Below are 57,671 nucleotides of genomic sequence, written 5' to 3' on the forward strand. Positions count from 1 at the left end.
AGGACGGCGTGGGAGATTTCATGGCCCAGCAGTCCAGCAAGCTCAGCTTCGCTATCGGTGTCGAGAATGGCTCCAGCATTGACGAAGATTTTGCCGCCAGGTAGGGCAAATGCATTCAATTCTCGGTCAAGAATGACATCGAAGGTGTAGTCAAAATCATCGCGACCGGCTACGGAAGCTAACTGATTTCCAATGCCACGGACATAGGCTAAAAGCTCTTCATCTTCGGAGAGGGGAAGCTGCTCGCGGGCTGAGTTAGCGACTGATTCTCCTAACGATTTTTCGCCCTGCAGCAGGATCAGGCTGGAGTTGAGGGCGGTAAAGGGACCGTATAGACCGCCAGTGAGGATATAACCAGCGGCTCCAGTGAAAATGTTTGCGATCGCATTATTCCGAATTTTGGCATTCGTGGCTGACTTAAACCGATCCAAGTTTTCATCAGCTAGATTGGCGTAGTGTTCTGCGTCAGGATGCTCTTCATTCAATAATGCAAATTGACGTGACGCAATCGATGCTTCAATCCATTCTTCTTGCTTCATCATCAACTCAATCTGAGCACTGAGTAAATCAGGATCGTATGGATATAGTGTCAGTGCCTTTTCCAGAACTATTTCAGCATCCTCTGGACGCTCGTAGGTTTGGAGTAGCTCGGCATAACGCAGATGACCTGGGATAAAGGCTGGAACTTCTTCTGTGAGTAAGCCTAAGGGAACCAGGGTTTGCGACTCTCTGCCCGCCTCTATGCCACGGGCAGACTCGCGCCAATAGACGGCTCCACCAGGGGAAAGCTGCTCAGGATTGCGAAAAGGTTCGGCTGGAATATTTTCTAAATCATCATCATCGCGCCAACCAAACGTTTTGGCTTCACGATAGTACTCTTCGGCAGTGGCAATATCACCGGCCAGATATAGTCGGTCTGCCTCTATAATCAGCTCTCGCTGAAACCAAGTTTCTTGTTCCAGGGCGGCAGCTTCAGCATCGTATTCAACCTCATCTTCCGCTACAGTTGCAGCGTCTGAGGCCTCGTCACTAGTTTCATCAGCGGCATCCTCTTCAACCTCATTTTCCGCTGTAGTCTCAGCGTCTGAGGCGGCGTCGCTAGTTTCCTCGCCCATCGGTTCTACACTCTGCTCTGGGGTGTCACTACTACCACTATTTTGGAGAATGATATGACCAGGGCGTTCTGATGCTCGACCTGGCAATACTGGGCTCAGCAGTAGTGTAAGGCTCAACCCCACTGCTAAGAGCAGCGCAAAACGTTTATTGACCTTCATCATGGCTCGGAATAACGAAGCGATTGGATCTCAGAATGATGCTCGGACATCCCTAATGGAACTATTTTGCCAAATCTGCCCTGTAATAACCTGAGCGATCGTGCTTGTTTGAGGGGCTTGGCTGCAAATGTATGGGTGACATGCAGGTTTTTTCTCGGTGAAAGTCGCTTCAATACGACGGCAGAATGGAAATGAGCGCAATATACTAAGTTTTATGACGCGTTAAGAGGTTACCCACCATGACTCCTGAGACCCTTGAAACTATTAAGCCTTATCTGAATTTTTTCCATCCGATGTTGATGTGGGTCCTGTTTGGCCTCACTGTATATGCCATGTATTTGGGCTTCCAGAGCCGAAAGGTCCGTTATGCCAGTGGTGAAGCAAAGAAAGAACTTATCAAAGGTAAATTTGCCCTTAAGCACCACCAGATCGGGTCAATCATCTTGGCGCTGATGGTACTCGGTACCATCGGCGGTATGGCGGTTACCTATCTCAACAACGGCAAGCTATTTGTCGGTCCCCATCTATTGGCTGGTCTAAGTATGACGGGTTTAATTGCGATCGCAGCATCCCTTGTGCCCTACATGCAGCGTGGTAGCGAAACTGCTCGCTTGACCCACATTAGCCTCAACGTAATTCTTGTGGGTTTGTTTGGCTGGCAGGCGGTGACCGGTGTGCAAATCATGCAGCGCATTTTGGATAACGTTTTTGGAATCACGTTTTAGTCAGTGATTTTGTGTTTTTCACCTAAATAATTTTGAAAAGGGAGCGGCTAATGAGGCGGCTCCTTTTTTGATCAGAGGTGCCATTGCGTTTTAACCTGATCGCTAGACCCCACGAACTCTACTGGATGATGGCCAACGCAAAAACAATGACTAAGCCTCCTGTGCTGATGCAGCTGGCGATGGCACTGAGTGGTTTAGTGGCCTATGGTTACAACTTCTCAAAAGAGAATGTTTTTAATCAGATGCCTGCGGTGATGGCTCTGGTAGACCCCACACTCTACAGTCAGGACTTCTATGTGCAGGAGATGCTCCAGTTCACACCGAGGTCCTACTATTACTATGCTTTAGCGCTACCGGTGAAGCTGGGCTTGAGTGTGCCGATGGTCTGCTTTATTTACTTTGCGATCTCATTTGCAGGCTTGAGTTTGGGGCTATATGCCATTGGTCGAGAGTTGGGGCAGTCTAAACTGGCTGCCGCGGCTTTACCCTTTCTGGGCTTAGCTGTTGTGGATGGCACTGTGGGGGTTACGGATTTGTTTCGGCGCTCTCCGAACCCCAGTGTTTATGCCATTGCGATCGCGGTTTGGGGGATTTACTTCTGTTTGAGGCAGCAGTGGATACGGGGCTATGTCTTATTTGGCATCAGCTGTCTACTACAGTTTCTGGTTGGTTTGTTGCCAGGGGTTTTATTCACTCCGGCGTTGATTTTTTATTGCCTCAGGCACAAACGACCCAAACAGCTTTTAGGGGCATGGGGAGCCCTGCTGGTTTTGGCAGGCATGGTTTACAGTCCCATGGTGCTGAGTGGCAATACGAGTAGCGATTTGCTCAGCAATTCAGACTTTATTTGGCTCTATGGCTATGTGCGACACCCCCACCACATCATCATGTCCCACTTTTCCGTCAAGAGCTGGTGGCGGTTTGTTCACTTTTTGGTGGCAGGTTTGGCGTGTTTATATGGCTCTCGACAGTTAAAGCCCAATCACAAAATGACCATTGGCTCTGCCATGGTGATGGGCTGTGGGCTCTTAGCTCTTGGCTATTGGTTTGTGGAGGTTTATCCCATCGCGACTGTGGCTAAACTACAGTTTGCGCGAACAACACCGTTTATTTTGCTAATGGCGCTGACGGCTATTGCTGTGTATGCCAGCGAACACTATCGCCGAGGGAATCAGGCGCTGGCATTACTCTTAATTGCTGCGCCTGTTGTCGACAACTATGGTGGACTGACTACTCTGGTGGTGGTGGTTTTAAGCCTGATTAAGCCGGGCGGAGACACCTTTTGGAAGTATGTGAACCAACGGGTTAACCGCTTTCCGGTCCTGAATTATGCACTCTTTTTGATTGTGCTGACGGTGACCTATTCCTTCCATTTGGCACTGTTTTTAAGCTTTGCGTATCCGTTTTTGTTAGAGGAGTTCCCTGCCCAGGTGAAACGGTTGCGTCCAGCGGCTTATGTGATCACTGCTGTATGTGTTGTGTTTGTTGGTCTCAATCTGGGTGGTGTGATTGTTCATCGCAGTTTGGGGCCTGTTCATCGGGCGATTAAATTTGCTCCGTTATATGATCACCCGGTTAAAAAGCTGGGGGTAACCTTTCGCGATCGCACCCCCACTGACGCTCTGGTGCTGGTACCTCCCGCAGATCGGATCTTTCGTTTCTATAGCCAGCGCTCTGTAGTCGCTACTTTTAAGGCATTTCCTTTTACAGATGCTGGTATTGTTACCTGGCAACAGCGGCTAGAGGCGATGGTGGGCACATTGCCAGCCCCTGCGGAAGATAAGTTAGATGCAATATTTATGCAGCGCACGGCGGCGGAATTAGTCGACGTGGCAAAGCAGTTTGGTGCAGGCTATATCCTGACTCGACAAGAATGGCACCCAGATATGCCCGGCACCTTAATAGGCGAACAAGAAGGCTGGACAATTTGGGATGTGAATAGCGCCCCTAATTAAGCCGGAAAAGCTTCTCATCCTCAACGTCCCGCTTCATACTATTTGAGAGCTAATAATCCCTGTTCTTTGAGCTTGGGATTGAACTTAATGGGGATCTGAGCACCTCGGTCGGCAACTTTGGCTTTGACGTCGGCTTCAACGCGGCGGGCGAGCTGTTTGAGCAATTTGTTGGTTTGGGAGGGTTCGGCGTTTGCGATCGCATCCCGCTCTACTTCTGTCATAAAGGCTTTAGCATCAATGGGTTTTTCCCACATAGTTTGCTGGTCAGCGTTACCAGGTGGGATGGTGCCATATTCTGAGATCCAGGACTTCCGAATTTCCTCTAGCAGTGTGCGGCTAGGGCGCGTTACTGTGTGGACCTTAAACCAGTGGCACTGCTGCGGACAGCGCACTAAATGCTGCGTGAGCCCCACACTGACATCTCTTGAGTAGCCAACATATTGCAGCGTTTTAGCCTCATCAAAAATGGCATAGATACCCACTTTGCTAGCTAATCCTGGTGGTAACTCACCCTCCACTAAATAGGGATGCATATCTAAATCAGCCAAAGTCGGTGTGGTGTCAGCCATGAATTACGTTAGAGCTCACTACGTCCCTCATCCTAGTGTTGACGGTCAAAAGATCGGTATTCTTTCCAATAAACTCAACGATTGCCGTCCCACGTGTTTCAAAAAGAAACACTATAGTGAAGAAAAATTCCGCCATTCCGCCATGAGTACCCCTACCCCAAAAGACTGGACCAATCGGATCATCTTCGTTTTACTCATAGCCTTTATTGGCTGGCAACTATTCCGAGTGGGCTTAATTGTGGGCGTCGCCAATGGTTGGCTTTAGCCAAAAGGTGTTTGAAATAATGGGCTGCGGGAAGCTGTGCTTCCCTTAATCAGTGTGCTCCTGAATCGGGTCTGGTTGCTTGGCTACAAAGGCCAAAATATCGCGAACAACACCAGTGACACCGCGACTATTGGGAATCAGGATGCTGCCTTTGAGGGCTCCTTTGTCCCGTAGGTGGTTTAGGGATTTAGTCAGTGAATGATTGGAATATCCAACAATCGAAACCACCAGATCGCAATCAGCTAGCTTATCTTTGAGTTGCTTCTGAGACGTACTCACCTCTCGATGGGATGGAATTTCTACCGGTGTATGGATCAGCCCATGGCTAGTGTGTAATGTGTCGATTACGAAACGTCTAGTGGCTTGGTGTCCCCCGACAAAAGCAATTTTCCAATTGGCTAAATTAGTTTCTGGTGTCGTATCTGGTTGAGAATTTGATAAAGGCGCTGTTGCTGGAACCTCGGTTGCCTGGAACCGTTGAACAGCCACTAAATTGGAATGACAATTGCTCAGGGCTGATGTTTGGTTAGCGAGTTCTCGTTTTAACGTTTGAAGTTCAGTATCATTTTCAGCGATTAATACATCTAGCTCTTCCCATAGCTCATGGACCTGCTGGTTTTTATTTTCTAAGGCCTGTTGCAGGTCCAAACATTGAGCTTGGGCTTGGGTCAGTTGCTGGGTTAGATCTGCTTCATTCTGTTGCGAGACTGCTAAGGCTGTCCGTAATTGCCTGACGCGGCGATATTCATTGCCACTAATGCCATCCCAAAGCCTTATGCACCAATGGCTCAAACGCCTGATCGGTTTTTTGATGGGATAGATAACGTTTGGGGACTTCATAGGGGCGGTCTCCTTGCGCCGAAATTGCCTTAGCCCTTTGCTTTAGAAATAACGCTATCGTAACCACGCTCGATTGTGTCCATGTTATAGCGATTCTTTGTAGTATCTATTCCCTATTCCCCACTCCCCCTATAAAATGCTGATTGCTGTTTTTGACGGTAATTTATGCCTGGCCCTGAAATTCCCTCTGTTGCTTGGACTTGGCCCATCGGTGCGCAATGGGAAACGCCCTATATCGTTCGCTACGCTAGCAACTTAGATGATGGCCCTGAGCACGGCATGCCACTGGGGGGGCTGGGGGCTGGCTGCATTGGCCGGGCACCCAACGGCACCTTCAACCTGTGGCATTTAGACGGTGGCGAGCATATCTTTGATCATTTTCCGGCCTGTCAGTTTGCCGTCTATGAGGAAGCAGCTGGTGCCTCGCAAACCTATGCCATGGCAACGACTGGTGATGGGTTAGAGCGTTGGCAATGGTACCCGGCGGGGCAGACAGGAAATGACGATGCCAAGGGAGGCACCTATAAAGCTCTATATCCCCGTAGCTGGTATTCCTATCAAGATGTTTTTAACGCAAACCTGACTTGCGAACAGTTTTCGCCCATATGGCCCGATAACTATCAAGAGAGTAGCTACCCGGTGGCGGTGTTTGTGTGGACAGCCCATAACCCCACTGATCAACCGATTACCTTGAGCATTTTGCTGAGCTGGCAGAACATGGTGGGCTGGTTTACTAACTCTGAGTCTTCGCCAGAAATTCAGCAGCGGGAGGATGGCAGCCCGTTTTATGATTATGTGCCACCGCTGCGACAGAGTGCTGGCAATTTTAATCTGCTAGTCAGCGGTGAGCGGGCCACGGGCATTGTCATGGATGGGGCTTGGACGGAGAGTCCTGGTGAAGGAGATGGCCAATTTTGTATTGCGGTGCCAACCACGGAGGGTATGACTTATCACACCCGTTGGAACCCGGCTGGGGATGGCGGTGATCTGTGGGACAGCTTCGCTGGCCATGGGACGTTAAGTAATGTTGCTGATACAACGTCTGCTGTTAAAGACGAACAGGTGGGTGGTGCGATCGCAATCAAATTCACCCTGGCTCCTGGCGAGACTCAAGAACTGCCCTTTGTCCTGACCTGGGATTTACCCGTAACCGAGTTTGCAAAAGGCAAACTGGCCTATCGACGATATACAGACTTTTTAGGTAGCGACAGCACTGACTTATCAGGTCGCTCTGGCCGCAATGCCTGGCAGTTAGCCCAGGAGGCGTTAGCCAATTACCCAACCTGGCGACAAAACATTATCGACTGGCAGCAGCCAATTCTCGATCGGCCCGATCTGCCCGATTGGTTCAAGATGGCTCTGTTTAATGAGCTTTACGACATGGCCAGCGGCGGTACGCTCTGGTCGGCAGCTAGTGAAGCTGATCCTGTGGGCCAATTTGGGGTGCTGGAGTGCATAGATTACCGCTGGTACGAAAGTCTGGATGTACGGCTGTACGGAGGTTTCTCAACGCTAATGCTATGGCCCGAACTCGAAAAGGCCATTATCCGAGCTTTTGCCCGGGCTATCCCCACAGAAGATCCCAAAAAGCGAATCATTGGCTATTACTACACGATGGGTGAATCCGAGCATTTGGCTCCACGCAAACTGAAAGGTGCCACCCCTCACGACTTGGGTGCTCCCAATGAGAATCCTTGGATAGCCACAAACTACACCAGCTACCAAGACTGCAATCAGTGGAAGGACTTACCCAGTGACTTTGTACTACAGGTATACCGCGCCTTTGTGCTCACCGGGGGCGATGACCTTGAGTTTCTGGCGGAATGCTGGCCCGCCGTGACTCAGACATTGCAATATCTCAAGCTGTTTGACCTGGATGGTGACGGTGTCCCTGAAAATGGAGGGGCTCCGGATCAAACCTTTGATGACTGGCAGCTTAAGGGCTTGAGTGCCTACTGTGGCGGACTGTGGCTGGCGGCCCTGGAAGCCGCGATCAAAATGGGTGACCTTTTGCAGCAGCATGGAAAAATTTCTGGCAGCTTTGCCATTGTGAAATCCCAGTATCAGCGCTGGATTAAGCAGGGCAAAATTGTTTATCAAAACAAGCTGTGGACAGGCAGTTTCTATCGTTTAGACTCCGAAAGCAACTCTGACGTGGTGATGGCCGATCAGCTGTGCGGCCAATTTTGTGCACGCCTGATGGATTTGCCGGACATTGTGGACCAAGAGTTTATCAATATTGCCCTCGACACGATTTACGATGCCTGTTTTGTGAAGTTCAATGAGTATGCAGCTAAGCATTCGACACCACAAAATCAAAAATTTGCAGGTTCCCAAACGGGTTTCTTTAGTGCGGCCCAGTTAGGGATGGCCATCGGTGCAGCCAATGGTGTGAAGCCCGATGGTTCGCCAGAAAACCCGGATGACACTCACCAGTTAGAGGTTTGGACCGGCATTAACTTTGGGTTAGCGGCATTTTTGGCTCAGATGGGCAAACGCGATCAAGCCATGGCAATTACAGAAGCGGTGGTGCAGCAAATTTATAACTATGGCTTGCAGTTTCGCACCCCAGAGGCAATTACGGCTATGGGAACGTTTCGGGCCTGTCACTATCTGCGCCCCATGGCTATTTGGGGATTATATGCTCAGCTCTAATTGCGATGGAGCTGGAACCTTAGTAATCTGACTGTGCATCAAGCTTAGGTCTGCTGGAAATTTGTGGATACCTATTGGATTTTTACGGCGGACCCTATGTAAACCAATAAAAGGCCAATAAAAGGAGGATTGTATGGGCGCTTTTTCAGGAGCTAATAACCACAGCACCAGCGGCAATGTAGGTGTGGCCATTATCGCTGGCGTTGGTGGCGATCTGGCATTTCAAGACTTTGCAACAGATGCCGATGGTGAGCTACAGGGATACTTAACCATCGGTGGTGATTTAGCCAAGCAGACGGTTGACTTGGGCACATTGCCTGCAACTGAGGGGGCATTTAATGTGTCATTTCCTGGAGACACCGATATTAGTTTATTTGACACGGTTGTTGTCACGGTGGGCGACGTCAGCGTCGGTACGGCTAGAGTCCCTTAAGTTGACGCATATGTTTCTGACCATAAAGCGGGGCAAAACTTGAGCTATGAGTTGATGGGTGGTGATGCTATTCAAACCCATGGAATACTGGCTGCTGGTGTTTTCCCCGTACTGTTGAAACAGATGAAACAGATAAATTGAAACAGAGAAATCTGTCGATTGTTATTAATTGTTGAACAGAGAAAGTTGTTTTTCTTGGCTTTTCTGTTTGAGTTGAGTGATGTCGAGACCTTCATGCTCTAGGAGCCAGCGTTTACGATCTAATCCGCCTGCGTAGCCTGTTAAATTGCCGTTTGCACCAATGACACGGTGACATGGCAACACAATGGAAATAGGATTCAAACCGTTGGTGGTGCCCACTGCCCTGACTGCCGCTGGATTGCCTAACTGTCGTGCCAGCTCTCCGTAGGACATTACAGTGCCAGCGGGGATAGAGCGTAAAGCTTGCCAAACCTTTGTCTGAAATTTAGTGCCACCAGGGTTAACTGGAATAGGGTCAATGGCAGTGAGATCCCCTGCTAGATAATGACGAATGGGGGTTAATAAATCACGTTCAAGTAGGTTGTAGCATGCACTGCCGAGTTGTAGTTCAACTAAATCAAAGGTGCCATAGCGCTTAGCCAATAGCCGCATCATTCGTTGCTCATATCCCTCGTAGTCAAGGGATACAACTACATTGGCATCGGTGACTAATAAAATAGTGCCAATGGGAGATGCGACTTTGGTGAGGTCTAAGGATTTAGGTGACATGGGAGAGCTACGATGAAAAATCGTATAGACCCACCATAGCACCTGGATATTGTTTCCGTTCTAACGGTGATCCTAATCGGTTCAGCTGCTCTACAATCGCTTCTTCTGATTCGGCTCGTTTGCGCGCCAACAGAATCCACACCCTCTTTTTGTTTTGTAACTCTGTTGTTTTGAGGGTCCTTAATTCCCTATAGTGCTGTTCTAAATCCTCATCAGATACTTTCCAAATGCCAATGTTTTGTAACTGGCTGAGGACAATGTCAGATGTCGGCAGTTCAAAGCGGCGATTATAAAATTTAAACTGTAGCTGTGCTCCTGGCAAAACATAGAGCTTATCCCCTGATTGCCAGTGCGTATCAATATATTCAATCGTTGGTCTCACGTGATCAAAATGCAAACCTGTAGGCACTATCGTAACGCGTAGACCTCGCTGTAACGGCATGAATATCATGGTTATTGCCATGATCAGGCTGATAACGCCCAGGATTCTAGGCTTTTGTTTCCATCTCTCCAACCAAAAAACAATTCCTTCTGACAGAAGGATAAGCGCAAATGGGGTTAAAAATAAGATCAGTCGTTCTCTAAACGGATATTTATGGAGAAAAGCAGCGATTAGAGAAATGATGAATGGGCTGCCAAGGTATAGTAGTCGCCGTTTAGATCTCTGATACAACAAAATACAGCCAGTCACAAAGGCCACCATGGCAACACCATCTGTGGGACTGGGAAACCCCAGGGGGCGATAAAAGAACCGGCCAAAGGAATCTAACAGCCATACAATATCCCAGAAATTATCGGGGTAGCGGCCTGCCCAGCTATCGGCTAACTCTGTCTCTGACAATGCTTTGCTGATCACCCCAAAGTATAGGCCGATGAAGCTAGCTATCCAGGCACCATAGAGAGGAATCCGTCGTAGTAAAAATTCTTTTAGAGATTGCCAGGATATTTTCCAGGGTTGAAGTGTGAGGATGTTAGCGCCTTCAACACCTGCCATGATAAAAATACTGGGAAATGAAAGCCAGATGCTGACTATACCCAGCATGCCAGCCATAGATAATTTTCTGAGGCTGGGTTTAAGGGTATCCATGGATATCAGCACCATGAATAACAATAATGCGATCGCAACATCCCAGCTATAGGGTTTGGTTTCAGTCGAAAAGTAGGCGATGTAGCCCAGCACTGAAAATAGCAAAATTGCAATGGGTCGCCCCCATCCTTGCGTAAACTGTTGGGTAAACCGATAAAACAATCCCAGGGACAACAACCCACCCAACAACGGGAATAGCCGTAAAGCAAACTCATGGCTGCCCAATGTATCAATGGCAAATTTCTCAACCCACAGAAACAGGGGTGGGGCGGCCTGGTTGTAATCTAGGGCCTCTAGCAATTCCAGATAGTTGCGGTCCAATAGGTTAAGCCCGAGGGCAACTTCGTCGAACCATAGGGACCGATTGCTAAAGTACTGGCTAAGTCGCATTAAAATCCCTATCCCAAGGCCGAGCAAGGAGGTTACCTCTAGCCAACGTTCCTGGGATAAGGATTTTAGGGTTTTGGTGAGCACGGTGCGTGGTGGATAGATATTGATCTTTGTACTGGTTTACCACGGATATCCTACGCACTGAACTCAACCCACTGAGACTGGACTACAGACTTTGCAGATGGCTTCAATGTGACGGTGGTCGGTACCACAACAGCCCCCCAATACCGTTAGATGCGGTAGCTGTTGCTTCAGCATGTAGAACCGTTCGCCCAGATCTTGGGGATTGCCTTCATCCAGGGTTTCGGTCTCGTTTAGCTCAGCGTGGCTCATCATGGAGGCATTGGCACGGATGCCGCGAATGCGCTCTACCCAGGCACCTTGATTCAGAATGGCACGGTCAAAGTGAATGGGGTGAGCACAGTTGATCATGTAATAGGCGGGAGCGCTATCAGTGGCTGCATCAACCGTATGAATCGCATCCCGTAGCCCCATGCCATTGGGTAGTGTGCCGTCGGTTTCCACCGTAAAGGAAATGACCACAGGCATTTGAGCGTTTTGGGCCGCGCGGGCGATGCCGATGGCTTCCTCAGGGTAGGTCATGGTAATGGCTGAAACCAGATCCGCTGTAGTGTCGCGGAAACTATCCACCTGGTCCTGATGATAGGACGCAGCCTCAGCCGCACTCATCATGACGTCAAGGCTGTAGCCGTCGGCCCGGGGACCAATGCAGCCGCTAATGACGATGGGGCTTTGGGCAGTGGCGTAGTCATGGCGAGTGGTTTCGAGCAGTGCGATCGCACGTCGATTCACATCTGCTAGCTCAGCAGCACCATAGCCCTGGCGATGACCCCAGTCAGCGTTTGCCCGCCAGGTGGGGCTCTCTAAAACTAAACCCAGGCCATAGGTTTGAGCCAGTTTTCCGTAGATGCTGAAATAGGTCTGCAACGCCTCAGTTCCAAGGGGACGATCCAACAACGTAAATGCTGCAAAGTCTGGCAAATCCCAGCCCTGCTGAAAAATCAGCACGGTTTCGATGCCCCCATCCGTAATAAAGACATCGTCAGACAGCTGGGGCAATGGGTGTCTGTAATAAGCCATAGGGGTTGGCTCCTTAAGTGTGTGCAAGGTTCGGTTAAATTTGATACAAACCTCAGATCGTTATTCCCCAGCGCATTTTGTGATTCTGGTCACGTTCTAGTGGCTGAGCAAAGCGCCATCGCCAGACAACCGTGGCAAAATAGGCAGTGACCCACAGTGACCCACGCCCAATTTCTGTCCATGCTGCGTCTTTCTGAGATCAAGCTGCCCCTCGACCATACGGACGAGGAACTACAGGCCACTATTCTGAAAAAACTGCGTCTTAAAGCAGCTGACATGGCTAGCTACAAAGTTTTCAAACGTAGCTATGACGCCCGCAGGCGTAGTGAAATTCGGCTGGTGTACATCGTTGACATTGAGACACCAAAACAAAAGCAACTGCTGAACCGATTCAAGAAAGATCCCCATGTGAATCCCACACCGGACACTAGCTATCACTATGTCGCTTCAGCCCCTCAGGGGTTAGAGCATCGACCTGTGGTGATTGGCAATGGACCCTGTGGTATGTTTGCCGGGCTATTGCTGGCCCAGATGGGGTTTAAGCCCATCATTCTGGAGCGGGGCAAGGCGGTGCACGAACGCTCTGTGGATACCTTTGGCTTTTGGAGTAAGGGCAAGTTCAAACCCGAGTCCAATGTTCAGTTTGGCGAAGGTGGGGCAGGTACGTTTTCTGATGGCAAGCTCTACAGCCGGATTAAAGACACAAATCACCATGGTCGTAAAGTCTTGCAAGAGTTGGTGAATGCTGGCGCTGTGCCAGAAATTCTGTACATCAATAAGCCCCACATCGGCACCTATCGGCTAGTCAAGATTGTGGAGAATCTGCGCAATACTATTCTCTCTCTTGGTGGAGACGTGCGATTTGAGACCCGCGTAGACGATTTTGATATCGAAGACCGTCAGATGCGGGGGGTGATCCTGGCCAATGGTGACTATATTCGTACTGACCATGTTGTCCTGGCGGTGGGACACAGTGCGCGTGACACCTTTGAAATGCTGCATCGACGCGGTGTCTATATTGAACCTAAGCCGTTCTCCATTGGTTTTCGTGTAGAGCATCCTCAGCCGCTGATTGATGAATGTCGTTTTGGTGAACAGGCTGGCCATCCAATCCTGGGGGCTGCCGACTATAAGCTGGTGCATCACTGCAGCAATGGTCGTTCAGTTTACAGTTTTTGTATGTGCCCAGGGGGCCAGGTTGTTGCGGCCACATCAGAAACTGGTCGTGTTGTTACCAACGGCATGAGCCAATACGAACGCAGCGGTAAAAATGCCAACAGCGGTATTGTTGTTGGCATCACTCCAGAAGAGGATTATCCAGATGGTCCCCTGGCAGGTATCGCCTTACAACGGGAATTAGAGTCCCGTGCGTTTGAGTTGGGTGGCAGCACCTATAAGGCCCCAAGTCAGTTGGTGGGAGACTTTCTTGCAGGTGAGCCTTCCACACAGCTAGGGAATGTTAAACCCACCTATCGACCTGGCGTGCATCTATGTGATCTCAGTACAAGCCTGCCAGACTACGCCATTGAGGCGATTCGTGAAGCTTTGCCTGTCTTTGATAAAAAGATAAAAGGCTTTGCTATGCATGACGCGGTGCTAACAGGTGTGGAAACGCGCACATCATCACCGATTCGCATTAAGCGTGGAGATGATTTTCAAAGTCTTAATACCAAGGGGCTATATCCGGCTGGAGAGGGTGCAGGATATGCGGGAGGAATTCTCTCGGCTGGTGTTGATGGTATTAAGGTTGCTGAAGCTGTTGCTCTGAGTATTGTGGAGAAAGCTGCTTGTTTTGCGGGGGGAGGCTAATACTTTAGACGTGAGCTATGCGGCATGGAGCAGTCGGTAAAGTTTGTCATTGTGTTGAATTCTCTTTTATGAGATTTATTGATCTTTTCTCGCTAGAGCTGGTTGTAGTGGAAGTGTTATATAGATCGTAGTACTAACTGTGGGTTGACTATTAATCATTAATGTTCCGCCTTGAAGTTCAGCAATATACTTAGCAATTACTAATCCTAAGCCAAGGCCTTGCTGCTCATATATTGAGCGCTCTAATTGGTTATAAGCCGCTATTTCGTTGATTTGGTCTGAGGTCATACCACGACCATAATCTTGAATGATCAAAATCATTTGGCCACTTTCCCAGCGATTACTAATGATGACCTCATCACCATTCTCAGAAAACTTAAAAGCGTTATCAATCAGTTCCTCCAGTAACTTCTCATAAAAGAAGGAGGAAATTGTTATGTTGCCAGATTGAAGTTTAAGGCGAAGATCAGCTTGGCGATTTAATTTGGTTGCGGTTCGTTTGGCAATTTCCTCAATCACAGGAGAGGCTGCTAGGTTAGTGGCTTGTTTGCAAAAGTTACTCGGTTTCGCTGAGTGTATAGTTAATTCTACTAGCTCGATATAGACCAAAAATTTAGTAATGGTGACCAAGAGACGTTCGCCAGCAGCTAAAATTTCATTACTGAGTTCTTGCACCTCGGGGTCGGGCATTGTACTTAAGATTTCAGCAAAACCAATGATTCCATTGAGAGGTGTATTGAGTTCATGGGGAATGGAGCGAGCGATATTAGCGCTTAATGTGTTCAGTTGTGCCTGTGATTGTTGAAATTGTAATTCTCTTTTGCCCAGTCTTGTATGAATACAATCTAATAAGTCTTCAATTTTAACAGGTTTGGTTAAATAATCATCGGCTCCCAAATTCATTCCTTCACGGATATTGAGCCGATGGGATTTCGCGGTTAGAAAAATAAACGGTATGGTTGCGGTTGAACTATTGTTCTTTAATATTCGCAAGACCTGATTGCCATCGAGCACTGGCATCATAACGTCACAAAGGATAATATCTGGCAGTGTTTTCTTTGCGATTTCAATGCCCTCTAAGCCATTGGCAGCTACTAGAGCATCAAAGTTACTCAGTTTCAAAATGCGTTGTAAGCTGGATCGAATCTTTTCTTCATCTTCAATAATTAGAATTTTTGTCATGATGAATTCTCTGGTAGTAAGTTCGTTGTGTTGCTGAACCAGCTCAAGATGAAGCTACTTTAGGAGGATACATAGAAGGTGAGAGTAAATAACATGTTTGACAAGAATCTCAACTCATCTAATCTATTCAAATTTCTCATGTTGATTGTGATAGATAACTCCTATAAATTGGTGATTCCTCTGATGTTTCTTAAACCTTCTAAAGCTGTGGGGTCATCTATGGCATGAATCGAGCTCCTGCCATTGGCTAGGAATTGTGATTGTAAAACAACTGCCTTGTCCAAGGGTACTTTGAACGTTGATTTTGCCTTGGTGAATATTGACGAGATGTTTCACAATGGACAGTCCCAGACCTGTCCCTGGACGTGTTCCAACGTTGGTGGCACGGTGAAAGGGCTCAAATAAATATTTCTGATCTTCTTTAGGAATTCCTATCCCTTTATCAATGACTCTAAACTGAATAGTGTCAGGTAAAAGCTCTAACTGAAAAATTATTTTGCTACCTTCGGGAGAATACTTAATGGCATTGGTTAGTAAGTTGGTCAGACTTTGTTGCAGAATCTTACTGTCTACTGGAGCATAATAGCTATGTTTTTGTAAGTGGGAGCGGGCATCTTGTACCACAAATTCGACGTGATGCTTTGGTGAACTCAGGCTAATTGTTTGCCCTAGTTGTTGGCTAAACTCAACAACATCTAGAGGGGTAGTTTTAAGCTGAATCTGATACGATTCAGCTTTGCTGACCACCAAAACCTCATCAATTAGCTCAGTCATATGATCGACATAGTTCAAGATGGTGTCTAAACATTGTTGTTGTTCGGTTTCATTGAGTTTGTTGCCAAATAGTTTTAACAGTTCTGCATTATTTGAAATTACGGTTAGAGGAGTTCGAAACTCATGGGAAGTGTTGGATACGAAGCGGGATTTCATTTCATTAAGCTCTCGTTCCCGCTCTAGCGATTTGATGATTTCAATTTCTACTTTTTTGCGATCGCTAATGTCCATGTTAATGCCAATTACGCGTTGATGTTCTCCTTTGTTATTAGGCTGGACTAACCCATTGGCTTTAATGTGTCGCACCTGACCATTAGGATGAATCACCCGAAATTCGATATCCATTTCTTTTTGCTCTTGAATGGCTTTTTCAAATTTAGCCTGTGCTTCTGCAAGATCGTTTGGATGAACCCGATTTGACCAATCAGTAAAATGTCCTGTGAATTCCTCTGGTGGAATGCCATAGAGTTCGCACATGCGACTATCCCAGGCCAACTGCTCGTTGATAAGATCCCATTCCCAAATGCCAAGACCACCAGATTTAACAGCTAAACTCAAACGTGTTGAAAGATTATAGAGTTGTGCTTCATTTCTTTTACGTTCACTAATATTGCGAAAAATCCCACGGGTATAAACTGTCTGATGATCAACGATGCGGCAGTTGACGTTGCCTTCAACTTCAATGACATGACCATTTTTAGTAACAAAACTAATTTCGACTTGCTCAAGCTTTTGTAATTGCCCTGTTTTTAGCTGTTGTATCAACGTTAAATAGTGTTCCTGATAATCTGGATGCAAAACATCCAGGATTGTGATGTGTTCTAAATCTTGGGCCGTATATCCCAATGTTTCCAACCAAGATCTGTTGACAAATTCGAACGAACCATCGGCGAGTGAGACACTCTGAATCATGTCATTAGCACTGTCAAAAATATCTTGCAATTGGTCCTGACTCTTGAGTAATAGGTCTGCAAGGGCTTGTCGTCGTTTGATTTCGGTTTGTAAATGTTCAACAGTTTTAGCTAAGGTTGTTGTGCGATCAGCAACCCGTTGTTCTAGTTCGCTAGTCAGTATCTGGAGTTGTCGGGCTGTTTGATAGCGTTCCAGCTCTGCACCAGCTCGGGCTCCAAAAATCTTGAGTAAATTGATCATCCATTGGTGATTCCTTAAAGGACGATCATGCATGATACATAGATTGCCAATGGAGGTGCCTGCACTATTACGCAGGGCAATGCCAAGGTAACTTTCTGCGTTTAAGCTGCTATACAGTTCACTTTCTGGATAAACACTGAGCAGTGAATCAGGTTGATGATATTGTCCTTGTTGAAGTGCTTGAATACAGCAAGGAAACTGTTCGTCCGGGTAAGCATCAATCGTTTGTAAGTGACCATCCGCACAAAATGCCAGGATTTCAAAACCATCTGATGTCGCCTCGGATATGCCTGCATACCGTACATCTAGAGCTGCGGTAATGTGTTGAACTAACTCCTGGAAAAAGTCGTGTTCTGTAACAGCTGCAGTACCTTCAACAATCTGACGCAATGATGCTTCTGTTTGATATTGTTTCTGTTCTGCAAGTTTACGTTTACTAATATCGCGAACAATGACTAGAACCTCTGTTGGGTTAATGGCGATAATCCGGGCTTCTTGCCAGCGTAGTTCTCCTCCAATATCAATTTCAAATTCATAGATTTGTACCTCGCCAGTTTCTAATGCCTGATATACATAAACCATGCGTTGTTGGGCGAGTTCTAACGGTAGCAGGTCATAAATGTTGACCCCACTATAGGCGAGGTCAGGCTGAATAAATCGAACTTCGTCAGACATTACCAGGTCGAGATAGTTACCTTCTGCATCCTGACGTATCATTAAATCTGGAATGACCTCAACTAATGCCCGATAGCGATTTTCACTAGCTTGCAAGGCAGCTTGTGCTTGCTGTTTTTCTGTGATGTCAGCTGCCATTGCGATGGCAATTCGCCGACCATCAGGGAGGTTGCCGAGTGAGGCTGAACTGAAATTCCAGATGCGCTGTTGCCCATCATGGGTCGTAATGGTAAAGTCTCCTTCTTCCAAACGAGATTTCAAACTGTACTGTTGAGAAACTATATTGCCCATCACACTGGCAGCCTGCTCACTATAGGCCCGCTCTATCCAGGCTTGGGTGGTGGGAATATCTGTGTGGGTATAGCCTGTAAGTTCTGTCCAGGTTGAGTTAATTTGTAAGACTTCGCCATCCTCGGCATGGATCATGATCGGTACCGGAGCGTCTGCGATTGCCCGTCGGAACCGTTGTTCGCTCTCACGTAGGTCCAATTCTGCCTGTTTGCGATCGCTAATATCTATCAGACTACCGACATAACTGCTAATTTTCCCTGCAAGACAACATTTAGGCTGGGCCTGCCCATAGACCCACTTCCCTGAGCCATCGGGCAATTGTAATCGAAACTCTTGCTGCCAGGATTGACCCATTTGTACAGCTTGTTGCCAGGTGGTTAGCACATTTAGGCGATCCTCTGGGTAAATCCCTTGTACCCAACCCTGACCTAAGGTTTCCTGACGGGAGATGCCAGTGAGTTCTGTCCAATATTCATTAATGTAAATGCATGCTCCAAAAATATCAGTTTGAAAGATGATTACAGGAATGATGGCAGCTAATGAGACATAGTGCTGGTCACTCTCATAGAAGCAAAGTTCTGTTTGTTGATAAGTCGCTAATTCACAGTGCGCTGCTTGTGGTCGTTCAGTATTGTGCGATTCTAGTAATTGCAACTTTTCAGTTTCCAGGCACTCGACCTGTTGCTGTAGCATACTGATCACGTCGACCATTTTTTCTGGATTCAAGACCTTGAACATTGTTGTTTGGGTCAAAATTCCAGCCAGACTACCATCTTCATGGATAATGACCAGATGTGTAATCCGACGTTCAGCCATAAGCTGATGCGCCTGCCATAGGTTAAGGTTAGGTGACGTACAAAAGGCGGGATGGCTCATCACGCTTTGGGCAGGGAGATGAGAAAAATCCAATAACAATGCCTGGGATTGAACAATATCGCCTTCGGTAACAATGCCAATGGGAAACGTCTGATTCTCAGTAGTTTCGGTAATGACGATACAACTGACCTGATGTTGACTCATCAACTGGGCAATTGATTCTAAGGTCGCAGTTGGCGCAGACTGAATGACATCACCAGTCATGGTGTCTACTGCTTGGTGTAGGCGTAATAAATTACTAATTTGCGGAGACTGGCGCAGCCCTTCACGGGTCATAATACCAACTAATCTGTCATCGTGATCAACGATAGGTAAGTGGCGAATACGGTGCTGTTTTAAGAGATTAACTGCGGCAAATAAGTCGTTAGCCTGTGTTTGATTGATGGCGATGAGCGGAGACGTCATCACTGTTTCAACGGTTTGCTCTGCAATCACTGTTCCCCGTGCCGCTAAACGCACAAGATCACGCTCAGTCACGATACCAATGGGTTTACCGTTGTCTAGGATCACGGCACAGCTTAGTACCAATGGGGGGAACTCAGGGGAGTCTTGATAGGACGAATTTTCAGGTGGTCTATGGGAGGGATTATTGGCAGGGAGGGTACAGTTTAGATCACAGGTTTGACGATCATGACTCATTAAGGCAACAACTTTGCTTAATGCTGTTTGTTTGCTGACCGTTAAGGGGTATCTTGTTGCCGCATCTGTGCAGTGCACTATTTCATTTGAAGCACTCCGGTTCGTAATGTCTCTAGAATCACTGGGAGTACCAACAGTCATTCTCAACACCTCAAAGAATTCACTCACTGAACTCTCCTTCTTATGGAAGAAGATTATCTGACCATGATCCTATTCACTATCTTTAAGTATTATTCCCTGATACTGGTGGCGTATCTCTAGGACGTAGCAGCAATGCATGGATAGCGTTTTATAGGCAAGTCTAATGTTGCCTCGTTTCAGCGAATGTAATCAGGGAGCGGCGCTAACCAGTGCTAAGGGTGGGTGCATATGCTCGTCTGTTTGTGAGTTTTGCACACAGGGCTGATGATAGTGACGTCACGGTTGCTAGAGTAGTCCTGAGTATCCACTTACGTATACAGCATTAGATTTCTATGTTTGCCCATGAAATATACTGACCTGTTAGACCATCCTGAAGGTGGTCGTTATCTTGAGGTCTACCGTTCTGCAACGATAGTTACCGCCACTGACAAAACGAGAACTGCCCTTACCCATATTTATTTTTCTCTGGAGCCCTATGAGGTCAGTCGCTTTCATCGTGTAAGCAATGACGAGGTGTGGAACCTTTATCAGGGGGAAGGAGTGTTTTTGTACCAATGGGACGGTCGTGCATCCACCATTGATGCCATTGAACTCTCAGCGAAGTCCATGAATTTCTGCCATGTGATTCCAGCGGGCTACTGGCAGGCTGCTGTTCCTATCAAAGATCGCGTGCTTGTAGGGTGCTCGGTTGCGCCTGGATTTGAGTTTGAAGACTTTGAGTTAATCGTGCCGGATTCAGGGACTGCTCAAGCATTGCTAAGGCTTGAGCCAGGTTTGTCTAAGTTGGTGTAGATCAGTCAATGCCAGGTAATTATGAAGAGGCTAAAGGACCCTCTCTGATGGTTACTATGGCAGATCTTGCCGCAGCAGAAATGGCTTTTAATGCCCTGGCAGAAAGATGCTTGATTGTTTGGGTATGTGAGGGATAGCGGCAGTGAAGTTCTTGTTGAAGTAGATAAACGATCACTGCCGTTGTGCTAAAAACTACTGCTGGCCATACTCTTCAATAGGGCCATTGTAGTCTAAGGTGATTGTGCGATCGCTACCAGTACCTTGCACCGTCACAATGCTGACAGTTGTATATTCTTCTGAAAGAACAACGTCAGTTGGGTCGCCCCCTCTGATGGTGAAGCGCCATGTTTCTGGGGCAATTACTTCGCAGGGAGATTCGATTGCAGCGCCATGCATAGCGCGTTCAGCACGATAATAATTTAAGCCACCGTTCGTGAACTCTGCCATTTGCCGAGCTTCATTCTTGGCGGCGTTCAGTGCTATCTGCTCTGCTTGTGTTGTAGAAGAGCAGGCTGTTTCAGTGGAAGCTTGCACGTCTACAGCTGGAACCTGGGCATTAGCCGCTCCTGTGATACCGAGAACTGTGCTTAAGATTAAGCTAGAAGATAGGATAATTCGCTTCATAGCAGGATTTTTCTGAAGATAGGGACCTGCTACAGGATACATCCTATACAAATTAAATCCGCACTGTTATCCATAGCTTTTATTTTTAAGTTACGTAGCAAGTTTTCAGCCCAGTTAAACCATTTGATTAGGAGAAAGCGAGGGTATCGTGAACCCTACTTTAATGATAGTGATCGCTTATACGCAGATTTGCATATGAATATTTGACATTCCTTGTTCATCACTTGCATCTTATTAAGGTAGGCGCAACTCACAACAAAAGTGTCTCATTTGTCCAATCTTTATACTTCACCTTCAGAATTGTTGTTTTCAAGTGTAATCCCTGCCTATGGTTGACTTAGTAAGCTCTTGTCATCTTGTTGAACTTCTCAATGGTTGAGATTTACGTTACTACATTATTATTTGGGAGAACTGGTAATGAGAAAACTGGGAGAATCTATTGCAGAACCCTGGATTGTTCACGTATATGGGCAAAATCGTAAGCTTCTGTGGGTCTTTGATGCGTCCCACGGCTGGCTGTTTTTCTTAGGCTGTTGTACAGGTTTGTTATTATCTATTGCTCATTTTAATCTCGCGCGCCCACCTGCAACGCCTACACCCATGTCTGATAATTACAGTAATCAAAAGCATACGCCCGCTTGGCAGGTGGACTAGTCGCATTGCTTCTACGTTTGGGAAAGGATAGATATTTCTCTTTTGTTTGCGATCGCGCACTGGAAAATATTTCAATTTTAAGGACAGGGAGTTGCCGCTCATTCCTGTCCTTTTTTTGACTGTACAAGAGCTTACCTACTGATAATTCGTAGTTTTAGAGGGTAAAATATTTTGTTCTCATAGATTAGAGTCTATTTTATTCGCGGTGGTACCTTTATTTTTCTATAATCAAACAAAAAGTGTTTGTATTGATCCATAAGCAAACCTTGTAATTGAGTTTTAACAATTTATTTGTGATTAATGCGAACAGAGGTTGTTTTTTGATGGTTTAAGTATAGAATTATGTATATCAAAGATTTAAGTCTCATAGATTTAGATCTATTCAATGGCGGTTGTTAGTAGTACATACTTCATTGAGCTGTTGGTGGCTAGTTGCAATCTGATTGTCGGGTGCCCTTACTGATCTGTTAAAGGCTCTTGCAGCCTTTGCATATGTGTTTATTTAAGGATTTTTGGATCTGTTCAAATGTCGAACATATTGTCCAAGGTTGTTGGATAAAAGGAGGTGTTGATGACGGATTTTACTAAGAGGGTCTCTCGTCGGAAATTTTTGTACACTACAGGTGCATCAACAGCAGGTGCCGTGCTGCTAAAAAGCTGTGTCGGTAATCCCTCCTCAGAAACAGCTAACGTGCCTGTTCCTGTAGCCATAAGAGATGCCCCAGAAACGACTGCTGTCAAACTCGGGTATATTCCTATTGTGGAATCAGCAGCGATGATTATCGCTCAAGAGAAGGGATTTTTTGCTAAATATGGGATGACTGATGTAGAACTCTCTAAGCAAGCGACCTGGGCTGCAGCAAGGAATAACGTCACAATTGGTTCAGAAGGGGGTGGTATTGACGGTGGTCAGTGGCAGATGCCCATGCCTCATTTAATTAGTGAAGGGATTATCACCAATGGGCAAAAAGTGCCCATGTATGTTTTGGCCCAGCTTAATACTCAGGGCAATGGTATTGCTATTTCCGGTATCCATGGAGGGCAAGGCTTAGGTTTGGATATCTCGGGAGCAGCTGACTATATTAAGAGTTTTCCCAGCAATGAAGGTCGTAAATTTAAGGCCGCCCATACGTTCCCCAATGTAAATCAAGACTTCTGGATTCGTTACTGGTTTGCGGCTGGAGGAGTAGACCCTGATAACGATATTGATTTATTGACTGTACCCCCTGTTGAGACAGTAAAAGGGCTGCGTAATGGTACGATGGATGCCTTTAGTACCGGTGATCCATGGCCTTATCGTATTGTTGCTGACAAGATTGGCTTTATGTCTTGTCTCACCCATGAATTATGGGGATTTCATCCAGAAGAGTATCTAGCACTGCGGGCGGACTGGGTTGATGCTAATCCCAACGCCACAAAGGCATTGCTAAAAGGTCTGATGGAAGCACAGCAATGGTCTGATGATCCAGCGAATCGTCCTGAGCTAGTGCGGATTTGTTCTGGTCGTAATTATTTCAACGTCTCGGTGGATATTCTAACGCCCCCTTATGAAGGTGGCTATGCGATGGGTGATGCTAAGGCAGATTTTAAGGATGTCAATGTGGGTCCCCTTTACTGGACTGACCCCAGAGGTAATGTCTCATATCCATACAAGAGTCATGATCTGTGGTTTTTGACTGAGATGTTACGCTGGGGATTCCATCAGAATTTCATTAGTGATTTTGATACGATTCAGCGGATCATTGATCAGGTGAATCGGGAAGATATTTGGCGAGAAGCAGCCCAGGAAGCTGGATTTGACGGTATTCCCAGTGACATGTCCCGTGGTGTTGAAACCTTTTTTGATGGCATTAAGTTTGATCCTACTAATCCTCAAGCTTATTTGGATAGTTTGACAATCAAGCGGATCTAATGGGTGTCTGAAGTCTCTTAAAACCAGCATTTAGACTGGGAGATTTTTGTTTTACGTGTTCTATAGTCAACCAGGGAGATAATTTAATCATGATGGTTAATCAGATGCGACTGCATATCTCAATAGTTTGTTATTGTGGCGCGACTTTATTGTTGCATAGGTAATTACAGAGGAACAGTAATTGATTGAAACATCTGCTTAGGTAAGTGGCCTAGCATCCAGCTGAATATAAAGAATTTACCCTCCCTCTGGGTTTACAAAGTTTGGGGAGAAGCGTCTCCTAGAAGCACCGGACTCCATAACTTCTCCCCTTTTCTCATGTCCTGCTGTTAGGTTTTTCATAGAAGAACCTGAAACAGCAGAACAGCTTCGATAGGTGAAACTACAGACACCACGGAAGGTTGCGACTGTATTACTCACGGAACTTGCCTATTTAGCCCCCTGTTTGATGTCTGTACATACAGACTACATGCGTTCCAATACTGGCATGCCCAGGAGTGAAAGTCCTAGTTTAAGGGTACGAGCTGTCAGATCACACAGCATTAAGCGCGAAGTCCGCTGCGGTTCTTCTGCCTGTAACACTGAGCATCGATCATAGAATTGGTTAAACTTTTGGCTGAGTTCAAATAGATACTGACACAATCGGTTGGGGTATAGATCTCGCGCTACTTCCATCACGGTTGTGTCAAGTTCTAATAGATGTTTGGCTAGGGCCAGTTCTGAGTCATCCTCCAGGAAAATAGGGGCATCGCCTAACTGAGTAAAGTCGATGTTGCCCTTGCGGCTAATGCCCTGGACTCTTACATAGGCATAGAGCATGTAAGGTGCTGTATTTCCCTGAAGGGCCAGCATTTTATCAAAGCTGAAAATATAATCACTGGTGCGGTTTTGACTGAGGTCGGCATACTTAACGGCACCGATACCCACAGCCGTAGACACCGTTTGGATAAACTCTGCCGATTCGTCCCGGTTTTCCTCGGTAATCCGTGTTTGTAAATCTGTTTCTGCTCGGGTGACAGCTTCATCTAGCAGGGACTTGAGCTTAACGGTTTCACCGGAACGGGTTTTCAGTTTTTTACCATCTTCTCCTTTAACCAGGCCAAAGGGGACATGCACTAGGTCCACACCTGCGGGGATCCAATGGGCACGATTGGCTACTTGGAAGACTTGGGCAAAGTGGTTTGCCTGTCCTGCATCGGTAATGTAGATGACTCGCTGGGCTTTTTCGTCGATGGTGCGTTGGCGGATAGCGGCAAGGTCAGTGGTGGCGTAGTTAAAACCGCCATCAGACTTTTGCACAATCAATGGTTGAGGATTACCATCTTTATTGGTAAATCCTTCTAGGAAAACAACCTGGGCACCCTGGTCTTCTTCTAACAAGTTAAGAGACTTAAGATCTTTGGCAACATTTTCAAGTAAGGGATTATAAAAAGATTCTCCTCGCTCTTGAATGGTAATGTCTAAGCGATCATAAATCTTTTGAAACTCTTTTCGGGATTGTTCACAGAGGAGCTGCCATGCTTTTCGGGCATTTTCTTCTCCGGACTGGAGATCAACAACGGCTTCGCGAGACGTGGTTTTAAAGTCTTCATCGTCGTCAAAGCGCTTTTTGGCTTGTTTGTAAAACTCTACCAAATCACCGATATCCACTGAGGATGATTCGGTGATCGCTTCAGGGCATACATCCCTCAGATGGGTGATCAGCATGCCAAACTGGGTGCCCCAGTCGCCCACGTGGTTTAAGCGCAATACATCATGACCAAGAAATTCTAGGGTGCGGGCGATACATTCGCCAATGATGGTGGAGCGCAGGTGGCCCACGTGCATTTCTTTGGCGATGTTGGGACTAGAGAAATCAACAATGGTCCGCTGAATTGGGTCGGCAGTGGGGACGCCCAGGCGATCGTCTGTATAAACCGTTTTGAGCTGTGCTTGCAGGTACTCGGTTTTGAACTTGAGGTTGATAAAACCAGGCCCAGCAATTTGGGGCTCTTCGCAAAGGTCGTCGAGGGTGAGGTTTGCGACAATTTTGGTTGCGATCGCACGCGGCTTGTCTTTCAATCGCTTGGCCAGTGACATGGCCACATTAGCTTGGTAGTCACCAAATTTAGGATTATTCGTCGGCACCAGGACCGGATCGGTACCTGCCAAATCGGGGCCAAAAGCACTCACAAGGGCTGTTTGCAGGCGATGTTTTAGATCGTCGAGGGTGGATAACATGGACACCAATTTGTAACGTGTTTCAGATTGGTCAGGAGCATGAAGACCCCTGAACCCTTAGGCTGCAACCTCTGGCTGGCAAAGCCAATGTGATGTGCAAGCAACCTATAGCCTATCAACTCCTCTTACACATTGCGCTACATCATTCATTCGTAGTCGGAAAAAACTTTGGCCTATAGGGGGTTGTCAAGCGTATTTATGTTGGTTTATCTGGGAGTAACAGCCATTTGACCAGGAATGCATCCCACTGACATTGTGGTCTGTGATCATACCTGGCTACGTGGCTGTCAGCCCCCCTGTGACAGGATTTTTGTTGAGTATTGCCCCATGACTATGTTTTCTGGTTTTCCTTATTTATGGCGATTGAGTTTGACGGCATTAACAGCGAGCACCCTGACGTTGACTAGTTGGGTGTCTTTGGCTGCTATGGATGTCTGTGGCACAGCTGCATTGGCCAGGAGTACCAGGGAATTTGGCCGTGATGGTCGGCATGGCCGTGATGGTAGAGCCGGTCGTAATGGTCGGGATGGCGCTGACCAAACCGTTCGAGCAACGGGTCAACCCCTGAATTTGAATCTATCCGGGACCGATGGAGAAGACGGTGGCTTTGGTGAAAACGCTGAGTGGTTGCGGTGTCGACGTCAGCCCCGCGATGAGCGCCATGATTTGAATGCTGCCGATGGTGGCAATGGCGGTCATGGTGGCAATGGCGGTCGTGGTGGCAATGGCGGTACCCTGACGGTTCAATACACTGACCCCAGTCACCTACGACAGGTTTTAGCAATGGCAGGCGGGGGACGCGGTGGTCGTGGTGGTCGTGGTGGTGATGGTACCTATGGTTGTGAATGTGACGACGAACGCTGGACCGTTAAAGTTTGTGAAAACGGCACCTGCCGAGAAGAAGAGTACGAATGTAATGATGGCCGCGATGGTGCAGATGGCCGCAACGGTGCCGACGGCACAGCGGGTAACATCGGCAAGCTGGTCCTCATCAATCAATTAGAGCCCTTACCCCAAGCAAATCCTGAACAGTCCCATTCAGTTTCCAGTCTGGCGAATAAAACCGTTACTTTGTCCCGTAACCTGTGGGAGACCCGCAGAGGATCGACAAACCTGCTGGCTCCTGGGTCTGTCATTGCCGATGAATATCAGGCCTATAAAGGATTTATTGATCGACAATTTACCCTTGATTGGCAGGCTTCCCAAGACTTGCAAGCCTTTACTGAAACGATAGATTTAACATTACGACCCAATGGTCAAGTCGATATTGATTTTCCTGAAGAGTATTGGCTATTGGGAGAGACCGTAGAACAAGAGACCCTAACTACTTACCGAGTAGATGGCATTGTGCCTGTGGCGGACGTAACCCAGCTTGCCATGGGTCGCGTTGATGGTCGCAGCCGTACCTTTGAAGTGAACGTGGTCGATCTGGCCCAGCGTTCTGATGTGTTAGACACACGCTTTGAAGTTCGCTATAGCACCTCAGGCAATGACGGTCGCCGTCGTCGTTATGACGTAGAGTTTGATGGCCCCGTGCCAGATGACTTGGTGCAACAGGACCATAACCGGTTTACCTTAGCCCTGGGCCGATTGCCCATTGCCTCCCAGCTTCTCAGCGGCGGCACCCGGGCTCAAGTGGAGCTCAAGATTATTCGTTCCTATGGGAGTAATGTTGCAGAGCAGACATTGACCTGGAAGGGACAAATTTAGTCACTCTGGATACTACCTTGCAAAAGAGACGGATAGTTTAGGGTTGTTGTTCTTGTCGGGTTAGCATCGCTTGGCACCCATAGTTCAGCCATAGATAATTGCTGAAGCATTAGGTGGTAACAGCTATGGGCACAGCAAACCGCTGTTGCTGCAGCCTCTCCTTTGGAGATATGCAGTCAGCGGTTTGCTATAAAGGTCACAGCCGATTGATCGGCTTGCCTGTGCCTGACTAATTATCCAAGACTAGTCATGGTCTCAGCATGATTACTGGCTGTTGCAGGAATCTGGAAGTAGGCATCTACCATGTCAATCTGACTGCCGTCCACTTTGTTAGCAGAACCATGTTCAATCAGAACGTTACCGTGCTGATATACAGGGGTTTCTTCAAAGCTGGTGTTGAGGCTGGTGATACCTTGAGAGCCTAGGGTAATCAGTTCTCCCTCATCAGTTGTGTGGTTCTCATTGGCATCTTGCCAAAGAATTATGCCACCCGTAAGAATCTCTTGATTACCAATGAGACCGTCACCATTGGTGTCAAATGTCTGTAGTTTGGCAAAACCTTCACCCACTTCACCACCAAACAACTCAGAAATATCGTCGATGATGCCATTCTCGTTGTTATCTACGGCGAGGAATGCATCAGCACCGGAGAGCCAGCCAGATTCAATGGCAGTGCCTGTGCCTAAAAGGTCAAAGGTCCCAATTGTTGCACCCATAGCAGTGGTTTGAACGCCATCACCATTCAGATCAAGGGCAATGGGGCTAAAGAAGTCGTAGTGGGTGCGATCGCGAATCGAAACATCGATATGATCGCCACATAGCTTGTCAGCATCACCGGATACCAGACTAACCGAAAAACGTTCAGTACCCTCATAGTAACCATTGCGCGTGGGGGCATCCCAATCAACGGTGACTTTTTCCTTCCAGGTTTGCACATGGAAGGTTTCAGACTTGGTTTGACCGGCAGCGACTTTAACCTGAATCACGCCATCGTAGTCTTTATGACCATTCTGGTCATAGACTGTATAGTCCCAGCTAGCATCGCCAGGGCCAATGGCTTTACGATCGTCCCCGGTGTAACCAGCGCGACCTTGGGCGATATAACCATAGGTCTTTTTAATCACCCGACCCCAGCGGTTACGAGTATCGTAATAGCCACCCCACATGATGTCTTGATAACCTGCACGGTAATCAGTCGTCATTTTGGCAGAGCCACTGTTTACTTGAACTGTGAAATAGCGATCAACATCACTAACACCATCGAGTTCAACAAAGTAACGTCCTTTTTTGCCTTCATTGATACCCTCTGTACCTACTAACTTGGCACAGACTGCTGTTTTCACTAACCCTGCATCTAAGGTGGAGTTATGTTCACCAGCGGCTAAGGTGACTATTTGAGTCATGCCATTGTCAGGATTAGCGTCGGAATCAATAGCATCGTTGTTGCTGCCGCTGCTAGCAACCAACTTAATGTCATCCAAACGGGCTCCACGACCATAGTTTTGAGCGATACCAGTGGATAAAAATTCCAGCTGTTTTGTGGTGCCGTCACCCTCAAATGTAACGGTATAGGTTTTCCAGTTGAGCCCTGAACTCTGAGTGCCATCTTCTTTGACCTCTAGAAGTGTTGCACCATCTAAACGAACCTCTAGGGCATTGACATCGGCATTGTACCCTGGTCGGGCTGCTGACTGGAATGTGAGGGTATATTGCTTGCCTGTTTCAGTCGCAATATTCCGATAAATTTGACTGGTATCATTGTAATAATTCAGTCTGTCATCATTCAGTTCGATGTGGTTGTTCCCATCTGCTGAGTGGTTATAGTGCAGCTCAAGATAACCGTCTTTTGACCGCCATCCTTCTAGGGGTGCTTTAATAAAACTGCCATTGCTGACGCTTTCAAAGCTGGACTCAAAGACGACTTCCTCTGTTGTCATGTCATCAGCATTAGCTTGGGTAAATGTATAACCCTGGGGTAAGTGAGAGAATGTGACTTTATATTCTTCACCCGCATTGAGGTTTGTGAAAGCGTAATTGCCGTTAGCATCAGTGACAGTTTCAGCCGTGGTGTCGTCAGCATTCCCAATGATGCCATCTGCACCACCGCCCGTCAGGGTGACTTTGACATCTGCAACGCCTTGTTCACCCGCATCTTGTATGCCATTTTTATTGGTGTCGTACCAAACGCGATCGCCCAGGCTTGCAGTTGCTTCAGATACAATTCCTGCATCAATGGTGCTGTCGTACTCACCAGGGTCTAGGGTGATTTTGTGAGTAAGACCTGTGGTTGTATCTGCATCTGAATCCAGGGCATCATTACCGGTGTTGGCATCGGTAAATTCAAATCCATCAGGTGTTTCAAACTGAACTTTATAATCACCAGCAACAACGGTGAAATGATACTCACCATTGCTATCAGTAGTGGTAGAGTCGATCACCTCATCAGCTTCTATAGTGCCATCACCATCAACATCGGTTAGTAGATTAACGGTTGTTCCTGCAACCCCCACTTCTGTCACATCTTGAATGCCATTACGGTTGCTGTCAACAAATACTTTATCGCCTAGCTTGGCTAGCTCAATAGCCGCAAACTGGACCTGTGCATCAGGTGCACCATCACCATCTGTATCGGGAACAATAATAATCCCCATTTTTTGACCATAGCTCGGAACAAACCCCTCACCATTGGCACGAGCTGCTGCAACAATCTCATCTACTCGTTCCTGTTGCCAGTAGTCCCCTTCTTCACCAATGCCACCAGCGGTAGAGTTTTCATCATCAATTAATGTCCAAACAGCCCTCTGTAGGTCTGCCCAAGTGTAATTCCCAGAACCACTAGGAGAGGTTTGCTGAGTAAAATCCTGATTGATAATCCAGTTTAGTAAGTCTAGATTTTCAGGTTTTTCGATGAGACCCTGCCCCACTAATTCATCGGGTAAGGGTTCGTAGCTGGAATAAACTTTGGCAGAATAGCTACTCCCCACTTCATTGGTGTTGGCATCGATGATACCGTTGAAGTTTTCATCTACACCAAACCCAATATCTCGGTCGCTATCGATACAAAAGCCACCGTATGTGCCATTTAAGACACCTCCATCTTCAATCACAAGATCCACATATGTTGAATCGTTAGGATCGTTAGGATCACTATAATGACGGTGAATACGATTGATAGCCTTCAATGTTAGCTGCTCAGGCAAAGCAGCACTTAGAGATTTGATATCCATTTAAATCGTGTTCCTTGGTGTGTTGAATTTGCTAGCAAGATGGTGAAGCGAGAGCAGTTCTTGACGGCTTACACCTACTACTGGTTCAGGCAAAAGAAGGTCCGCCAATTCAGCTCAACAAAGAGATGCAACCTTGTATTTTTGGCAGGCAGATCAGTTAACTTCTTCAACATTGGCAGATGCCCATTGAGAAGCTATTGCAGATTTAAATAATCTGGAAAATGGGCTTTAACGATAACTAAAGCTAACCATGCCAGGACGTAGAAACTCTGTCAGTTTCTGAATCTTATGGAGGTCCCCCTAAGACTCGAAGATATAGTTGTTGCATATGCTGTGGCAATAAACAAGATATGCACGAATTTGAAGCTGTATGCTGGTAATGAGGTGTTCGAACGCAAAGAAAGTTGTTGACATCCTTTGTTTTATCTTGTTTATGTGCACTTGGAGCATAGTAACTGTTTCGCTGTCACATCACTAATATAATGGTTATTTGTATGTAACTCTTTAAATATAATACGAAGCATAAGTGGTTCCTCTATGAACTCAACAACAAAACTTGGTTTGCTTCGGTGCGAAGGATACAGTCTTCAAAGAAGATAATATTGATCTTTGAAAAGGCTTTTGGGGTAAATGTTTCCTGTATTCAGATCTTTTAATACACTACAAAGTATTTTGATTCTTTTGTGAACTCAGCAATTAAAGTTGTTTCTACTGATTTGAATGGCAAGATGTTAACGATTTCTCGTGCTAAGTTGCTGTGTTTCTTCAACCGGATAAATCTCTATTTTTGTCTCTGTTTTTGTAATGTTGAATTAATGGTGCCTTTTGAATCGTGCTTATAGGTTGATTATCTATGATATTTGCGTTGCATGCATATTTGAGTGCGTATGGGCCATCAAAGGTGTGACGAATTGATCCCATGGCCTGCTAGCCAGCCTGTTGTCCAGGCACTTTGGAAGTTGAAACCACCGGTAATGCCATCAATATCTAGAATCTCTCCTGCAAAGAAGAGTCCAGGACAGAGGCGGCTTTCCATGGTTTTAAAGTTAATCTCTTTGAGGCGAACGCCGCCGCAGGTGACAAACTCTTCTTTGAATACGCCCTTGCCTTGGAGGGAGTATTCTCCTTGGCAGAGCTCTTGGGTGAGTTTGTTGATGGCTTTGTTAGATAATGTTGTCCATTGGGCTTGGGGATCAATTTGGGCGCGTTGGACAAAATAGGTCCAAAGACGTTTGGGGGCCGGTGTGGGATTGTGATTTGCGATCGCACGTTTCCCCCCTTCCTCCCTAGCAGTTTGCAGCAGTGCTCGCACATTATCCTGTGTCAGCTGGGGCAACCAATTAATTAGTACAGTGCCCTGGTACTTCTGCTCGTGGAGGGCACGCGCACCCCAGGCCGATAGTTTCAAAACGGCTGGACCGCTTAGACCCCAATGGGTGATCAGCACCGGACCTGTTTGGGAAAGGGGTTTCTTTTGGCCCGGCAGTTTGAGTTTTACCTCTACGGGGTCCATGGAGAGGCCGCTGCGCTGCCTTAAGGCGGCATCTTTAATGGTGAATGTAAACAGAGAGGGAACCGGTGGCTCAATGGTGTGGCCCAGACTTTTGGCAATGCGGTGTCCCTGGGGACTACTGCCGGTGGCCAGGAGGATGCGATCGCACTTCACATTGCCCTCCTTTAGCCCCACTAAAAAACCTGGTTCTGTTGCGCTTACCTGTTTTACAGGCGAGCGAGTTTTGATGATGATGCCTGCTTTCAGGGCAGTTTTTATCAAGCAATCGACGATGGTGGCAGAGTCATCGGTCACGGGAAACATGCGTCCGTCCGCTTCTGTTTTGAGTTTGACGCCATGGTTGCGATACCAGTCAACAGTGTCTTGGGGCTGAAACCGAGAAAATGCGCCGCGCAATGCTTTGCCGCCACGGGGATAGTTCTGCACCAGTTGGCTAGGTTCAAAGCAGTGGTGAGTGACGTTGCAGCGGCCACCGCCGGAGATGCGCACCTTGGCTAGACACTCGGGACCGGCTTCATAAAGGGTGACGATGGCGTTGGGGGTGGCATGGGCGGCTGCGATCGCGCCAAAAAAACCTGCTGCACCGCCACCAATGACTATTACTCGTTGCTTTTCCACGCTCTGGCTATACCTAACAATGGTGGGCAAGGCTGATTCTGACGGACAATGTTTCTGTAGATGTCAGGCATTGACCACACTACATGGTTTTGAATCGTTTCTGTTGCCTGATGGGTCGAGGGTATCCATGGGACATGGGACGCATTGATGGAATTTACCCTCATTCATAAGAAAATTTACATTTTGTACTTTTATTAGCTTATATTAATGAATGTGAAGGCATCTCAGATTTCTTTAGTAGAAGTCAGGATGCTAAATAGTGATGATTGCCTTGGCTGTCTAAGACCTTGAGGGTTTTGGACAGCCAATTTCTTTATTGGGGGTATTGTTACAAAAAATATAAATTATTTCAAAACGTAACAGATGAAGCATGACTACTAAAGGTCAGATCCGTTGCACTCAGCCAATGTAGACAGGTCGCTAGCTTGGTCTCAACCCATGCAGACATGGCCGCTGGCTGAGCGCAGTCGCAGCCAGCAAGTGGGGCTATAGTGAGCTAAATTTGACGCCAAAGATTGCTCTTCGCTTGCCACCCATGGCTAATCCCCTGTCACCCGATAACTACCGCCGATTTTTACAATCCCTCAAGGATCGTATTCGCTCGGCCCAGGTTAAGGCAGCCTTAGCCGTCAATCAAGAATTGATTCTGCTCTATTGGCAGATTGGACGTGAAATTTTAGACCGTCAACAGCAAGAAGGTTGGGGCACTAAAGTCATTGATCGCCTCGCTAAGGATCTCAAACGCGACTTTCCTGAAATGACTGGCTTTTCGTCCCGTAACCTCAAGTACATGCGTTCCTTTGCCGATGCCTACCCTGATGCTCAGCTGGTGCGCCAGGTGTTCTCACAAATTCCCTGGGGCCATAATGTCCGACTGTTGGATGCCCTCAAAGATCCTGAAGAGCGTCTTTGGTATGCGCGCCAGACCATTGAGCATGGCTGGAGTCGCAATGTGCTGCTTATGCAGATTGATCAGGGGCTACACCATCAGAAAAGCGCAGCCATCAACAATTTTGAGCGTACGCTGCCGCCGGACCAGTCCGATCTGGCTAAAAATCTCATTAAAGATCCCTACAATTTTGACTTTCTAACCCTGGCAGCCGATGCTCAAGAGCGGGACCTGGAGCAATCTTTGTTAGGCCACATTCGAGATTTTTTGCTAGAGCTAGGTGTGGGCTTTGCCTTTGTGGGTAGCCAATATCCCATCCAGGTGGGTAGCAAGGAGTATGCCATTGATTTGCTGTTTTACCACCTGAAGCTACGCTGCTTTGTGGTGATTGACCTGAAGCTAGGTGAGTTTGAACCGGAGTTTTCCGGCAAGATGAACTTCTTTGTCTCGGCAGTCGATGATCTGCTGCGTCATGCAGATGACCAGCCTACGATTGGCATGATTTTGTGCAAGTCCAATGATGCGACGGTGGCGGAGTATTCTTTGCGGGATGTCAACAAGCCGATTGGTGTGGCCACCCATCGGCTGGGGCGTGAGCTACCGGCGGATTTGCAAGGGACGCTACCCACCGTCGAAGAACTGGAGCAACAATTGGACAATGCGCAACTCCCTGGGACGAGTTGAGTGAGTTGTGAGCGATCCTATCAGTTAGGATGTCGTATCAGACTATGGTTCAGGGCCGTATGGTTAACCCCTAGAAAACCCAACACTCAAAATTCAAAAGACTAATGTTTGAGGGCTCTATCTAAACTCACAGCCCCTGCACCAGCATCAATCACCATGAGCAGTCCACCGATCAGGCCTAAGTTCTTGAGAAATGAATTGATCTGAGTAGGGTCTGCTACGAAATTGTGAAACATGAGCGACGCTGGAATTAGAAACAGAACCAGCAGCAGTGCGCCAATTTTGGTCTTGTAACCCAGGAGTAATGACAGGCTCCCCAGGAGCTGAAAAGTGATGGTTGCAGCCGCTAATAGACTGCCAAGGGGCAAACGCTGACCCAGCATGTCAGCAAAATCAGAAAAGCCCATCAGATGATTAATGCCTGCTTTTAGAAAGATCAGCGCTAAGCAAACACGGGCGGCAAGGGGTAGATACTTCATAGGTCAGATTGGGTGGTTTTGTATTGCTTTGGGACTAAATATAAAAACAAATACCACCAGACGAAAATCACGAATGCAACAGGTGTTGTAATCCACCAGCGATGCAGCCATGTCCAGCTAATTGTAGGGATAGCCAGGCCAGTTAAAACGATGGACCAGGGTTGGCACCACCAAGGTTTTAGCTGCCATAGGGATTGGGGGTTTTTGGATGTTTCCATGGATAACTCAAGACACCACACATGCTTAGGGTAGCTTGGGCCGCTTACCGCTATGGCAAAAAAAAAGCGGTTGAAACAGCGTAAAGCTGTCTCGCCCGCTCCTTGTTAACCCACCCCAGGAGCTGCCCATCATAAAACAGACAACCCCGGTTCTGAAATTGCCAGCATCGACAGACACTAGCAAAACCTAGGAAGCTCAGTAGCAGGCATTGCCCTGGTAACGAAGGGTTAATGCACTGACTTGCACATTTCTTGCCTAAACATCTGTACCTTTCAATGTTTCACAACTGGAAGAAACGTGTTGAACTATCAACTTGAGTTAAGAATCCCATGGAAAGATAACAAATAGGTGTAATTACTTATTTTCTTTATAATTGCTCCCTATTGGTAGTCCTTGATACTTTTTTCATTTCTTCCTAGGTAGGATTAAGGTAAGCCTGAACTCAGGGTGATGTTTTTTGGGGATGTTACTGATGACTGATTTAGATCGTGCCTACGATGTCAGTAACCTGGACTTTTATCGTCATTACCATGGTAAGCAGCTTTATTATCGATGGGAGGGAACGGTGTGGTGGCGACTGTCACCTGAAGCGCCGTTAGAGAAGATAGTTGCGATCGCAGGCATGAATGCCACCAAAGTATTCCTTTGCTCTGGTGAAAATGGCGAGTATGGCCACCGTATTAATCGAGAGCTAGGCCTCTATTGCGATCTAGACACTGGCGATGTACTTACCCAGTGGCAACCCTTTCCCAATCGGCCACCCGTATCCGTAGTACCCATTGCCAACCGAGTTGTGCAGGGAGATGTCAGCCCCAAAACGACGACGATTCCTGCGGGGCAACCTTACCTGAAGAAAGTCCAGGAGATACCCCTCACCTATCCCCATCCCCTGGCTGACGATCCTCAGTATCGCGAACATTGCCCTGGGCCTACATTTCAAGGCACCGAATATTTCACAACCTACGCTGTCCGCCCTGGAGTGACAGCGCCCACCCCCCTTTGGGCTCGCGATTGTCCCTGGCTCCCATGGATGAAGATGGGTTATGAGCATCCTGCTCGTCTGAGATTTGAAACCACCATTCAGCGAGTGGAAACTTTTGAAGAACTCAATCCAAAATTAATTGAAGTAATTCGTCAGCGTGTACCTATTTATGAGCACACCCCAGATACCATCGACGAACCCAACGTTACCAGTACGACTTATTTCAAAAAATATTTTGATGCCTATCAAGCAGGTGAAGAATTTCCCATTAGGGAGGCTGAATAATAAGTCGACAAGACCTGGCTAGGGAGATTAGGCGAGTTTAGAATAGAATTTCTAGTAATAGGCGTTTGTCCCCCTAGGGGGCATTGAGAGATCAGGGTAACAACGTTTCAATTAGATGGCTGTTTGAGGAAGAACTATGTCTAGAAACTGGTTGTTGCATGTGGCTGTTTTCCCACTCTTGTTAGGGGGAGTTGCTTGTACCCAGTCACCTGAGGCTAAAGTCGGCACCCTAGAATTAAGGGCTAATGGTGAAGACTTTATTCGACAGGGGTTTACTAGTAAAGATGGCTGGCAAATTGAGTTTGACCATGCCTATACCAATATCCAGGATGTTGTTGCTTACCAGACATCGCCTCCTTTTAATCCAGATGCTGATGTAGAAATTACAGCTCAAACCAATACTGTGCTAGCAGACGCCGCCAATGTGGATCTAGCTGAGGGGGATGCAACTGCTGCACCCATTTTGGTAAAACAGGTAGAGACGCCAGCAGGTCGCTATAACGCTCTATCTTGGAAGCTAGTTTCAGAGGGGGAACCATCCTTGGTCTTAATCGGAACAGCAACCCGTGATGGTGAAACCATTCCTTTTGAAATTGCCATGAATCCGTCGTTAGAATTCTTCTGCGGCGATTTTATTGGTGATGAGCGTAAAGGGATTTTAGATCCTGAAGGAACGGCAGATGTGGAAGCCACGTTTCACTTTGACCATCTGTTTGGTGATATTGATATACCTGCAGATGAGGTCCTCAATCGCGGGGCGCTGGGATTTGACCCGTTTGCGGCTTTAGCACAAGATGGTGTTGTTAATGTAACTCCTGAAGACTTGGAAGCAAGGCTGACCAAGGTGGAGAAACTTCAGCTCGCCGACATCTATAAAGGCTTAGGACACGTAGGAGAGGGACACTGCCGCGCAGAGGAAATCTAAGGCAACTGTAGGTTAGATGCGTTCTGTTATAATGCACTGTTGCCCAGTGAGTTCTGGCTCCGGATGATTAGTCTAGTGAATCTTTAAGCTGAACCACTCGGTATGGACCCATATAAGAAGCCTCCATGCACACTATGGCGCATGGAGGCTTCGGTTTAGATATAAAGGGTCAAGTAGTACAAGTTTCTGTCTACTTAGATATACGGTTCGCTATAGGAGGTTATTCCATACTATGCTTTGTCCGCGAACCCACTGTATGTTGCGATGGTTTGTATACACCCTTTTTCAGCACAAGCCTATCGTCTCCTCACACAGTCATCAATTTTTAGTCGTATGTGTCAGCGATCACTGTGAAATGCTCCGATAGAGTATTAACTAAAGGATTCTGAGGAGATAGTGCACCGTTGTCCAGTGAGTTCTGACGCTGGATAATTGGTCTAGTGAATCTTGAAAGTGTAACAGCACCCAAAACAATCAACTGAAGAGTTCTTCTAAATTCAACACAACTTCTAATTAGAGTTGTTTTATGTAAGGTGAACCTACTATAAACAGGGCTCTCTATTGCAAGTGAGAAGAGGTGTCAGTGATTCGTTTGGGTGCTGTCTTTGACCCGTCAAACGATTCTATCGAGATATCTATTGTTAGACCTCCTTTCGTTATGACCATGAGCCTTTCAGCCCATGTCCTTAGGATATTCCGACAATGTTTGAAAAACTCTTCTCTGATACAAACGTTAATGTTGTTATTTGTCATTGTTTTCCCTGTGAAGCAGTGAGATAACTCTATGGAGTGTGATAGTTGATGGTGTTGCTTGCCGTGATATCACTATTTTTGGGGTTTTTGTTGCACCCACTGCGATACGCCTTTGGCTGCGTCCTGATAGTCCTTGAGCGCTATTAACACTCCATTCAGCTTTTCTTGTGAATTTACTTTGTTCAGATTAGAGAAGGCTGACATCGCTTGCTTTAGCTGACGATCTGCGATCGCAAGTATGGTTTTTCGTTTTGCTAATTCTGGTTCATATGGATCAATGGGCATTGTCTTTTCCTTAAAACTGAGTGGATCATCAGAATTATTCAGTCATATTTTCCCAGCATCAGGTTCCATTAATTTAAAAAAAGCCCCTACCAGTAGGGTAGAGGCTCTAGAGTGTGTGTTGTAGGGAGAGTCTGAATAGAAAAGGGTGCCCTGAAATAATGAAGCATTTCACAGATTACGGAGTCTGCACCGGGCATCCAGAATTTTTAGTCGGAGCACCGCAACAGTTCGGCCCCAGGCACCCAAGCTTGTCAACCTGAGCACCGCAACAGCTCAGCAATCTGTTAGCGGACGGACTTAGTACGAGCATCTAGAGCATCGAGGCGTGCTTCCTGGATGTTATCAACAGCTTTGGTACGAGCATCCAATGCTTCCAAACGAGTAGCTTGGATATCCTCAACCGCTTTAGATTGGTTGTTAAGGTGCTCAAGACGTAGCTTGTGAACACTGTTCTTAGTGCGAGCATCCAGGGCGTTGAGCCGAGTCTCTTGGATGTTATCAACGGCTTTGGTGCGAGCGTCCAGCGCATCTAAGCGAGCAGCTTGAATGTTATCGATAGCCTTAGTGCGGGCATCCAGGGCGTCAAGGCGAGCGGCTTGGATATCTTCGATAGCCTTGGTTTGGTTGTTAAGGTGCTCAAGGCGTAGTTTGTGGACGGAATTCTTAGTGCGGGCGTCTAGCGCTTCGAGGCGAGCGGACTGAATATTGAAGCTAGCGGGCTCAGCGGCGGCAGCGATGGGTGCGATCGCAGCGGAGGCAACGAGAACAGTTAAAGCGGAAAGAAGTGTGCGTTTCATGGTTAAAGCTCCTTATGAATTCGTGAAGTGTGTTTACTTGCTTCATTGATTACAAGGATGCCGGGGCTACCTGAACGCTATCTGACCGTAAACTGAAGGTTGCTTAAGGGGTTTCTGAATTTGGCTGAGGAAATGTAGTGATATGGGTCACAAGGGTGATTGTGGGTTGTGTTGGCGGAGCCGCTCCAGCGGAGCATCGCAACTGCCCAATATCTATTCAATATAAGAAGCCCCCACAGCTACTAAGACCCATGGAGGCTTCGAGTTAAATATAGAGGGTGCCTAAATAAATTTAGGTAAGTAATACAGAGTTCTGTCTACTGAGGTATTTTGTGTCTGCGATTACAGCTTTAAATCACAACAGCACCCAGAACAATCGACTGAGGGACTCTTCTAAATCAAACAAGACTTTTTAGAGTTGTTGTATATCAGGCGAACCTATTATCAACAGGGCTCTCTAGTGCAAGTAAGAAGAAATATCAGTGATGTGTTTGGGTGCTGTTTTTGAGTCGTCGAACGATTCTATCGAGCTATCTATCGTTAGACCTCCTTGTGTAGCAGCTATGAGCTTTTCAACTCATGTGTACAGCATATTCCTGTAGTGCCTCAAAATCTCTTCTCTGATACAAATGGTAACGTTGTTATTTGTCTCTGTTGTTTCTGCTGACCAGTGAGTTAAGTCTATGGGATGCTAAGGATCATGATGATGATGCTTACAGATAGGCTGTGATTACGGAAACGCGAGAGCTGTTTGATTGCAGTGTACGTGAGTGAGCTTTACCAGATGACTGGGGTTAAGGCGAATAAACGGCATACGCTGCCTCAGCCTGTTCAAGAGGCTTAGATAAGGTTTGGCAGGTTGCAAAAGTGTTGGTGTACACTATGCTGTCCTACATGATTAAACCGGTTGATCTAAGTCCTATTACTCAGGTAATGGTGGCCCTGGCTCGGTAGGATTGGCAGATCGGTCACTATGGAATTACTTACTATGGTTCGGTTGAAGGCACAGATCACTTTACTCGGATTATTCACCGCTAGTTTGCTTGGCAGTTGCAACCCTGTCGTAACGAGTCGCCAAGCTGAAGAATCAGCCCCATCTGCTGCAACACAACCATCGAATATCGAAACGTCTGATGCTGAGTATCAATTGGCCAATACACCGCCAGACTCACCTGCTACGGGTTTTAGTAGACCTAAACGTCAATGTTATCGACTAGACACTGATCGCCTGACAACTAACCTGCGTTTGACCATTGACTATCAGCGCCAAAGCATTCAAGGGGATGCCCGCTCTGCAGCACAAAATGATGAGGCAGGGAATTATGCCACCTATGCCCAGTCATTTTCAGGCAAGCTAGCCGATAATCAAGGGAAAATGCGGGTATTTACCTGGAGTGAACATGATTTTCAAGCGGATGATGAGACCTGGAGCTTTACAGATGATACGCTCACGATTGGTAAAGATGTGCTTAACCTGACGGACTGTCAGTTAGTTAGCCAAGCTTTTCAGGATTTCAATGGTTTAGAAGCCAGTGATCTGCTTGATGACATAAACACTGGCCTGACAGAATCAGTCCGATTTGCACCAGGAACCAGCTCCATTACGCTAAGCAATAGCGCTCTCCAGGGTAAGCAGAATGTTTACTATTTGAGGGTAGATGGGGGGGAGCAAATGAATTTGTCCATCAAGTCACTGGAGAACAATGTGCTCTTTGATGTGATTTCTCCGAGCCGTTATATTCTGGCCAATAAAGCGAAAGAAGAAACCATTCTGTTGCCCCATCCGGGAGACCATATGGTGATTGTTGGTGGGTCGCGAGAAAATGCTACTACCTATGAACTCACCATTGATATTGAATCGGCAGCTGCACAGTAACTCAATGCAGTCCTATATGGTGTTAATCACAATCATAGGCTTTGCATAAAAATCCCCTGACATCGCTGCCAGGGGGGCTGTACTTTAAGAGAATTTGAGAGATAGGAGAGCTAATTCTTTCTCTGGTGTATAGGGATTCAATCCATACCAGGTGCATTCCCAACCAGTTTTTGTGATCCCCATGGGTTTTTAGTGTGTGTTTGCTCACTTAGTGCGGGTCAATGGCCTGTTGCATAGCTTGTTTCTGTTCTATCTAAACAGGCTAAAAGCGCTGTATTAATGCCCTCAACTTGTGCTGGCGACTATCCGATGAGGCCATCGCATCTGCAAAGTTTAGCAACGTGTGTGGTATTCCCAATAAGCTACCAATATGGGCACGTAGCTTGCTCCAGTTCGAAAATGTTCTTGAGAGTGGTACATTCCACCAGCGGTTGATCGAACAAACCATGCTATGGCCCACAGAAGTAATCTCATGCCACCAACCAGCTGGAATAAAGAGCATTTCCCCTGGTTGGAGGGTGATATCAATCCGATGAGGCATAGCCATTTTAAACTTTGGAAAGACTTTCAAATCTGGATTATCTGGATAGACCTTACTGTAAACAGCACGACGTTTTGCCCCATGCATTAAGTGATTCCACACGGCAAATGGATATAAATTGTAGAGCTGAGAAGGTGGAAATAATGTGACTTGCTTTGTGCCTGCCAATTGAGCAAGTGTGCCATCCATTGGGTCATAGTGTAAGCAAGAGGTATGTCCTGCAGGACCACACCATAGATTTTCAGGAGTAACGGGATTTGACAACTTCAGTAGCTGTTCAACTGGAGAAAGTACAGAAACCTTTTCTAGAGATGTTCCCTTAAGGCTGCATCTAGCGAGATAGAGATCGTACTTGTGTGCGTTACCATTGAGAATCAGATCAGCGTAGGTTTCAAAGGTGAGACTACTAACAGATACGCCACTGCCCATATCTTTCCATTGGCGCTTGTCCTGTTGATATCGTTCTCTTCCATATTGGCGAACAGGAAACAGTTGTGTGCCCAAATGTTTGCGAAGAAACTCAAGGCTCCAACCATCTGAATTCTCTAACAGTCCCTTCATAAGAAGAGGTCTTCCCTGTTGTAGGTACTGCTTGTAAATTAATTCATAAGAAAATCCCTCAAGTAATAACTCTGGATGAACTGGATCGAGAAAACGTAAACCAGAACAATTAGATGAAGTCACTGACTGCTTAATACTCTTCAAGGGTGATTTTTTGGCTGAGAACAGTAATTAAATGCTTAGTGGAAAAGGGTTTGATAAAGATATCTTTAGCAGCGGTGGCCTGTCGCAGGTCATGCCCCCCTACTTGATAATCTTTAGCTATCACAACAAAGGGAAGCCTCTGCTGCTGGAGCACTGCTAGCAATGGCAGGGTCTCGGCTTGAAAGAAATCGGCATCGACTAACACCAAGTCGGTAGGGGTGTGCTTCACTTTTTCAATAACAGCGTTGTAGGTGGTCGCAACGCAAGTGTTCCAGCCTTGAAGCTGAAGCCCTTTTTCTAATAATTTGGCAAGGCGTAGCCGGCTAGCCGTGACAAGCACACGAATCATAGCTCTAACGCAACCGTATAGAGTAGCTATAAATTAAGAGCTGTATTAAGCGACTTTATTAGTCATCCAATACAGGGATGGTTTCACCACCATTGGGGGTTAAGGTGAGAGCTTCAAATTCGTCATCGTCATAATAGCCAGTAACAGTAACTGTGGTGTTTACTGAGATGGCTGCCTCGCGCATAGCGCTAGTTTCAGCGTCGATTTCAATTTGTCCAGTACCATCATCAAGCAGAAAGTCATCACCCATCAGACGTACCACTTCTCCAGACAGTGTGACGATATTGTTACTACGCAGTGTTTCAACGGTGGTTTGGGTTTGAGTCATCCCCGGCATGGCTAGGCCGGTTAGCACAGTTATGGTGGTAGCACTTGCACCCAATAAAAGTGTCTTCATGGTTGAACTCCTCCAGATTACTTCGCAACGGTGTCTAATAAAGATCTGGATTCTATGATGTGGCCTAAAAGTAACACGAAGGTTTCAAGGGATATAATCAGCGGCTAGGGGTAGCCGAATTTCAAACTGTGAGCCTTGTTGCAGTTGGCTGTTAGCCTTAATTTGTCCGCCATGCAACTCAACAATTTGGTGCACAATAGCTAGTCCTAAGCCAAACCCGCCTGCCTGCCGCGATCGATGCTGATCAACTCGATAAAATCGCTCAAAAATATGAGGTAGATCTGCTGCGGGAATACCAATCCCAGAATCTTCAACCTGAATAACAATCCAGCAAGCTTGAACTTGACATTTCAGGCGAATCATTCCTCCTGTCGGAGTATAGTGACAGGCATTGTCCAACAAATTAGCAATGGCTTGCTGCAATAAGCCATGCTCTCCCTGTACTGTTGCAGAACCATCGGGGAGCATACTGTCAAAGTGCAGGTTCTGAGCCATTAGCCGAGGAGCATAGTTAGTTTTAATAGTCTTTAGTAGGGCAACTACATCGATGGGCTGAAAGACTTCAGCAGGCAAATTACCCTGGTGCCGGGCTAGAAATAAGAGATGCCCCACTAATGTACTCATTGACTCTCCGGTTATAGAAATAGTCTTCAAGCAATTAGTTTGCTCTGTTGGGGAGGTGGGTTCCATCAGGCCAAGTTGGGCATTGCTGATAATTGCAGCCAAAGGTGCCCGTAGTTCGTGGGAGGCATCGGCGGTAAACTGCTGTAGCCGATGATAAGCATTGCGAATGGGTCTCATCGCTTTGCCACCTAAAAACCAGCCAGTGCCGGCAATGGCCGCTAAGGTAATCGGTAATCCGATGCCTAGAAACACGCGCAGTTGTTGTAGGGGTCTCATCACCGGGGTGAGAGATGCTGCCACCTGTAGATAACCCAGCAGTCGATCATCCCTATAAACGGGCAGAGTCAACTGCCGTAGTGGTTCCAATGGAGCAGACTCAATGCCCTGTAGTGTCTGAAATCCTAATGTTGTCTCCAGAACAGGGGTAGGTATTTCTCCCATAAACTGCAACAGTTTTTTGTCAGGGGTGTACCACCGGGCAAAGACGATATTAGTATCCAGCTTGATGCTATCACGGCCCAAGATGGGGGCGTCTTCTAAGTCGATATGATGTTGTGCTTCAAAGGTGATTTCTTCCACTCCAGAGGCAATTACCTGGCTTGTGTTGTACAATTCTTGGTCAAAAGAATAGAGACGACTGCGAGCACTCCAGGTATAGAGTATTCCGGCAAAAACTACTAAAATACTGCCCATGGAGAGACTAAACCACCGAGCTAGGTTAAGGCGACTGTGCTCGAACATCAGCTCTAAGACTCCGTTTCAGGGATAGCTAAGCGATATCCTATGCCATAAACAGTTTGCAGCCAGCCATGAGCCTGGATAGACTGTAGACGTTGGCGTAGGCGATGCACCAGAATCGCGACAGCTTTACTGTCGGGTTGCATGTCCCATTCCCATAAGGCTCGCTCAATCTGGTTGCGGCTGAGTACCTGACGAGGATGCCGTAGCAGATATTCCATGAGCTGAAACTCTCGCCCTGAAAGCTGAACGCTGGCATTTTGGTGTTGTAATTTTAGGGTGTCGAGATTTAGTTCTAGCTCTCCTAATGATAGATAATCTCCTACCCACAGCGGAGAGCGCCGCCCTAACGCTCGTACCCGTGCCAGAAACTCCATTAGGTTTACAGGCTTGACAAGGTAGTCATCGGCACCAGCATTGAGTCCAGTTACCTTATCGAGAATTGTATCTTTGGCGGTCAGCAACAAGACTGGAGTAGTTTTGCCCAGACGACGATACTGCTCACACAATGCTAGTCCACTGATCTGGGGCAGCATCCAGTCGAGCACGAGTAGATCGTAGGTGCGATCGCACATCAGCTTTTGGGCTGTCTCTCCGTCCACTACGGCATCGACACCATGCCCGGCTTTGCTGAGCGCTTGGTGAAGCGGTTGGAGCTGGACTGCATCATCCTCGACCAGTAAAATTTTCATTGGGGGTACGATCCTTTGGAGACGAGTCGTATACTCACAATAGATACCGAGGCGGCAGCCATGCAAATGGGAAACACCCTCAAAATCAGCCTGGGATTTGGACTACCGATGCTGCTAACTGGGGCTGCATTTTGGCTAAGCAGCGGCTGGTTAACGAGGCAGGTTTTTGGTCAAAGTGGTTCAGACGTGGTTCCGATCGACACTACAGGCGCGCAGACAGTGAATGTTGCCTTTATGGTGAGAGTTCTGGCCATTGATGCAGAAATTGACCAGAACCTTCAGATAACCGAGGTATCAGTACAGATTGGCGGGTCTTCTTTGCAAGAAATGGAATTTAAGTACCCCTTAGCAGACTATGACGAAATAGAGCAGGCGATTGCTCAGGATTTGGACATTCTCCCTGAAACAGTACGTAGCCTGATTCGGTATCGTATTGATTAAGATTTTTCCAAACAAGCAGAAGGCTGCCATACCCAGGGCTAACAGCATCAAAATTCCCATCATGGAGCCTTGAAGTTGCGGGTTAGCTCCACAACACAAAAGCCCGGCATGCTGCCAGGCTTTTGCCATGGGGCTTAATTGTCAGTTGTTACCCAGTCTGCGTTCTCACCCCTTAGCCTCGGTCGCCACAGAGGCTTTTACCTTGAGGTGATTGATGGCACTGCTAATTTTCTCGTAGCTGTGCAACGTAGTCGATCACTCCCTATACAGTGCAGCCAAATAGGCTGTCTAGGTAAAGTCTATTCACATGGGGCTGATTCGCACCATTTTGCATCAGAAAGAGAGAAAGTGCTGCCTGCATAACGCGTTCCTGACTCCACAGCTCGTGGGTGTTTAGATAATCTTGTATTGAATGGTGTAGCGTTTCAGGAATCTCGATCATCAGGCTGACAGTGACTGGAGCTGTTGTACTTGCTGAAGCTTTAGGAGCTGAAGTCATAAATCTAATATCTCTTAAATTAACGGGCACAACAAATCAGGGCCTAGTAGATCACCCTTACCTAAGTGCTGCAAATGGGGGCTAGCAGCAGCGGGGACACAGGGCAAGGAGGCCTTCACTAGGTCGCCTAATTCAGTGGAGCTTTATTGTGCAGGAGGAGGAGGTAATTCGCAAGCGCACCGATTCTTTATATTTTTCTAATGAGATTTTTGGGGTAACGACACCAAGAGGGTTAAGACATTTTTTTCGTTACATTCGTTTATAAAGTGAGATTGATCCCCATACTTAACCGTTTTCCACAGAATCGCTAGATCTGCTCATCAGTCGTAACACCCTGGGGAGAACTCTACTTAACCTGTGGAAAAACCAAGGAAAACCCTGGGGAAAACTTCTGTGAGTATGAATAAATGTATTTTGATAAAATTACCTAGATTGGCTGATTTTCATCAAAATGCTCCGGATGCTGGGTATTGGCCCATAAGGCTCTTTCAGAAGATAATTCGCCCTTAAATACGCCTTAATGATTGTATGAATCTCTGGGTGTAGAAATTACCAACTGACAGGTTAGTTCCTGTGGAGAACTGCAATTTGCCCCCGTAGCATTTTGAGTCGATTATCGAACTCCAGGGCAGCTGCAAACGGGTATTGGGTGTTAACACTGCGATCGCAGATGAGTCCATGTATCTTGTGTCCACTGTTAGAAAGCAGGTGAAGTAGACGTGCATGTGGTTGCCTGGGTCATCGGCTTTGCTGCATCTGCGATCGTAATGTTCAAGGCTAAATGAGTCAGTACTAACTAGACTCGGTTGAGACTGGAGCTTTCTGTTGGGCGTTGTTGTCTCTATTCAGCCATGGGAGCCCCATCTCAAATGTCAGGAAATCACGACGGATCAGCCAATTTTTTTGATTATGTAGCTTGCAATACGATTTGATAGGTTGTACAACTTAAGTAGCTTAAAAAGCGTATCGCTAAACACTTAATTGCCTCAAGTTTTATGGTGAGGTATCACGTTTTATCTGTTCGATCTTTCTGACTGCTTAGACAAACGCTTCGGTTCTTGAGTTGGTAGCCCATCTTTGCGATACAAACAGCGTTTGTGTCGCGTATGGTCTGACTTGTTTTTTTACTGCTTACTATCTGGCAAAACTCAAACTAGCGCCTAGCTAGCCTTCTGTCCATGTCTATTTTGATTGGTTCAGGCTTTGTTGCACTGCATAGTCAACACACTCTCCAACACGCTGACTGGTTGGCAGTTTATGCCCTCGCATATGATGAAGGTGTCGGTGAACGCCTTGCTGCCTATGATTTTGAAGATTTTCTAGGGCTATCAGTTTATTTGTTTATTACTACTCAATCTCCAGGGACTCGCCAACAACTCTCTCAGCTATTCCCTAAATTTGGTAGTGCAATTGTTTTGCCGTTACTTAAAATTCTGTGTAGGAAAGAGCTTTTTGTTGAGCAAAACATCCCGATGTTGGCTCAACAAAGCTTAAATGAAATGACGCCCTATTCCTTAATAATTGGGCTCAATCGGGCATTAGACCTTACTGGTCAGAATAATTTGAAGGTGCTCGCACTGCAAACAGTAAACCAGCTATTGCAGTCGTGTGAACCCTCTGTTCATTTAGTGTTGTCTCAGTTACTGTCAGAGACTAATCGACGCTTGGTCTCTGAATTTTCAGGTTCTCAGCTGCCTGAACGTGCGATAGGTGTGGCCGGGTACAGGCCTGATCAGCACCGTTTAAATGTCACTGTGCAGAAGCGTAAAGTCACTCAGTGTGTATAGTGTCATCGTTTGTTAACACTGGTACTTTAACGATTCAAAAACTCAGTTGTGTGTTCTTCTACAGGGTATTGCCGGTTGCTTATACTTGGTCGGCAAATCTCTTCGGTACAACGCAGATCACCTCAAAAGATTTTTGTTGTAAAAAGTTTTAGGAGCAACCATGAGAATTTTTAACCATGATATTACCCTCAGTACCCATGACCAGGAAGCTGGTACAGTTCTCTTTTCGGGGCGAGTCCTTGCCTTGACTCATCCAGAAGACAAAATTCAGATGACGCCTGATCTCCAGTCAGAGTGGGCATTTATTGTGGATCACTATGCTCAAGTGGGGGTGTTTCACAGCCATGACGTTATTTGGTCACATTCTCTAGACGAAATCAATCGGCATGGTGAGTATGAGCCCTCATTTTATTTCTTTGGAGATGCGGTCAATTCACACCATCAATATCGTCAGTTCTTTACTCACCTAAATCCTCAGTGGTCTGAAGTTGTTGAATTTATTAATTCTAAAAATAACTTTATTCAATTAGCAGAAGCTTTAGGTGTACCTGTTCCTAAGACGTTGCGATTTGCCAATCTATCAGCGGCGAGAGCAGCAACAGATATTCCATTTCCTTGCTATGTTAAGCCTGCTGTCTCAGATCATGGTGCAGGTATTACACGCTGCTCCGATCAAGCTGCTTTAGAAAGGGCATTTACACAACTGGCTCCAGATGCAGCACTGCAAATTCAAGCCGAAGTTCAAGCCTCTGCTTTTTTGAACTTGCAATATCGAGTGACCGCTGATGGTGTGCAACCTTTACTGGTGTCAGAGCAGATTTTAGAAGGCTGTGTCCATCGCGGTAACCGTTACCCGTCTCAACATGAGCCTTGGGAGAGTATGGAGCCCCTAGCAATGTGGTTAGGTGAACATGGCATGCAGGGGATCTTTGCTGTTGATGTTGCCGTTGTGCCAACACTTGATGGGGTGCAGTATTTAGCGATTGAATGCAATCCACGCTTTAATGGTTCATCTTATCCAACCCTCGTTGCCCATAGAATGGAGATTCCTTGCTGGAGCAGCATTACCTATAAAACGCCGTTGCGCTCACTTCAAAATGTTGATCTAACTGATATTACGTTTGATCCAGACAAAGGCCGAGGTGTCATTCTGATTAACTGGGGCACGATTAAAGTTGGTGAAATCAGTGTACTCTTGGCGGGATCCCTGGTGGAACAGTTTGCGCTAGACCAGGAGTTAAAGGCCCGATTAAATGGAGACTTTGTAACACAGCCATCACCCAAGGCAACCCAACAGTTAGTATTGCAGAGATAAGCTGGCTATTTTTGTTGAATTCAGTAGGTAAACTAAAGCTCTGGTGACTGCCGGGGCTTTTTTCTGTTCTTTACCTTTTGCAAATACTGTGTTCCTTTTTTAGGCAAAAAAAGTCCCTACCGATCGATAGGGACTGAGAGGTTTTGCGCTAGCAAAGCGAGATACGAATTGAGCGTGAACGTCGAATCACCTAAACGTCATAAATTCGAGATTCAAGGGCATGGGGATTTTCGTCGCAGTAACGTGCAAAGGCCTCGTTGGCGCTCACCCGTGGCTGGCGCGCCTTTGCCGTTTGTAGTTCTTCTACGGCTTCCCAAGCAATGGCCGCGTCAATGCTTCTTGGGCCATGCATCTCTGTTAGGCGACGGGCATGTTCCAATGCGGCTTTGAGGCGGGTTGCAAACGCTGAACTATCAGAAGATGGCTGCTGTAGAGAGATAGGGATTAAAGGCGCTGTTGTCGTCGCGATAGTCGTGTAAGACATGGTAAAAACCGGGTGTATCGTGAACTGTTTATAACTTATCTATAAACTCTGTAAATGAGTAGACGAAAATCATATAAGTTTCATCTATGTCTCATTAGCTTTCTTTACCTATCAGCATTGGCGAGAAACAAAGAATAGTCGGCTCAGCTTGCTTGACGGGACTGGCTACAATGCAAGGGATAATTGTGTTTGTCGCAAAACTGGGATGTCCCCCTCTCTTCTAGTCAGCCATCGGCTTGGAAGAACCCTCTTCCAAGCTGAGAGTAGACTGGGTCAGTAGATGGTCTCAATTAGCTATAAGATATCCAGGCTCCTTCTGTCACCCAATTTTGGGGAAACTAGATTCAAAGGCCCCCAAATTAGGGAGTTGGGCTTCGGTTAGCTCAGCTGCATGGGCAAGCTCTAGGCAGTTGAACAACCTGTTTAACTCTTATCAAGGCTTGAGTTCACCTACTGATATCGTTTGGTCAGATAATTCTATGCGATCGCCCTTTTCCAAAGCTGCGTCTATTTTCTTTAATCCTGAAACTTTGTTGCCCTTTCTAATTGGGTCTATTTTTCTAGCGGTGTTGGGAAGTGCTGTTTGGGAGGTTTTGTTTTCCCTGGTTACTGACCTTAATGATAATAATGCGCTAGCTGCCGCTGTCCAGTTGGCGATCGGCTCCCTGTTAATATTTCTCTTGTCGGTGCTGTTATTTGCTAGAGGTCTAAAACAGCTGGAGCCTGAGACGCTGGCTGATGCTCGCACTCCCATCAAGCATCGTGGTTTGATTTTGCTGGTCAGTCGAGAGGAACCTTGTCGCGTTGCTATCCAGCATCATGCTGATCGCTTAGAGCGTTGTTGGCTGCTGCATTCAGACCAGACTAAAGCCATGGCAGTTGCAATTGCTGATACGTATTCTGGTAATCGCATGAGTTTCAAACTGATTCATGTGAATGATATCTATGACCCGATGGAGTTTTTTCAGCATATTCGTCGCATTTATGACCAGCTGCCCATTGGCTGGTTGCCACAGCAGGTGATGGCTGATTACACTGGCATGACGGCCCATGGTTCGGTCGGCATGGTGCTGGCTAGCCTTTCTCCGAAGGCTCCTTTGCAATATACGCCGGTCAATCCAAATCGCTCGAATGAGTCCATGACACCAATCGAGATTGCTCTTAGATCTAGTGTGAAATCAGCAAAGCGCTAAAAGGCTTCCTAAGCATTACTGCAGCAACAGAGTTTGGTGTTCGAGCCAGGGTACTTGTTTTGCTAACGTTTCTATTGCGATCGCAGACTCCTGAACCTCATTCCATCGTTCCCTATAGGGTTTGATGATTGATCATTGCGGACCAATTGAGTAACACCTTCACTGTCCACGATCAACATCCGTTTCTATAGGGGGTTGAGAACTTCTTCCCGAAAAATATCTGAAGAGTATACCCCTGCATTAGTTTTCCGTTTCTGTATCGGCGTTTTGAGCCTGCATATAATACATGCGGGCATTGCTACCAGACAATGTTGTCGCAAGTTGTAATGCAAAGTTAATGGGATTCCGCCAGTCAGATCGTTTGTAGCAATGGGAGAAATACGATATGGGAGCTGAAATTACACCTGGTGATTTACCCAGACCCATGAGCTGAAAAACGCCCATGATATTTGTTGTTAGCTCCTTGCAATACTGTTTGCTGAAGTTAATATCTGACTGTGTCCCATTCCCAGTCTTGTTTTTATTCCACTGCCTGCAAACTGGCCATAATGAACTAATAAGTTCGCCACCTGAGCTAGCAGCGGATCGCTTCGATACAAAATACTCAAAGTAGCTGTCCCAACAAAGCCACTCACATTACCTTTGTAAATAGGAAAAGACTGGGTTTGAATGCGATGACGAGATAGAGCTACGGCTTCCCCTAGATAGCTAATCAGTTCATCACCACCTAAATAAACCGGTGAAAAGTGATTCCAGCGCTCTAACCAGCTACGAAACAACAACGTTGGCACTGGCAACGGCAAGTAGGTGCGATTTTGAGAAAACGCAGTGGGGGAGAGAAACGAAAGCGCTAGCTGACGCTCGGGTTCTGGTTCGTCCACCACATATTGGTGGTAAAGCACTTCGTAACTGGTAATATCATCTTCGCGGTCTAGAATGCTAAACTCTGCGCCTAGAAACTCCAACGTTTCGCCCAGGTCGAGATTAGCAACTGCTTTTGACGCAGATTCTTGTAAACCGCTCAGTGACAGCCGATAAAACTCATCTGGGCTGAAGGCGATGAACTCCCCAGTTGTCTGGGCTTTTCCCAACAATCCCGAAAATGTGGTCGAAGGAATGGTCTCGCTACCCAACTCTATGCCTGCTTGGGTATGAAGCCGTTTGCTCAGCTCCAGTCGATAAGAGCGAGGCAGGGTGGCTGTTGCCTTAGGTTTTAGTATCCAGGTAGATCGCATTAGCATTGGCTACATCATCTCCAATTTGACCCAGCCGGGTACATATCTGATTTCTCCTCTGTGGTTTTTCACTGTACGACGTGACTTGGGCGCTTCAAAGTTAGGCGCTGAAATCCCACAGGTATCTCGCACCTTAGCAACCGTGTCATCGGGTATCAGCAAGTTAATTGTTGTTCCCATCAGACCGCTAGCCCAACCAATTCTCAGCGTATGGGGGCATTGCTCAGGTTCGTAAATGTCTCGAATATCGTTAAAATCTAGCGCCTGTCCTCGATCATCTGGATTGTTTTTCACATTGGCCCAATAGTCATGTTCAAAATCCCATTGGTCTTGGGCAAATTCTCGGCAGATGTTTAAAACATCCTCAATGGATTTAAACGGCAGAGACATCTGCTGGTTGTGGCGAAACCATTTCAGCATCTCGTAGTCAAGACTGAGGGTAAAGTGAGATCGCACATTGAGCACCATCTCAGCATAGATAGAGGCTCGATATTTGGCTCGATTATTACCGTAATGGCTAGAGATCACCACCTCAGATACAATCGGTAAGTTTCTAAAGAACGGACGTTTGCCTTCCGGCTGAATTCTTTCTTCAATTAAGGGAGAGGCATCACTCACTTGAATAGCTCTCATAAAGTCTGTATTTGGTCTGGTTCTCGCTTTTATTGCCTGTCCCTGATAACGCAAACTAAAGTCTGAAAAGAGCGTTTCCATAAACAATGGATCATCGGCAAACTTAGCCCGGCGTTTTAGCTCTCCCATGGACTGACGCAGCCGCTGTTCGATCTGGCTGGGACGCTGCGGACCTGGCACATTGTATTTGTTGGCATATTTGAGCAGGTGATATGCGATCGCAGTTCTAATTGCTCCCTTAATCGATGAGCCGGGAATATAAAACTGACCGAAGCCATTGCGAATCATCGGACGTAGCTCAGTTACCCGATCAGCCCATTTCAAACTACGCAAATGTTTTGGAAACAATGGCTCTCCATCTGTATCTGATGCCGTCCACCACTTTTTCCCAAAAGCATTTTCTAACAGAGATGTAATTTCATCCTGGTCCTGAATGCGTTGAATATAGTCATTGAGAAATCCTCGCGCCTGTAGTGCTCGCGCCAGGGCATCGGGTTTAGATAAATAAACAAACTTACCCGTCTGCACATACTCAAATGGGCCTAGCTGCGGAACCGCCGAACCAATGTGTAATAAGCGGCTCGTCAGCCGAATTTGTCTAGTCTCACATAAATTGGGTTTCGAGAGAACACTGGTGGAGACCATGGGCTTTATGCAATAACAGAGTATGATAACAAGGAACTTATGGCTGAACTGCAAGGCTTAAGGCGATGCCGCTGCGATAGATGTGATGTTTCTTAAACTGTGCAGGGGTAACATCGGCTAGTTTGCCATCAGGTTTACCAGTAAATACAGACCCCTCAGCAAACATATGCACCTTCTTGCGACGCAGCTGTCGCCCAAAAAAAGGAGACGCAATCCAGCCCCCCCGTTCGATTAGGATGTAACAGGTGGCATCCCCTAACATGACATCGGGTACCGGATTCTCCCAGTAAAGACTGATCAGGCTGTGGTGTAATGTGTCAGAGGTCAGTTTAGGATTTAACACCGTTGTCCATAGAGATGATAGCGGTTCCTCTGGCAACAGTTCAAAGCGTCCAGCACCGCTAGAGCGTTCACCCCCGATGCCGTCTTCTCCTAGCAAGTGTAATGCGGCCATTAGTTTGTTTTTAAGTGCTTCGTCGGCAGTTCTGAAATCAACTAAAAAGTACAAACCTGCCAGGTTAGTGACACCATCTTTGCGCTCAGGTTGATTATCAGGACTCCAGTCAAACTGATTGAGTCCCGTGTGGTAGAAATTAGTGGCGCGGGTGGTGCGGTCAATGGCGACCTTGGGCAGCTTATAGCGCTTAAAGGCGCTGCTATAGTCAAAGGCTCCCGCTTTACCTAACTCGTTTATTTTGTTGTCTGGATCGTCACCATAGGCCACCAGAGCATCATAGTCCTCATTACTAAAGCCGGTGCCCTGGTACCAGCGCTGCCAGATTTTTAGGGGCAGATAGTGAATCTTTTTATAGGTTTTGGTGATTTTTAGCTCTCGTTCTGAGGTAGAGGGATAACCTGCCGGGTGCTGAATTGGCTTAGGCAGGTAGTCGATAAACTGATCTGGCTTATCGAGGCTCCGACGATAGACAAAAGTGGAACTTAGTCGAAACGGAGGGTTGGCTGTTTGACACTGATCGAGCAGTGTTTCGATATCACCAGGAAATAAGCGAGCATAAGCGCTGATCCAAGCACTAAAAAGAGCATCAGAACGAATCCGTTCGCTGGTTTGTTCTAGGCCAATGCCGGTTTCACCAAAATGGGTAGGGCTGCGACCAAAGTTGAGTCGGATAAGCTTATACACCATGGTTTACTGAGCCTCGCTTGCTGGTAACAGACGCTGCTCAACTGCTCCGGTAAGCTGACCAAAGTTTTCGAGCAGAGCAGCGGTATTGTCTAGTTCAAGGATTGGCTGTAGAAAGTCAACATTACCGCTGGCAAGCTGTTGATATTGGTCAACGCCCCGATAGTAGAACTTAAAGTTGCTAAAGCTTACTTTGCCATAGCCGCGTGAACCGTGACCTCCCAGGGCATCGTCTTCGAGAATCGCAAGTGCGATCGCAAGATTCTTAATATCGTCACTCGCTTGCTCTGGATTCTCGACGGTATACACCAGTTCAAACGTAAACTTTGCTCCTGCTGGCACTCGCTCTAGTTGCCTGGGGTTAGCAGCTGCCGTAATCCGATCAATGCCATTCTCAAACTTCCATTCGGTCATGTAAAGACCCGTATCAATTTTAGCCAGCTGTTTAACAGATTCTTCGATCAAGTGACAATCGCGAACAATCAGACGAGCAGGGGCATTACGGCCTTTCACACGAGTATAAGACTCGTTTTCGATAATTGTTGTGCGGCTGTTATTATCTTTGAGTTCAGCCGCTTCAGCATCTGATGTTTTAATCCAACAGTTATTCCCTGTTGAACCAAACAGACGGCTCACTGGGCAAGTAGCAGACCCTTCAAAGGCAACATAGCGTTCGTTGCTAATTTCTGAATAACCATCGACAACATCGTCACTTTCATAGCGATAAGTGCCACTCCCTCCCGGTCGGTTAAGCGGCTTGTTGAGCAATCGTTCTAGGGTAGATCGCAGCTTCCCTTTGAGGGATGACCCTGGCAGATAGGGCTGTTGAGTCATCGGATCTCGAATGACTGGCTTGTCAATGCCACCAATATCGAGAGACTCACCACTTCCACCAATGTGTAGGCCGGTTTCAGCGGTTAAAGTACTGACAATACGTAACTTACCCAATAGGGGTTTTTGCGGTTTAGTAACAACACTCATATTTATCTTCCTCCAGCAGCTTTGTGGTAAGCAATAATTGATTCAATGAATTGCACCAGGCGTTCGAAGTCTTCTAGACTGTGAACCTTGTCAATGGCGGCAGACATGACGCTACTCAACGGTTTTGCTGCTCGTTGACGAGCAGCGGCATAGGCGAGCTTAGGTTTGAGAAGAACAATATCAGCTTCAATTTCGACAAAACTTTTGGATGGTTCTTGCCCTGAACCAGGTTCATCACCGATCAGATCAGCTTTGACACGATTAATCGCATCTAAAAACTTACGAATTTGGTTTGTCTCCAGGCGCTGATTGCGTAAGAAGGGACCAAAATCGCTGGCATCTTCGACCAGGGTACGAATATTATAACTTTGCAAGCCTGAGTCTAAGCTGTTAATTGTGTTGATGATGCGCTCAACCACATCAGTTGAATCTTTACTTCTAGGTTTTTGCTTAGGCCCATTTGGGTGCTTGACCTTGGGTTTATCTGACATTGTCACCTTTGGATTGATTTGAAGAACGATTGAGAAGATCTAGCCAGGTTGAGATCGCACGAAAGTAAGGTGCATTATATGGACTTTTAAGTGAGCTAGTCACTCTTTTCATATCCTGAGCTTTTTGAGTTGAGTTCGGTAACCGAGCCAGCGTATACGCCACCCTAGGCAGATGCAAAAAATATTGAATGTCTCGAATATCTTCTCGCATTTTCTCCTTAAGTTGAGTTTTGTCAGTGTTATTAGCTGGCTGCTTCAATGCTTTTCTGGTCTTTTCCTTTCTAGCTTTTACATGCTGTTCTTGTAACTGAGCAGTCACTAGTAAGTTTTGTACAAAGCTATGGGGTAGATTGTTAACCTGATTAAGAATATTTACAAACGGCAAGATGCCATATAACTCAAGTAAACTGTCGTCCTTGAGATAACTTCTAATCTTGTCAGGAATAACAGATATATCCGATACTTTGGTGTCCTCATAACCAAGCCATTGTTGCCATTTGAAAGTTTGACCAAACAGCGTTAGGCTGTCGCGTCCGTTCCCCTTAGCGGTACTTTCAGCATCACCAGAGTCATCCGCTGATTGATATAACGGATATTTTGGGACACTTAAACTAATGCCGCCTGAGAGGGTAATACCTGAATGTTGACCAGTGTAAGCTCTAAAGCTCTGATAAACATCAAAGCCAAACTCTACAACTTCATTCCAGGCACCACTAACAAAGAGATCATCACCTCCTGCATAAATAAACAGTAAATTATCGTTAGCAACTGGTGGTGCGTTTATAGTTGGATTAGTCAACTGTCTATAATCCTTCGGTAGGTTAGCAGAACGTTTTTTGGCAAGGCTATTGAGATATACCTTAAAGAAGTAGCTCATTTGCCGAGAAAGGCCAGACAGTTTTGGCAATGTATATGACTTGTTCAAGCCATTGGCAAAAATCTGTCCTAACCGATCTACATCCATACGCAGATATCCTACTCGTTTAATTCCTTTAGATTGATCTGCCATCTCAGCTGCTGTAATAGAGCTGGCCTTCGGTATGTCTGCTGTGTCATCAAATTCACTTTTACTGGGTTTGGCATAGTTTCCTAACAATAGTGGGTAAACATTACTAGTCTTGTAGTATTCAATATCCCAGTTATTCACTAGCAATATTGGTTTACCATCTGCAGCTCTTAAAGCTTCTTCAGGTGAGTCAAATAAGTTGTAAAAGACCCTACCCGAGCCTAGTTTGAAACGTAGTCGGGTAGGTGTAATGGGTGATTTTTGAGATCGCACAATTGCCTTAACTTGCAAAAGCTGTCTGCCGAGGCGGAATATTCGCCTGCAGGTTTCGCAGGCATTCACAGATGTTGGGTCATCTTTGTTTAAATTAGCCAAACGTTTAACGTCATCTCGGTGGCATACCTTACAAGGCTCATGAGCATTTTTCGCTTTGAGAAGGTTTGAAATTTGAGTGTCAAACTTTCGATTCTTTTGATGATGCAGAAGTTTAATGGCAGTCTGCCAATGGTTAGCAAACACTGGTAATCCCACATCTGAGGCAGGAAAGCAGTGACTATCTAAACCCAAAAATATTCTGCCCTGATACTCCTTTAAAAACCAATTGTTAAAGGCATCCTTAATCGCAGTAACAGTTTTATTTACCGAGTCATGAGCAGGTGCGAGGATATAGCATTTACTTGCACCTGCATAAATAACATTAGTACGTGGCAACTTAAGTTGAGATAGAAGCTGTTGCACAACTTCTTC

The 57,671-nt window shown here is 46.6% G+C and carries 48 protein-coding genes (1 of these 48 only partly in view); 18 read left to right on the top strand and 30 right to left on the bottom strand.

Annotation, left to right across the window (positions count from 1 at the left end; translation table 11 throughout):
* Nucleotides 1-1,277 (bottom strand): M48 family metalloprotease (locus DXZ20_RS23300; RefSeq protein WP_250565891.1); only part of this gene is annotated, 1,277 nt, incomplete at its 3' end.
* A 236-nt stretch (nt 1,278-1,513) separates the two neighbouring features.
* Between DXZ20_RS23300 and DXZ20_RS23305 the strand changes: the two genes are divergently transcribed.
* Together DXZ20_RS23305 and DXZ20_RS23310 are read left to right on the top strand one after the other, a co-directional pair.
* A complete protein-coding gene (locus DXZ20_RS23305) occupies nt 1,514-1,999 on the top strand; it encodes a DUF4079 domain-containing protein (RefSeq protein WP_163666087.1) in 486 nt (161 codons plus the stop codon).
* A gap of 146 nt (nt 2,000-2,145) precedes the next feature.
* On the top strand, nt 2,146-3,954 hold the full coding sequence (locus DXZ20_RS23310) for a DUF6798 domain-containing protein (protein WP_163701165.1): 1,809 nt from the start codon (nt 2,146-2,148) through the stop codon (nt 3,952-3,954).
* A gap of 38 nt (nt 3,955-3,992) precedes the next feature.
* Here DXZ20_RS23310 and DXZ20_RS23315 read toward each other — a convergent pair whose 3' ends face one another.
* Nucleotides 3,993-4,523 carry a GIY-YIG nuclease family protein gene (locus tag DXZ20_RS23315; protein WP_163701168.1) on the bottom strand — a complete coding sequence of 177 codons (531 nt, stop codon included), beginning with the start codon at nt 4,521-4,523 and terminating at the stop codon, nt 3,993-3,995.
* Here DXZ20_RS23315 and DXZ20_RS37715 point away from each other — a divergent pair.
* Nucleotides 4,522-4,788 (top strand): hypothetical protein, encoded by a 267-nt coding sequence (locus DXZ20_RS37715; protein ID WP_250565013.1) that lies wholly within the window; start codon nt 4,522-4,524, stop codon nt 4,786-4,788. The two genes, DXZ20_RS23315 and DXZ20_RS37715, sit on opposite strands and share 2 nt — an antisense overlap.
* A 45-nt stretch (nt 4,789-4,833) precedes the next feature.
* Here the strand turns inward: DXZ20_RS37715 and DXZ20_RS23320 are convergent, their stop codons facing one another.
* Entirely contained in the window at nt 4,834-5,628 is a 795-nt protein-coding gene (locus DXZ20_RS23320) for a hypothetical protein (protein ID WP_163701171.1), read from the bottom strand.
* A gap of 165 nt (nt 5,629-5,793) precedes the next feature.
* On the opposite strand from DXZ20_RS23320, the gene DXZ20_RS23325 reads away from it, so the two are divergent.
* Nucleotides 5,794-8,283 carry a GH116 family glycosyl hydrolase gene (locus DXZ20_RS23325; RefSeq protein WP_163701173.1) on the top strand — a complete coding sequence of 830 codons (2,490 nt, stop codon included), beginning with the start codon at nt 5,794-5,796 and terminating at the stop codon, nt 8,281-8,283.
* A 133-nt stretch (nt 8,284-8,416) separates the two neighbouring features.
* Nucleotides 8,417-8,716, top strand: a complete 300-nt coding sequence (locus tag DXZ20_RS23330) for a hypothetical protein (protein ID WP_163666098.1) — start codon at nt 8,417-8,419, stop codon at nt 8,714-8,716.
* 165 nt (nt 8,717-8,881) lie between these two features.
* Here the strand turns inward: DXZ20_RS23330 and DXZ20_RS23335 are convergent, their stop codons facing one another.
* The 3 genes from DXZ20_RS23335 to DXZ20_RS23345 all read right to left on the bottom strand — a co-directional run bounded on the left by DXZ20_RS23335 (nt 8,882) and on the right by DXZ20_RS23345 (nt 12,044).
* Nucleotides 8,882-9,466 carry a methylated-DNA--[protein]-cysteine S-methyltransferase gene (locus DXZ20_RS23335; RefSeq protein WP_163666100.1) on the bottom strand — a complete coding sequence of 195 codons (585 nt, stop codon included), beginning with the start codon at nt 9,464-9,466 and terminating at the stop codon, nt 8,882-8,884.
* A gap of 7 nt (nt 9,467-9,473) precedes the next feature.
* Nucleotides 9,474-11,027, bottom strand: a complete 1,554-nt coding sequence (locus tag DXZ20_RS23340; protein ID WP_163701175.1) for a hypothetical protein — start codon at nt 11,025-11,027, stop codon at nt 9,474-9,476.
* Between the two features lie 63 nt (nt 11,028-11,090).
* The gene (locus DXZ20_RS23345; protein ID WP_163701178.1) at nt 11,091-12,044 is read right to left on the bottom strand and encodes a homocysteine S-methyltransferase family protein; all 954 of its coding nucleotides are present in this window, start codon (nt 12,042-12,044) and stop codon (nt 11,091-11,093) included.
* A gap of 180 nt (nt 12,045-12,224) precedes the next feature.
* On the opposite strand from DXZ20_RS23345, the gene DXZ20_RS23350 reads away from it, so the two are divergent.
* Entirely contained in the window at nt 12,225-13,853 is a 1,629-nt protein-coding gene (locus tag DXZ20_RS23350) for an NAD(P)/FAD-dependent oxidoreductase (RefSeq protein WP_163701181.1), read from the top strand.
* 75 nt (nt 13,854-13,928) lie between these two features.
* Here the strand turns inward: DXZ20_RS23350 and DXZ20_RS23355 are convergent, their stop codons facing one another.
* Both DXZ20_RS23355 and DXZ20_RS23360 read right to left on the bottom strand, forming a co-directional pair.
* Complete coding sequence (locus DXZ20_RS23355) at nt 13,929-15,035, bottom strand: hybrid sensor histidine kinase/response regulator (protein WP_163666109.1); 1,107 nt, start codon at nt 15,033-15,035, stop codon at nt 13,929-13,931.
* A 213-nt stretch (nt 15,036-15,248) separates the two neighbouring features.
* Nucleotides 15,249-19,583 (bottom strand): PAS domain S-box protein, encoded by a 4,335-nt coding sequence (locus DXZ20_RS23360; protein WP_163701184.1) that lies wholly within the window; start codon nt 19,581-19,583, stop codon nt 15,249-15,251.
* 342 nt (nt 19,584-19,925) lie between these two features.
* On the opposite strand from DXZ20_RS23360, the gene DXZ20_RS23365 reads away from it, so the two are divergent.
* Nucleotides 19,926-20,375 (top strand): cupin domain-containing protein, encoded by a 450-nt coding sequence (locus DXZ20_RS23365; protein ID WP_163666113.1) that lies wholly within the window; start codon nt 19,926-19,928, stop codon nt 20,373-20,375.
* A 192-nt stretch (nt 20,376-20,567) separates the two neighbouring features.
* Here the strand turns inward: DXZ20_RS23365 and DXZ20_RS23370 are convergent, their stop codons facing one another.
* Nucleotides 20,568-20,999, bottom strand: a complete 432-nt coding sequence (locus DXZ20_RS23370; protein WP_163666115.1) for an MDR/zinc-dependent alcohol dehydrogenase-like family protein — start codon at nt 20,997-20,999, stop codon at nt 20,568-20,570.
* A 417-nt stretch (nt 21,000-21,416) separates the two neighbouring features.
* On the opposite strand from DXZ20_RS23370, the gene DXZ20_RS23375 reads away from it, so the two are divergent.
* A complete protein-coding gene (locus DXZ20_RS23375; RefSeq protein WP_163666117.1) occupies nt 21,417-21,653 on the top strand; it encodes a hypothetical protein in 237 nt (78 codons plus the stop codon).
* A 571-nt stretch (nt 21,654-22,224) separates the two neighbouring features.
* Nucleotides 22,225-23,565 (top strand): CmpA/NrtA family ABC transporter substrate-binding protein, encoded by a 1,341-nt coding sequence (locus DXZ20_RS23380; protein WP_163701187.1) that lies wholly within the window; start codon nt 22,225-22,227, stop codon nt 23,563-23,565.
* 465 nt (nt 23,566-24,030) lie between these two features.
* Here DXZ20_RS23380 and argS read toward each other — a convergent pair whose 3' ends face one another.
* Complete coding sequence (argS, locus tag DXZ20_RS23385; RefSeq protein WP_163701189.1) at nt 24,031-25,785, bottom strand: arginine--tRNA ligase; 1,755 nt, start codon at nt 25,783-25,785, stop codon at nt 24,031-24,033.
* Between the two features lie 327 nt (nt 25,786-26,112).
* Between argS and DXZ20_RS23390 the strand changes: the two genes are divergently transcribed.
* Nucleotides 26,113-27,495: a collagen-like protein gene (locus DXZ20_RS23390; RefSeq protein ID WP_163701192.1), complete on the top strand. Its 1,383-nt coding sequence runs from the start codon at nt 26,113-26,115 to the stop codon at nt 27,493-27,495.
* Nucleotides 27,496-27,728: 233 nt separating this feature from the next.
* Here DXZ20_RS23390 and DXZ20_RS23395 read toward each other — a convergent pair whose 3' ends face one another.
* Complete coding sequence (locus DXZ20_RS23395) at nt 27,729-30,722, bottom strand: SdrD B-like domain-containing protein (RefSeq protein WP_163701195.1); 2,994 nt, start codon at nt 30,720-30,722, stop codon at nt 27,729-27,731.
* Nucleotides 30,723-31,617: 895 nt separating this feature from the next.
* Nucleotides 31,618-32,853, bottom strand: coding sequence for an aminoacetone oxidase family FAD-binding enzyme (locus DXZ20_RS23400; protein ID WP_163701198.1), 1,236 nt, complete (start codon nt 32,851-32,853; stop codon nt 31,618-31,620).
* Nucleotides 32,854-33,388: 535 nt separating this feature from the next.
* Between DXZ20_RS23400 and DXZ20_RS23405 the strand changes: the two genes are divergently transcribed.
* Entirely contained in the window at nt 33,389-34,426 is a 1,038-nt protein-coding gene (locus DXZ20_RS23405; RefSeq protein WP_163701201.1) for a PDDEXK nuclease domain-containing protein, read from the top strand.
* Between the two features lie 101 nt (nt 34,427-34,527).
* Here the strand turns inward: DXZ20_RS23405 and DXZ20_RS23410 are convergent, their stop codons facing one another.
* Together DXZ20_RS23410 and DXZ20_RS37720 are read right to left on the bottom strand one after the other, a co-directional pair.
* Nucleotides 34,528-34,905, bottom strand: coding sequence for a DoxX family protein (locus tag DXZ20_RS23410; protein ID WP_163666130.1), 378 nt, complete (start codon nt 34,903-34,905; stop codon nt 34,528-34,530).
* The gene (locus DXZ20_RS37720; RefSeq protein WP_250565892.1) at nt 34,902-35,123 is read right to left on the bottom strand and encodes a DUF6737 family protein; all 222 of its coding nucleotides are present in this window, start codon (nt 35,121-35,123) and stop codon (nt 34,902-34,904) included. The genes DXZ20_RS23410 and DXZ20_RS37720 overlap by 4 nt, the downstream gene beginning before the upstream one ends.
* Before the next feature lie 473 nt (nt 35,124-35,596).
* Between DXZ20_RS37720 and DXZ20_RS23415 the strand changes: the two genes are divergently transcribed.
* Nucleotides 35,597-36,391 (top strand): DUF1838 family protein, encoded by a 795-nt coding sequence (locus tag DXZ20_RS23415; protein ID WP_163701203.1) that lies wholly within the window; start codon nt 35,597-35,599, stop codon nt 36,389-36,391.
* A 136-nt stretch (nt 36,392-36,527) separates the two neighbouring features.
* Complete coding sequence (locus DXZ20_RS23420) at nt 36,528-37,316, top strand: DUF4382 domain-containing protein (RefSeq protein WP_163701206.1); 789 nt, start codon at nt 36,528-36,530, stop codon at nt 37,314-37,316.
* An 825-nt stretch (nt 37,317-38,141) separates the two neighbouring features.
* On the opposite strand, the gene DXZ20_RS23425 is transcribed toward DXZ20_RS23420, so the two are convergent.
* Nucleotides 38,142-38,354 carry a hypothetical protein gene (locus tag DXZ20_RS23425; RefSeq protein WP_163666140.1) on the bottom strand — a complete coding sequence of 71 codons (213 nt, stop codon included), beginning with the start codon at nt 38,352-38,354 and terminating at the stop codon, nt 38,142-38,144.
* Nucleotides 38,355-38,638: 284 nt separating this feature from the next.
* Nucleotides 38,639-39,151, bottom strand: a complete 513-nt coding sequence (locus tag DXZ20_RS23430) for a hypothetical protein (RefSeq protein ID WP_163666141.1) — start codon at nt 39,149-39,151, stop codon at nt 38,639-38,641.
* A 973-nt stretch (nt 39,152-40,124) separates the two neighbouring features.
* Between DXZ20_RS23430 and DXZ20_RS23435 the strand changes: the two genes are divergently transcribed.
* Complete coding sequence (locus DXZ20_RS23435) at nt 40,125-41,027, top strand: hypothetical protein (RefSeq protein WP_163701209.1); 903 nt, start codon at nt 40,125-40,127, stop codon at nt 41,025-41,027.
* A 262-nt stretch (nt 41,028-41,289) separates the two neighbouring features.
* On the opposite strand, the gene DXZ20_RS23440 is transcribed toward DXZ20_RS23435, so the two are convergent.
* From DXZ20_RS23440 to DXZ20_RS23460, 5 genes are all read right to left on the bottom strand, one after another.
* Nucleotides 41,290-42,252, bottom strand: coding sequence for a cupin-like domain-containing protein (locus DXZ20_RS23440; protein ID WP_163701212.1), 963 nt, complete (start codon nt 42,250-42,252; stop codon nt 41,290-41,292).
* A gap of 7 nt (nt 42,253-42,259) precedes the next feature.
* Nucleotides 42,260-42,622, bottom strand: a complete 363-nt coding sequence (locus DXZ20_RS23445; protein ID WP_163701215.1) for a DNA-binding transcriptional response regulator — start codon at nt 42,620-42,622, stop codon at nt 42,260-42,262.
* A gap of 58 nt (nt 42,623-42,680) precedes the next feature.
* Nucleotides 42,681-43,019, bottom strand: a complete 339-nt coding sequence (locus DXZ20_RS23450) for a NirD/YgiW/YdeI family stress tolerance protein (protein ID WP_163701218.1) — start codon at nt 43,017-43,019, stop codon at nt 42,681-42,683.
* An 84-nt stretch (nt 43,020-43,103) separates the two neighbouring features.
* The gene (locus tag DXZ20_RS23455; RefSeq protein WP_163701221.1) at nt 43,104-44,384 is read right to left on the bottom strand and encodes a sensor histidine kinase; all 1,281 of its coding nucleotides are present in this window, start codon (nt 44,382-44,384) and stop codon (nt 43,104-43,106) included.
* A 5-nt stretch (nt 44,385-44,389) separates the two neighbouring features.
* Nucleotides 44,390-45,073 carry a response regulator transcription factor gene (locus DXZ20_RS23460; protein ID WP_163701224.1) on the bottom strand — a complete coding sequence of 228 codons (684 nt, stop codon included), beginning with the start codon at nt 45,071-45,073 and terminating at the stop codon, nt 44,390-44,392.
* A 60-nt stretch (nt 45,074-45,133) separates the two neighbouring features.
* Here DXZ20_RS23460 and DXZ20_RS23465 point away from each other — a divergent pair, with 60 nt between their 5' ends.
* Nucleotides 45,134-45,514, top strand: coding sequence for a hypothetical protein (locus DXZ20_RS23465; RefSeq protein WP_163666156.1), 381 nt, complete (start codon nt 45,134-45,136; stop codon nt 45,512-45,514).
* 262 nt (nt 45,515-45,776) lie between these two features.
* On the opposite strand, the gene DXZ20_RS23470 is transcribed toward DXZ20_RS23465, so the two are convergent.
* Nucleotides 45,777-46,013, bottom strand: a complete 237-nt coding sequence (locus DXZ20_RS23470; protein WP_163701227.1) for a DUF2811 domain-containing protein — start codon at nt 46,011-46,013, stop codon at nt 45,777-45,779.
* A 1,178-nt stretch (nt 46,014-47,191) separates the two neighbouring features.
* Here DXZ20_RS23470 and DXZ20_RS23475 point away from each other — a divergent pair.
* Both DXZ20_RS23475 and DXZ20_RS23480 read left to right on the top strand, forming a co-directional pair.
* Nucleotides 47,192-47,800, top strand: a complete 609-nt coding sequence (locus tag DXZ20_RS23475) for a hypothetical protein (RefSeq protein ID WP_163701230.1) — start codon at nt 47,192-47,194, stop codon at nt 47,798-47,800.
* A gap of 160 nt (nt 47,801-47,960) precedes the next feature.
* Entirely contained in the window at nt 47,961-49,115 is a 1,155-nt protein-coding gene (locus DXZ20_RS23480; RefSeq protein ID WP_163701233.1) for an ATP-grasp domain-containing protein, read from the top strand.
* A 190-nt stretch (nt 49,116-49,305) separates the two neighbouring features.
* Here the strand turns inward: DXZ20_RS23480 and DXZ20_RS23485 are convergent, their stop codons facing one another.
* The gene (locus DXZ20_RS23485) at nt 49,306-49,599 is read right to left on the bottom strand and encodes a Calvin cycle protein CP12 (protein WP_163701235.1); all 294 of its coding nucleotides are present in this window, start codon (nt 49,597-49,599) and stop codon (nt 49,306-49,308) included.
* 440 nt (nt 49,600-50,039) lie between these two features.
* On the opposite strand from DXZ20_RS23485, the gene DXZ20_RS23490 reads away from it, so the two are divergent.
* Nucleotides 50,040-50,792: a CRISPR-associated protein gene (locus DXZ20_RS23490; RefSeq protein ID WP_250565894.1), complete on the top strand. Its 753-nt coding sequence runs from the start codon at nt 50,040-50,042 to the stop codon at nt 50,790-50,792.
* A 240-nt stretch (nt 50,793-51,032) separates the two neighbouring features.
* On the opposite strand, the gene DXZ20_RS23495 is transcribed toward DXZ20_RS23490, so the two are convergent.
* The 7 genes in view from DXZ20_RS23495 to cas10 are tightly spaced (at most 37 nt apart) and all read right to left on the bottom strand, a layout consistent with a single transcriptional unit that may run on beyond the window.
* Nucleotides 51,033-51,236 carry a hypothetical protein gene (locus DXZ20_RS23495; RefSeq protein WP_163701241.1) on the bottom strand — a complete coding sequence of 68 codons (204 nt, stop codon included), beginning with the start codon at nt 51,234-51,236 and terminating at the stop codon, nt 51,033-51,035.
* Nucleotides 51,237-51,247: 11 nt separating this feature from the next.
* Nucleotides 51,248-52,033, bottom strand: a complete 786-nt coding sequence (cas6, locus tag DXZ20_RS23500) for a CRISPR system precrRNA processing endoribonuclease RAMP protein Cas6 (RefSeq protein ID WP_163701243.1) — start codon at nt 52,031-52,033, stop codon at nt 51,248-51,250.
* Nucleotides 52,034-52,036: 3 nt separating this feature from the next.
* Nucleotides 52,037-53,305 (bottom strand): type III-A CRISPR-associated RAMP protein Csm5, encoded by a 1,269-nt coding sequence (csm5, locus tag DXZ20_RS23505; RefSeq protein ID WP_163701246.1) that lies wholly within the window; start codon nt 53,303-53,305, stop codon nt 52,037-52,039.
* A 37-nt stretch (nt 53,306-53,342) separates the two neighbouring features.
* Complete coding sequence (csm4, locus tag DXZ20_RS23510) at nt 53,343-54,449, bottom strand: type III-A CRISPR-associated RAMP protein Csm4 (protein ID WP_163701249.1); 1,107 nt, start codon at nt 54,447-54,449, stop codon at nt 53,343-53,345.
* Between the two features lie 3 nt (nt 54,450-54,452).
* Nucleotides 54,453-55,427 (bottom strand): type III-A CRISPR-associated RAMP protein Csm3, encoded by a 975-nt coding sequence (gene csm3, locus DXZ20_RS23515; RefSeq protein ID WP_163659059.1) that lies wholly within the window; start codon nt 55,425-55,427, stop codon nt 54,453-54,455.
* A 2-nt stretch (nt 55,428-55,429) separates the two neighbouring features.
* Nucleotides 55,430-55,918 carry a type III-A CRISPR-associated protein Csm2 gene (csm2, locus tag DXZ20_RS23520; RefSeq protein ID WP_163659058.1) on the bottom strand — a complete coding sequence of 163 codons (489 nt, stop codon included), beginning with the start codon at nt 55,916-55,918 and terminating at the stop codon, nt 55,430-55,432.
* Nucleotides 55,908-57,671, bottom strand: the 3' portion of a protein-coding gene (cas10, locus tag DXZ20_RS23525) for a type III-A CRISPR-associated protein Cas10/Csm1 (RefSeq protein ID WP_163701252.1). It continues 630 nt past the right edge of the window; 1,764 of the gene's 2,394 nt are visible here — the last part of the coding sequence; its start codon lies beyond the right edge, outside the window; its stop codon occupies nt 55,908-55,910. The genes csm2 and cas10 overlap by 11 nt, the downstream gene beginning before the upstream one ends.

Origin of the sequence: Adonisia turfae CCMR0081 (assembly GCF_011009555.1) — a bacterium.
Lineage (GTDB): Bacteria > Cyanobacteriota > Cyanobacteriia > Phormidesmidales > Phormidesmidaceae > Leptothoe > Leptothoe turfae.

Excerpts from the sequence above, each read along its gene's own strand:
- DXZ20_RS23305 (WP_163666087.1), top strand. The coding sequence starts at position 1,514 with ATGACTCCTGAGACCCTTGAAACTATTAAGCCTTATCTGAATTTTTTC.
- DXZ20_RS23310 (WP_163701165.1), top strand. The coding sequence starts at position 2,146 with ATGACTAAGCCTCCTGTGCTGATGCAGCTGGCGATGGCACTGAGTGGT.
- DXZ20_RS37715 (WP_250565013.1), top strand. The coding sequence starts at position 4,522 with ATGAATTACGTTAGAGCTCACTACGTCCCTCATCCTAGTGTTGACGGT.
- DXZ20_RS23315 (WP_163701168.1), bottom strand. The coding sequence starts at position 4,523 with ATGGCTGACACCACACCGACTTTGGCTGATTTAGATATGCATCCCTAT.
- DXZ20_RS23320 (WP_163701171.1), bottom strand. The coding sequence starts at position 5,628 with ATGAAGTCCCCAAACGTTATCTATCCCATCAAAAAACCGATCAGGCGT.
- DXZ20_RS23325 (WP_163701173.1), top strand. The coding sequence starts at position 5,794 with ATGCCTGGCCCTGAAATTCCCTCTGTTGCTTGGACTTGGCCCATCGGT.
- DXZ20_RS23330 (WP_163666098.1), top strand. The coding sequence starts at position 8,417 with ATGGGCGCTTTTTCAGGAGCTAATAACCACAGCACCAGCGGCAATGTA.
- DXZ20_RS23335 (WP_163666100.1), bottom strand. The coding sequence starts at position 9,466 with ATGTCACCTAAATCCTTAGACCTCACCAAAGTCGCATCTCCCATTGGC.
- DXZ20_RS23345 (WP_163701178.1), bottom strand. The coding sequence starts at position 12,044 with ATGGCTTATTACAGACACCCATTGCCCCAGCTGTCTGACGATGTCTTT.
- DXZ20_RS23350 (WP_163701181.1), top strand. The coding sequence starts at position 12,225 with ATGCTGCGTCTTTCTGAGATCAAGCTGCCCCTCGACCATACGGACGAG.
- DXZ20_RS23355 (WP_163666109.1), bottom strand. The coding sequence starts at position 15,035 with ATGACAAAAATTCTAATTATTGAAGATGAAGAAAAGATTCGATCCAGC.
- DXZ20_RS23360 (WP_163701184.1), bottom strand. The coding sequence starts at position 19,583 with ATGACTGTTGGTACTCCCAGTGATTCTAGAGACATTACGAACCGGAGT.
- DXZ20_RS23365 (WP_163666113.1), top strand. The coding sequence starts at position 19,926 with ATGAAATATACTGACCTGTTAGACCATCCTGAAGGTGGTCGTTATCTT.
- DXZ20_RS23370 (WP_163666115.1), bottom strand. The coding sequence starts at position 20,999 with ATGAAGCGAATTATCCTATCTTCTAGCTTAATCTTAAGCACAGTTCTC.
- DXZ20_RS23375 (WP_163666117.1), top strand. The coding sequence starts at position 21,417 with ATGAGAAAACTGGGAGAATCTATTGCAGAACCCTGGATTGTTCACGTA.
- DXZ20_RS23380 (WP_163701187.1), top strand. The coding sequence starts at position 22,225 with ATGACGGATTTTACTAAGAGGGTCTCTCGTCGGAAATTTTTGTACACT.
- argS (WP_163701189.1), bottom strand. The coding sequence starts at position 25,785 with ATGTTATCCACCCTCGACGATCTAAAACATCGCCTGCAAACAGCCCTT.
- DXZ20_RS23390 (WP_163701192.1), top strand. The coding sequence starts at position 26,113 with ATGACTATGTTTTCTGGTTTTCCTTATTTATGGCGATTGAGTTTGACG.
- DXZ20_RS23395 (WP_163701195.1), bottom strand. The coding sequence starts at position 30,722 with ATGGATATCAAATCTCTAAGTGCTGCTTTGCCTGAGCAGCTAACATTG.
- DXZ20_RS23405 (WP_163701201.1), top strand. The coding sequence starts at position 33,389 with ATGGCTAATCCCCTGTCACCCGATAACTACCGCCGATTTTTACAATCC.
- DXZ20_RS23410 (WP_163666130.1), bottom strand. The coding sequence starts at position 34,905 with ATGAAGTATCTACCCCTTGCCGCCCGTGTTTGCTTAGCGCTGATCTTT.
- DXZ20_RS37720 (WP_250565892.1), bottom strand. The coding sequence starts at position 35,123 with ATGGAAACATCCAAAAACCCCCAATCCCTATGGCAGCTAAAACCTTGG.
- DXZ20_RS23415 (WP_163701203.1), top strand. The coding sequence starts at position 35,597 with ATGACTGATTTAGATCGTGCCTACGATGTCAGTAACCTGGACTTTTAT.
- DXZ20_RS23420 (WP_163701206.1), top strand. The coding sequence starts at position 36,528 with ATGTCTAGAAACTGGTTGTTGCATGTGGCTGTTTTCCCACTCTTGTTA.
- DXZ20_RS23425 (WP_163666140.1), bottom strand. The coding sequence starts at position 38,354 with ATGCCCATTGATCCATATGAACCAGAATTAGCAAAACGAAAAACCATA.
- DXZ20_RS23430 (WP_163666141.1), bottom strand. The coding sequence starts at position 39,151 with ATGAAACGCACACTTCTTTCCGCTTTAACTGTTCTCGTTGCCTCCGCT.
- DXZ20_RS23435 (WP_163701209.1), top strand. The coding sequence starts at position 40,125 with ATGGAATTACTTACTATGGTTCGGTTGAAGGCACAGATCACTTTACTC.
- DXZ20_RS23445 (WP_163701215.1), bottom strand. The coding sequence starts at position 42,622 with ATGATTCGTGTGCTTGTCACGGCTAGCCGGCTACGCCTTGCCAAATTA.
- DXZ20_RS23450 (WP_163701218.1), bottom strand. The coding sequence starts at position 43,019 with ATGAAGACACTTTTATTGGGTGCAAGTGCTACCACCATAACTGTGCTA.
- DXZ20_RS23455 (WP_163701221.1), bottom strand. The coding sequence starts at position 44,384 with ATGTTCGAGCACAGTCGCCTTAACCTAGCTCGGTGGTTTAGTCTCTCC.
- DXZ20_RS23460 (WP_163701224.1), bottom strand. The coding sequence starts at position 45,073 with ATGAAAATTTTACTGGTCGAGGATGATGCAGTCCAGCTCCAACCGCTT.
- DXZ20_RS23465 (WP_163666156.1), top strand. The coding sequence starts at position 45,134 with ATGCAAATGGGAAACACCCTCAAAATCAGCCTGGGATTTGGACTACCG.
- DXZ20_RS23470 (WP_163701227.1), bottom strand. The coding sequence starts at position 46,013 with ATGACTTCAGCTCCTAAAGCTTCAGCAAGTACAACAGCTCCAGTCACT.
- DXZ20_RS23475 (WP_163701230.1), top strand. The coding sequence starts at position 47,192 with ATGTCTATTTTGATTGGTTCAGGCTTTGTTGCACTGCATAGTCAACAC.
- DXZ20_RS23480 (WP_163701233.1), top strand. The coding sequence starts at position 47,961 with ATGAGAATTTTTAACCATGATATTACCCTCAGTACCCATGACCAGGAA.
- DXZ20_RS23485 (WP_163701235.1), bottom strand. The coding sequence starts at position 49,599 with ATGTCTTACACGACTATCGCGACGACAACAGCGCCTTTAATCCCTATC.
- DXZ20_RS23495 (WP_163701241.1), bottom strand. The coding sequence starts at position 51,236 with ATGGGCGTTTTTCAGCTCATGGGTCTGGGTAAATCACCAGGTGTAATT.
- cas6 (WP_163701243.1), bottom strand. The coding sequence starts at position 52,033 with ATGCTAATGCGATCTACCTGGATACTAAAACCTAAGGCAACAGCCACC.
- csm5 (WP_163701246.1), bottom strand. The coding sequence starts at position 53,305 with ATGGTCTCCACCAGTGTTCTCTCGAAACCCAATTTATGTGAGACTAGA.
- csm4 (WP_163701249.1), bottom strand. The coding sequence starts at position 54,449 with ATGGTGTATAAGCTTATCCGACTCAACTTTGGTCGCAGCCCTACCCAT.
- csm3 (WP_163659059.1), bottom strand. The coding sequence starts at position 55,427 with ATGAGTGTTGTTACTAAACCGCAAAAACCCCTATTGGGTAAGTTACGT.
- csm2 (WP_163659058.1), bottom strand. The coding sequence starts at position 55,918 with ATGTCAGATAAACCCAAGGTCAAGCACCCAAATGGGCCTAAGCAAAAA.